At 68.9% G+C, this 54,703-nt stretch carries 59 protein-coding genes and 1 tRNA gene (2 of these 60 running past the window's edge); 23 read left to right on the plus strand and 37 right to left on the minus strand.

The window, feature by feature from the left end; all coding sequences use genetic code 11:
• Positions 1–2,247, minus strand: partial view of a M14 family zinc carboxypeptidase gene (locus tag ACH492_RS21840; protein WP_398988950.1) — the 5' portion only. The gene continues 330 nt to the left of window position 1, outside the view; the window shows 2,247 of its 2,577 coding nt (coding positions 1–2,247); its start codon is at positions 2,245–2,247; its stop codon lies beyond the left edge, outside the window.
• A gap of 227 nt (positions 2,248–2,474) precedes the next feature.
• Between ACH492_RS21840 and ACH492_RS21845 the strand changes: the two genes are divergently transcribed.
• Together ACH492_RS21845 and ACH492_RS21850 are read left to right on the plus strand one after the other, a co-directional pair.
• Positions 2,475–3,263, plus strand: a complete 789-nt coding sequence (locus tag ACH492_RS21845) for an EI24 domain-containing protein (RefSeq protein WP_398988952.1) — start codon at positions 2,475–2,477, stop codon at positions 3,261–3,263.
• A gap of 20 nt (positions 3,264–3,283) precedes the next feature.
• Positions 3,284–3,409, plus strand: coding sequence for a hypothetical protein (locus ACH492_RS21850; protein ID WP_398988955.1), 126 nt, complete (start codon positions 3,284–3,286; stop codon positions 3,407–3,409).
• A gap of 229 nt (positions 3,410–3,638) precedes the next feature.
• Here the strand turns inward: ACH492_RS21850 and ACH492_RS21855 are convergent, their stop codons facing one another.
• Both ACH492_RS21855 and ACH492_RS21860 read right to left on the minus strand, forming a co-directional pair.
• A complete protein-coding gene (locus ACH492_RS21855; RefSeq protein WP_398988956.1) occupies positions 3,639–4,880 on the minus strand; it encodes a pyroglutamyl peptidase in 1,242 nt (413 codons plus the stop codon).
• Between the two features lie 193 nt (positions 4,881–5,073).
• Positions 5,074–5,991, minus strand: a complete 918-nt coding sequence (locus ACH492_RS21860) for an SGNH/GDSL hydrolase family protein (protein WP_398988958.1) — start codon at positions 5,989–5,991, stop codon at positions 5,074–5,076.
• Positions 5,992–6,252: 261 nt separating this feature from the next.
• Between ACH492_RS21860 and ACH492_RS21865 the strand changes: the two genes are divergently transcribed.
• Positions 6,253–6,747 (plus strand): DUF3145 domain-containing protein, encoded by a 495-nt coding sequence (locus tag ACH492_RS21865; protein ID WP_398988960.1) that lies wholly within the window; start codon positions 6,253–6,255, stop codon positions 6,745–6,747.
• Between the two features lie 104 nt (positions 6,748–6,851).
• On the opposite strand, the gene fabF is transcribed toward ACH492_RS21865, so the two are convergent.
• The 5 genes from fabF to ACH492_RS21890 form a co-directional block, all read right to left on the minus strand.
• Positions 6,852–8,114, minus strand: a complete 1,263-nt coding sequence (gene fabF / locus ACH492_RS21870) for a beta-ketoacyl-ACP synthase II (protein ID WP_398988962.1) — start codon at positions 8,112–8,114, stop codon at positions 6,852–6,854.
• Between the two features lie 78 nt (positions 8,115–8,192).
• The gene (locus ACH492_RS21875; protein WP_078077492.1) at positions 8,193–8,441 is read right to left on the minus strand and encodes an acyl carrier protein; all 249 of its coding nucleotides are present in this window, start codon (positions 8,439–8,441) and stop codon (positions 8,193–8,195) included.
• 54 nt (positions 8,442–8,495) lie between these two features.
• Positions 8,496–9,497 (minus strand): ketoacyl-ACP synthase III, encoded by a 1,002-nt coding sequence (locus ACH492_RS21880; protein ID WP_398988964.1) that lies wholly within the window; start codon positions 9,495–9,497, stop codon positions 8,496–8,498.
• A 17-nt stretch (positions 9,498–9,514) separates the two neighbouring features.
• Positions 9,515–10,426 (minus strand): ACP S-malonyltransferase, encoded by a 912-nt coding sequence (locus ACH492_RS21885; RefSeq protein WP_398988966.1) that lies wholly within the window; start codon positions 10,424–10,426, stop codon positions 9,515–9,517.
• A gap of 89 nt (positions 10,427–10,515) precedes the next feature.
• Positions 10,516–11,700 carry a PucR family transcriptional regulator gene (locus ACH492_RS21890; RefSeq protein ID WP_398988968.1) on the minus strand — a complete coding sequence of 395 codons (1,185 nt, stop codon included), beginning with the start codon at positions 11,698–11,700 and terminating at the stop codon, positions 10,516–10,518.
• 93 nt (positions 11,701–11,793) lie between these two features.
• Here ACH492_RS21890 and ACH492_RS21895 point away from each other — a divergent pair, with 93 nt between their 5' ends.
• Positions 11,794–12,474, plus strand: coding sequence for a pirin family protein (locus ACH492_RS21895; protein ID WP_398988970.1), 681 nt, complete (start codon positions 11,794–11,796; stop codon positions 12,472–12,474).
• 60 nt (positions 12,475–12,534) lie between these two features.
• Here the strand turns inward: ACH492_RS21895 and ACH492_RS21900 are convergent, their stop codons facing one another.
• Both ACH492_RS21900 and ACH492_RS21905 read right to left on the minus strand, forming a co-directional pair.
• The gene (locus ACH492_RS21900; RefSeq protein WP_398988972.1) at positions 12,535–13,353 is read right to left on the minus strand and encodes a serine hydrolase domain-containing protein; all 819 of its coding nucleotides are present in this window, start codon (positions 13,351–13,353) and stop codon (positions 12,535–12,537) included.
• 10 nt (positions 13,354–13,363) lie between these two features.
• Complete coding sequence (locus ACH492_RS21905) at positions 13,364–13,825, minus strand: GNAT family N-acetyltransferase (RefSeq protein ID WP_398988974.1); 462 nt, start codon at positions 13,823–13,825, stop codon at positions 13,364–13,366.
• A gap of 87 nt (positions 13,826–13,912) precedes the next feature.
• Between ACH492_RS21905 and ACH492_RS21910 the strand changes: the two genes are divergently transcribed.
• Positions 13,913–14,368 (plus strand): MerR family transcriptional regulator, encoded by a 456-nt coding sequence (locus tag ACH492_RS21910; RefSeq protein WP_398988976.1) that lies wholly within the window; start codon positions 13,913–13,915, stop codon positions 14,366–14,368.
• 5 nt (positions 14,369–14,373) lie between these two features.
• The gene (locus ACH492_RS21915) at positions 14,374–15,387 is read left to right on the plus strand and encodes an aldo/keto reductase (protein WP_398988978.1); all 1,014 of its coding nucleotides are present in this window, start codon (positions 14,374–14,376) and stop codon (positions 15,385–15,387) included.
• An 88-nt stretch (positions 15,388–15,475) separates the two neighbouring features.
• Here ACH492_RS21915 and ACH492_RS21920 read toward each other — a convergent pair whose 3' ends face one another.
• The 3 genes from ACH492_RS21920 to ACH492_RS21930 form a co-directional block, all read right to left on the minus strand.
• Positions 15,476–16,345 carry a DUF4429 domain-containing protein gene (locus ACH492_RS21920; RefSeq protein WP_398988980.1) on the minus strand — a complete coding sequence of 290 codons (870 nt, stop codon included), beginning with the start codon at positions 16,343–16,345 and terminating at the stop codon, positions 15,476–15,478.
• A gap of 74 nt (positions 16,346–16,419) precedes the next feature.
• The gene (locus ACH492_RS21925; protein ID WP_398988982.1) at positions 16,420–17,631 is read right to left on the minus strand and encodes an alpha/beta hydrolase; all 1,212 of its coding nucleotides are present in this window, start codon (positions 17,629–17,631) and stop codon (positions 16,420–16,422) included.
• Between the two features lie 138 nt (positions 17,632–17,769).
• Positions 17,770–18,429, minus strand: coding sequence for a TetR/AcrR family transcriptional regulator (locus tag ACH492_RS21930; protein ID WP_398988984.1), 660 nt, complete (start codon positions 18,427–18,429; stop codon positions 17,770–17,772).
• A gap of 117 nt (positions 18,430–18,546) precedes the next feature.
• Here ACH492_RS21930 and ACH492_RS21935 point away from each other — a divergent pair, with 117 nt between their 5' ends.
• Positions 18,547–20,154 carry an MFS transporter gene (locus tag ACH492_RS21935; protein ID WP_398988986.1) on the plus strand — a complete coding sequence of 536 codons (1,608 nt, stop codon included), beginning with the start codon at positions 18,547–18,549 and terminating at the stop codon, positions 20,152–20,154.
• 185 nt (positions 20,155–20,339) lie between these two features.
• Positions 20,340–20,711 (plus strand): peptidase inhibitor family I36 protein, encoded by a 372-nt coding sequence (locus ACH492_RS21940; protein WP_398989217.1) that lies wholly within the window; start codon positions 20,340–20,342, stop codon positions 20,709–20,711.
• Between the two features lie 324 nt (positions 20,712–21,035).
• Here the strand turns inward: ACH492_RS21940 and ACH492_RS21945 are convergent, their stop codons facing one another.
• Together ACH492_RS21945 and aceE are read right to left on the minus strand one after the other, a co-directional pair.
• Entirely contained in the window at positions 21,036–21,830 is a 795-nt protein-coding gene (locus tag ACH492_RS21945) for a potassium channel family protein (protein WP_398989219.1), read from the minus strand.
• 79 nt (positions 21,831–21,909) lie between these two features.
• The gene (aceE, locus tag ACH492_RS21950; protein WP_398988988.1) at positions 21,910–24,642 is read right to left on the minus strand and encodes a pyruvate dehydrogenase (acetyl-transferring), homodimeric type; all 2,733 of its coding nucleotides are present in this window, start codon (positions 24,640–24,642) and stop codon (positions 21,910–21,912) included.
• Positions 24,643–25,101: 459 nt separating this feature from the next.
• Here aceE and ACH492_RS21955 point away from each other — a divergent pair, with 459 nt between their 5' ends.
• From ACH492_RS21955 to ACH492_RS21980, 6 genes are all read left to right on the plus strand, one after another.
• Positions 25,102–25,539 (plus strand): DUF3052 domain-containing protein, encoded by a 438-nt coding sequence (locus ACH492_RS21955; RefSeq protein ID WP_266544289.1) that lies wholly within the window; start codon positions 25,102–25,104, stop codon positions 25,537–25,539.
• Between the two features lie 107 nt (positions 25,540–25,646).
• Positions 25,647–26,105 carry a peroxiredoxin gene (locus tag ACH492_RS21960; protein WP_307663723.1) on the plus strand — a complete coding sequence of 153 codons (459 nt, stop codon included), beginning with the start codon at positions 25,647–25,649 and terminating at the stop codon, positions 26,103–26,105.
• A 122-nt stretch (positions 26,106–26,227) separates the two neighbouring features.
• The gene (locus tag ACH492_RS21965; protein ID WP_398988990.1) at positions 26,228–26,803 is read left to right on the plus strand and encodes a TerD family protein; all 576 of its coding nucleotides are present in this window, start codon (positions 26,228–26,230) and stop codon (positions 26,801–26,803) included.
• Positions 26,804–26,907: 104 nt separating this feature from the next.
• A complete protein-coding gene (locus ACH492_RS21970; protein WP_398988992.1) occupies positions 26,908–27,483 on the plus strand; it encodes a TerD family protein in 576 nt (191 codons plus the stop codon).
• 75 nt (positions 27,484–27,558) lie between these two features.
• Complete coding sequence (locus ACH492_RS21975; RefSeq protein WP_398988994.1) at positions 27,559–28,695, plus strand: DUF475 domain-containing protein; 1,137 nt, start codon at positions 27,559–27,561, stop codon at positions 28,693–28,695.
• Positions 28,696–28,803: 108 nt separating this feature from the next.
• Entirely contained in the window at positions 28,804–29,541 is a 738-nt protein-coding gene (locus ACH492_RS21980; RefSeq protein ID WP_398988996.1) for a Tellurium resistance, read from the plus strand.
• A gap of 6 nt (positions 29,542–29,547) precedes the next feature.
• On the opposite strand, the gene ACH492_RS21985 is transcribed toward ACH492_RS21980, so the two are convergent.
• Entirely contained in the window at positions 29,548–30,432 is an 885-nt protein-coding gene (locus tag ACH492_RS21985; protein ID WP_398988998.1) for a TerD family protein, read from the minus strand.
• Positions 30,433–30,609: 177 nt separating this feature from the next.
• Between ACH492_RS21985 and ACH492_RS21990 the strand changes: the two genes are divergently transcribed.
• From ACH492_RS21990 to ACH492_RS22000, 3 genes are read left to right on the plus strand one after another with little or no spacing between them, the layout of a single operon-like run.
• Entirely contained in the window at positions 30,610–31,776 is a 1,167-nt protein-coding gene (locus ACH492_RS21990; protein ID WP_398989000.1) for an HpcH/HpaI aldolase/citrate lyase family protein, read from the plus strand.
• The gene (locus ACH492_RS21995; protein WP_398989002.1) at positions 31,773–34,292 is read left to right on the plus strand and encodes a phosphoribosyltransferase; all 2,520 of its coding nucleotides are present in this window, start codon (positions 31,773–31,775) and stop codon (positions 34,290–34,292) included. The genes ACH492_RS21990 and ACH492_RS21995 overlap by 4 nt, the downstream gene beginning before the upstream one ends.
• Positions 34,289–35,113 (plus strand): HAD family hydrolase, encoded by an 825-nt coding sequence (locus ACH492_RS22000; protein WP_398989004.1) that lies wholly within the window; start codon positions 34,289–34,291, stop codon positions 35,111–35,113. Before ACH492_RS21995 ends, ACH492_RS22000 begins: the two co-directional genes overlap by 4 nt.
• A 21-nt stretch (positions 35,114–35,134) precedes the next feature.
• On the opposite strand, the gene ACH492_RS22005 is transcribed toward ACH492_RS22000, so the two are convergent.
• From ACH492_RS22005 to ACH492_RS22025, 5 genes are all read right to left on the minus strand, one after another.
• Positions 35,135–35,362, minus strand: a complete 228-nt coding sequence (locus ACH492_RS22005) for a zinc ribbon domain-containing protein (RefSeq protein WP_356224756.1) — start codon at positions 35,360–35,362, stop codon at positions 35,135–35,137.
• A 71-nt stretch (positions 35,363–35,433) separates the two neighbouring features.
• Entirely contained in the window at positions 35,434–36,078 is a 645-nt protein-coding gene (locus ACH492_RS22010) for a FadR/GntR family transcriptional regulator (RefSeq protein WP_398989006.1), read from the minus strand.
• A 62-nt stretch (positions 36,079–36,140) separates the two neighbouring features.
• Positions 36,141–36,710 carry a DUF4383 domain-containing protein gene (locus tag ACH492_RS22015; protein WP_398989008.1) on the minus strand — a complete coding sequence of 190 codons (570 nt, stop codon included), beginning with the start codon at positions 36,708–36,710 and terminating at the stop codon, positions 36,141–36,143.
• A gap of 198 nt (positions 36,711–36,908) precedes the next feature.
• Complete coding sequence (locus tag ACH492_RS22020) at positions 36,909–38,285, minus strand: hypothetical protein (protein ID WP_398989010.1); 1,377 nt, start codon at positions 38,283–38,285, stop codon at positions 36,909–36,911.
• Between the two features lie 71 nt (positions 38,286–38,356).
• Complete coding sequence (locus ACH492_RS22025; protein ID WP_398989012.1) at positions 38,357–39,145, minus strand: DUF4097 family beta strand repeat-containing protein; 789 nt, start codon at positions 39,143–39,145, stop codon at positions 38,357–38,359.
• Between the two features lie 205 nt (positions 39,146–39,350).
• Here ACH492_RS22025 and ACH492_RS22030 point away from each other — a divergent pair.
• Both ACH492_RS22030 and ACH492_RS22035 read left to right on the plus strand, forming a co-directional pair.
• A tRNA-Val gene (locus tag ACH492_RS22030) sits at positions 39,351–39,422 on the plus strand.
• A 417-nt stretch (positions 39,423–39,839) separates the two neighbouring features.
• Entirely contained in the window at positions 39,840–40,175 is a 336-nt protein-coding gene (locus ACH492_RS22035) for a helix-turn-helix domain-containing protein (RefSeq protein WP_398989014.1), read from the plus strand.
• Positions 40,176–40,314: 139 nt separating this feature from the next.
• On the opposite strand, the gene ACH492_RS22040 is transcribed toward ACH492_RS22035, so the two are convergent.
• On the minus strand, positions 40,315–40,485 hold the full coding sequence (locus ACH492_RS22040; protein WP_398989016.1) for a hypothetical protein: 171 nt from the start codon (positions 40,483–40,485) through the stop codon (positions 40,315–40,317).
• A gap of 334 nt (positions 40,486–40,819) precedes the next feature.
• On the opposite strand from ACH492_RS22040, the gene ACH492_RS22045 reads away from it, so the two are divergent.
• Positions 40,820–41,050, plus strand: a complete 231-nt coding sequence (locus ACH492_RS22045; RefSeq protein WP_398989018.1) for a GntR family transcriptional regulator — start codon at positions 40,820–40,822, stop codon at positions 41,048–41,050.
• Between the two features lie 35 nt (positions 41,051–41,085).
• Here ACH492_RS22045 and ACH492_RS22050 read toward each other — a convergent pair whose 3' ends face one another.
• Both ACH492_RS22050 and ACH492_RS22055 read right to left on the minus strand, forming a co-directional pair.
• A complete protein-coding gene (locus ACH492_RS22050; RefSeq protein WP_398989020.1) occupies positions 41,086–41,571 on the minus strand; it encodes a hypothetical protein in 486 nt (161 codons plus the stop codon).
• A gap of 65 nt (positions 41,572–41,636) precedes the next feature.
• Entirely contained in the window at positions 41,637–42,014 is a 378-nt protein-coding gene (locus tag ACH492_RS22055) for a hypothetical protein (RefSeq protein WP_398989022.1), read from the minus strand.
• Positions 42,015–42,135: 121 nt separating this feature from the next.
• Between ACH492_RS22055 and ACH492_RS22060 the strand changes: the two genes are divergently transcribed.
• Together ACH492_RS22060 and ACH492_RS22065 are read left to right on the plus strand one after the other, a co-directional pair.
• Positions 42,136–42,333, plus strand: a complete 198-nt coding sequence (locus ACH492_RS22060) for a hypothetical protein (RefSeq protein WP_398989024.1) — start codon at positions 42,136–42,138, stop codon at positions 42,331–42,333.
• 9 nt (positions 42,334–42,342) lie between these two features.
• The gene (locus tag ACH492_RS22065; RefSeq protein ID WP_398989026.1) at positions 42,343–42,516 is read left to right on the plus strand and encodes a hypothetical protein; all 174 of its coding nucleotides are present in this window, start codon (positions 42,343–42,345) and stop codon (positions 42,514–42,516) included.
• Here the strand turns inward: ACH492_RS22065 and ACH492_RS22070 are convergent.
• Positions 42,513–42,896, minus strand: a complete 384-nt coding sequence (locus ACH492_RS22070) for a DUF6221 family protein (RefSeq protein ID WP_398989028.1) — start codon at positions 42,894–42,896, stop codon at positions 42,513–42,515. The genes ACH492_RS22065 and ACH492_RS22070 overlap by 4 nt on opposite strands.
• Positions 42,897–43,219: 323 nt before the next feature.
• Here ACH492_RS22070 and ACH492_RS22075 point away from each other — a divergent pair, with 323 nt between their 5' ends.
• Complete coding sequence (locus ACH492_RS22075) at positions 43,220–43,423, plus strand: hypothetical protein (protein WP_398989030.1); 204 nt, start codon at positions 43,220–43,222, stop codon at positions 43,421–43,423.
• A 327-nt stretch (positions 43,424–43,750) separates the two neighbouring features.
• Here ACH492_RS22075 and ACH492_RS22080 read toward each other — a convergent pair whose 3' ends face one another.
• The 12 genes from ACH492_RS22080 to ACH492_RS22135 form a co-directional block, all read right to left on the minus strand.
• Positions 43,751–44,245, minus strand: a complete 495-nt coding sequence (locus tag ACH492_RS22080) for a hypothetical protein (protein ID WP_398989032.1) — start codon at positions 44,243–44,245, stop codon at positions 43,751–43,753.
• A 125-nt stretch (positions 44,246–44,370) separates the two neighbouring features.
• On the minus strand, positions 44,371–44,724 hold the full coding sequence (locus ACH492_RS22085) for a hypothetical protein (protein ID WP_398989034.1): 354 nt from the start codon (positions 44,722–44,724) through the stop codon (positions 44,371–44,373).
• Positions 44,714–45,148, minus strand: coding sequence for a hypothetical protein (locus ACH492_RS22090; protein ID WP_398989036.1), 435 nt, complete (start codon positions 45,146–45,148; stop codon positions 44,714–44,716). The genes ACH492_RS22085 and ACH492_RS22090 overlap by 11 nt, the downstream gene beginning before the upstream one ends.
• Positions 45,149–45,535, minus strand: coding sequence for a hypothetical protein (locus tag ACH492_RS22095; protein WP_398989038.1), 387 nt, complete (start codon positions 45,533–45,535; stop codon positions 45,149–45,151).
• Between the two features lie 39 nt (positions 45,536–45,574).
• Complete coding sequence (locus ACH492_RS22100; protein ID WP_398989040.1) at positions 45,575–46,516, minus strand: N-acetylmuramoyl-L-alanine amidase; 942 nt, start codon at positions 46,514–46,516, stop codon at positions 45,575–45,577.
• An 11-nt stretch (positions 46,517–46,527) separates the two neighbouring features.
• Positions 46,528–46,971, minus strand: a complete 444-nt coding sequence (locus ACH492_RS22105) for a hypothetical protein (RefSeq protein ID WP_398989042.1) — start codon at positions 46,969–46,971, stop codon at positions 46,528–46,530.
• Between the two features lie 8 nt (positions 46,972–46,979).
• Positions 46,980–50,375 carry a hypothetical protein gene (locus ACH492_RS22110; protein WP_398989043.1) on the minus strand — a complete coding sequence of 1,132 codons (3,396 nt, stop codon included), beginning with the start codon at positions 50,373–50,375 and terminating at the stop codon, positions 46,980–46,982.
• A 1-nt stretch (position 50,376) separates the two neighbouring features.
• On the minus strand, positions 50,377–52,929 hold the full coding sequence (locus ACH492_RS22115; protein ID WP_398989045.1) for a hypothetical protein: 2,553 nt from the start codon (positions 52,927–52,929) through the stop codon (positions 50,377–50,379).
• A 140-nt stretch (positions 52,930–53,069) separates the two neighbouring features.
• A complete protein-coding gene (locus tag ACH492_RS22120; protein ID WP_398989047.1) occupies positions 53,070–53,471 on the minus strand; it encodes a hypothetical protein in 402 nt (133 codons plus the stop codon).
• A 27-nt stretch (positions 53,472–53,498) separates the two neighbouring features.
• Positions 53,499–53,918 (minus strand): hypothetical protein, encoded by a 420-nt coding sequence (locus ACH492_RS22125; RefSeq protein ID WP_398989049.1) that lies wholly within the window; start codon positions 53,916–53,918, stop codon positions 53,499–53,501.
• Between the two features lie 27 nt (positions 53,919–53,945).
• Positions 53,946–54,392, minus strand: a complete 447-nt coding sequence (locus ACH492_RS22130; protein ID WP_398989051.1) for a hypothetical protein — start codon at positions 54,390–54,392, stop codon at positions 53,946–53,948.
• On the minus strand, positions 54,392–54,703 hold the final stretch of the coding sequence (locus ACH492_RS22135) for a hypothetical protein (RefSeq protein ID WP_398989053.1). It continues 435 nt past the right edge of the window; only the last 312 of its 747 coding nucleotides appear in the window; the start codon falls outside the window, past its right edge — the gene reads right to left on this strand; the stop codon is at positions 54,392–54,394. Before ACH492_RS22135 ends, ACH492_RS22130 begins: the two co-directional genes overlap by 1 nt.

Consider the following 54,703-nt stretch of genomic DNA (forward strand, 5'->3'; position numbering starts at 1 on the left):
GCCGTTGGCGTCGCCGTTGCCCGCCACCGGCTTGACCGCGATCAGACCCGCATCGGCGTTGAAGGCCGCGCCGTCCGAGCCGAGGGCCACCACACCGCCGTGGCCCGCGAGGAAGGCGTCCAGCGCGCCGCGGGCCGTCGGGGTCAGCCGCCCGTACTCCAGACCGCCCGAGACCATCAGCACATCCGCCTTCGACCAGTCGAAGCCCGCGTTGAGAGCGGCCGTCGACACCGGCTGTACCTCGAAGCCCATCTCGCGCAGCGCGAACAGCTCACCGGGGGTCACGGCCGCGGCGACCCTGGTCCGGTGCAGCGCGCCCGTGCCCTTCTCCTTCGCGGCCAAGAAGGCGACCCCGAGCCGGTCGGCGAGCACGCCCGCCACACCGCGGGCCGAACCCGGCACGATCGCCGAGCCGTCCGCGGCGCGCCGCACCTTCACCCCGTGCGCGAGCAGGGAGTTGAGGGCGGCGAGCTCCTTCGGGTCGTCGAGCCGCAGCCGCAGGTCCCCGAACGGGGCCACGTAGCCGGTGGGCGCCGCGGCATGGACCGGGCGGCCCACCACATGCAGCTTGCCCTTGGCGGCCTTGTCCACGGTCGCGCCCCACAGCAGCCCGAGGCTCCAGCCCGAGATGTCGTACATCGTGGATACGTCCGCACTGATGTCCCGGCCCTCGGCCAGGATCACATTGGCGATGCCGCGCTTGGGCTGGCGCATGTCGACGACGTACGACCCCGCCGGATAGCTGCGGCCCGCGAGCCTGAACGGCAGCACCGCCCGCTCCACCCGTACGTCGTTGGCGACCAGATGGTCCACCAGCCGGGCCGCCGCGGGCGCCGACCTCCCCCAGACTCCGTCCGGGGGGACCCCCAGGCCGCGCCCCGCCGGAATGACGTACGCGCGCGGGAAGGTCGTGGTGTACACGTCCTCGGGACCGATGCCCGGCACGCCCGGCACGGTCTCCTCCGAGACCGGCCGCTGCGCCTCGCCGGCCGCGCCCCGCCGGAAGGTCTCGATCTGGTCGGCGATCACCGACGTGCGGTGCGTACGCGTGTAGTCGAGCGTCGCGCGCATCGCCGCGCCCGCGACGGCCGTGTTGATCGCGGCCCTGCGGCGCAGCTCGGCGACCGGCAGGGAGTCGTACTCCTCGTTGTTGACTGCCATCGGGAACTCGATGGTGTGCGAGGCGATCGCGCCCTGGAACGGCATGTATTGCGGGGTGAAGATCGGCGGCCAGTCGTCCCAGCCCTCCTTCTCGTCCCGGAAGGGGATGACGGCGGGCTGCACACCATCCTTGGCGGGGGTGTAGCCGAGGCCGTTCACCGCCTTCTCCATGCCCAGCGCGTTGGCGTACGAATCCTTGAGGAAGAGGTCGTACTCGTAGTTCTCGCCGTGCGGCGGAGTCGTCGGCTCGATCAGCGTGCCGTTGACGTAACCGTGCAGATCGAGCATGAGAGCCGGCTGCTTGTCGATGGCGATCTGCCGGATGGCGCGCGCCTCGGGCTGGGATCCGGTGATGAAGTCCCGGTTGAGGTCGAAGCCGTTGGCATTGGCGCGGGTGCCGGCGATGCGGCCGTCCGGGTTGGCCGTCACATTGAGGTAGATACGGTTCTTGGACAGCAGGTCGGCAGTCGTGCCGTCCTTCGCCCTCGCCAGCTCCTCGATGAGCTTCAGGGCGGCGTCGGTACCCTCCCACTCATTGCCGTGGATGTTGTTGTTGATGAACACCGGCGTCTTGTAGGCGTACTTGACGCGCTTGTCCTTGGCGGCGGCGGCCGGGGAGTTCTCGATCAGCTCCCGCATCCGCTCCTGCTCGCGCGCCTGCCGGGAGGTCTCGGGCGCGGTGACGGTGACGAGATACAGCTCGTGCCCGCCCGCGGAGTGCCCGGCCACCTCGACGCTGACCCGGTCGCCGAGCTTCTGCAGGGCGTTCAGCCGCGGGGCGAGCGCGTGGTACGGCGCGAGCCCCAGCTTGATCGACTTGTCGGCCGGGTTCACGGGCGGCGCGTCGAGGACGGTACGCCGTGGGTAACCGCCGCTCTTCGCGAGCTCGGGGGCCGCGGTGCGCAGCGCGTTGGCGGCGGCCGAGAGGGGGGCCTTGGCGACTGCGGCGTCGCGCCCGCCGCCTTCGCGTACGGGATGGGGCTGTGGGCCGTCGCGACCGGGGAGGGCGGTCGCGGGCGCGGGCGCAAGAAGCACCGCCCCGGCGAGGGCGGCGGTGGCGATGAGAAGGGGGCGGGGCAAGCCCATGCGTACGTGCCTCCGGAGTGTCGGAATCGATCGGAATCGATCAGCACAACGATTAGTGGTACGCAGGGGTCTACAGGGTCAACTGCCGGACAACAAGAGCTGCTTGGGCGTAACTCCCGGTTCGGCTCCGGCTCTTCGCGCACCACCCGCCGGGCCGATCGTGCCGCAGCCCCGGTCCGGCCGGGCTCGGCCCCACGCCGGCTCCGGCACCCCGATAAACTGTACTCATGCGTGATCTTGGGGTGGGCTTCGGCTACTTGATGAAGGGCCAGCGCTGGGTCGGCGGGCATGGCAAATGGTTCGGCTTCGGGCTGCTCCCGGGGCTGGTGACACTGGTGCTGTACGCGGCCGCGCTGGTCGGCCTCGGCTACGGCGCCGACGACTTCGCCGCCTGGGCGACGCCCTTCGCCGCCGACTGGTCCTCGCCCTGGCAGGGCCTGTTCCGGGGCTTCCTGACCGCGCTGGTCTTCTGCTTCGGCCTGTTCCTCGCGGTGATCACCTTCACCGCGGTGACGCTGTTGGTCGGCCAGCCCTTCTACGAGTCGCTGTCCGAGCAGGTCGACCGGACCGAGGGCGGCGACGTCCCCGAGTCCGGGCTGCCGCTCTGGCGGGAGCTGTGGATCTCCGCGCGCGACTCGCTGCGGGTCCTGGCGCGGGTCGTGCTCTACGGCGTACTGCTCTTCGCCCTCGGCTTCATCCCGGTCGTCGGCCAGACCGTCATCCCCGTCACAGGCTTCTGCGTCTCGGGCTTCTTCCTCGCGGAGGAGCTCACCGCGGTCGCCCTCCAGCGGCGCGGCGTCGAGCTCAAGGACCGCCTCGGGCTGCTGCGGGGCCGTCGGTTGCTGACCCTCGGCTTCGGCGTGCCGCTGACGCTGGCGTTCCTCGTTCCGTTCCTGGCCGTGTTCCTGATGCCGGGGGCGGTGGCCGGTGCGACGCTGATGGTGCGGGACCTGGTGGCGCCGGACGCGGACGCCGAGCCGGCGAGTCCGGCCCGGTACACCCTGCACAAGGACTAGGACTGGCGGGGAAGCTCGGCGTGGTGGCGCTGTTCTTCTCCAACTCCCGCTTGCGCACGGCGATGCTGCGCTGGCAGAAGACCCTGAACCGCGCGATCGGCTCGGTCCTGGTGGGCCTGGGAGTAACTCTGGGCTTCGCCCGCTGAGCCTGCTTCACCCCGCCCGCGCAGCCCGGGCTGTGTCCGGGCGTCGCGAAGCGCGCACTCCGGGGCCCGCTCGGCGCGGCGCGAAGCTGCCCCGGCCCGCTCGACGCGGGCGGGCGACCGCCGTGCCTCACGCGGCGCGAAGCTGCCGTCCCCCGGTGTGTGGGGCCGCCCCCGCATCAATGGGCGGGTGGGTGGGGACAAGCCCGCCGCAGGCGGCCCCCCGCCCCCCTCAGCCCGACGTCTCCGCCGCCACGCGGATAATCGCCCGGACCTGCCCAATAATGTCCACCCGGTTCCGCACGAACTCCTGGTCCGTGATCTCCGTCGTGTTCCCCGCCCCGAACTCCAGCACCGGCGTATGCACATGGCCCCCCGGAATCTCCAGCCCCAACCGGTCCCGCAGCAGCGTCGCCCGGTACGCAATCTCGTTCGAGAGATAGTTGCCGCCGCCACCCGCGCGCGCCGTCGAGCCGGGTGTCGGGCCCCCGGGGCTGACCACCGGTGTCGTGGCGCCCGGCGGGATCTCCGTCACCGTCGTGTTGTCGTACACCGGGAAGCGCCCCCTCTCCGCCGCCACAATCGCCGCGTACGGAAGCGTCGTCGTCGTCCACTGGGGCTGCGACGCCGGATCGGTCACCGGCACCGTCTCCGTGCGCGAGACGTTCTCGTTGTCCCCGAACCCGCCGCGCCACGCGCCGTTGGAGCGCTCGATGTCGATACGGCCCACCCGCCCCTGGCTCACCGTCGTGAACAGGTCGGCCTTCGGCAGCTGCGTGCGCAACGTCCGCTCCACCGTGCCGTCCGCGAAGTCCTGCCAGCGCACGGGGAAGACGGCCGTCTCGATCCGGGCGGGCCCGTCCGCCGTGCGGATCCAGGTGCCGTCCAGCGCCAGCGCAGTCGCCCCGGACGGGTTGCTTATTCGTATGTCGCGGTCCAGCGTGAAGGGGTCGAAGCCCGTCATCACGATCCGCTTGAAGCCCTTGCCCGCGGGGAGGTGCATCGAGTCCTGGCCGCGCGACGAGCGCTCGAGGCGGTCGAGGAGCCGCGCCCGTTCCGTGTCCGTCAGGCCGAACTCCGGCTGCCACTGCCGAAGTTCGCGGGTCATCGCGAGCCGCGCCCAGTACAGCGGCCGGTCGTCGTCCCGGCTCAGATCGCCCCGCGCAGGGCCGCGGCCCTGCGCCCGGTCCACCGCCCGGTCCCACAGCTGCGCGCCCTGCCGTACGACAGCCCGCTCGGCCTGCCGGAAGGACCGCGTCCCCTCCAGCGCCTGCGCGAACCGCGGCGCCACGGTGTCGAATCCGCTGCGCCGCAGGATCTCCTGGGGCACGGCCTTGTCGAGCCGCTGCTCCTCGACAGTGAACGGTGAAGCAGGCGCAGGCGCTGGATCGGCCGCGGCGAGCGGTGAGCCGGTGAGGGCGAGTACGAGGAGGGCAACGCCAACTACGTCCAGGCGCACGCGTATTCGGGACACGGGAATCCTTCCGTCGGGTGGCGGAAGTATCGCGTCCGTGCCGCGCCCCTGGCTACCGCGTCACTCCCGCCGCTCCGGCCGCTGCGACCTCAGCAGCCACCGCCCGCGGCAACCCGGCGAAGCAGCCCGGGACGCGGGGTCCGGGGCGCGGGGTCCGGGGCGCGGAACGCGGGGTCCGGATTAAAGCCCCGGTTCACGACCGTGGTGGCTTCGCCGCCGTGACGTTGCGGTAGGCGATCTCCGCGAGCCGCCCCTGCCCGTTCTTGCTCGGGTGGAACCAGTCCCAGCGGCTCAACTGCTCGCCCTTGAACCGGTAGTCGAAGACCGCCCCGCCGTCGTACCGGCAGCGCAGATCCTTCCCGCAGACATCCTTGAGCACTTCGTTGTACGCCACGACCCGCTCATGCACCCGGTCCCGCCGCTGCTGCGCCTTCACGCTCTCGTCCTCCGCGTTGCCCAGCATGGAGGCGCAGATGCCCAGCTTCCAGATCTGCCGGCCCAGTGGATTGCCGCGCCCGGTCGACCAGAGCCGCTTGAGATCCGGCACGCTCGACACGTACACCTGAGCCTTCGGCGCGCTGCGCCGTAACTGCCGCAGTGCCGCCGTGAAGGAACTCCGGAACTCCTCGACCGGAGTCATCCGATCCGCCGTGTCCGCGCAGGCGTCGTTCGCGCCGACCATCACCGTCACCAGCTCGGGCTTCCGGGCCGCCGCCTGTGTCATCTGCTCGGCCAGGTCCGCCACATCGGCCCCGGAGCGGGCGAAGTTCCAACTGCGCTCCGTAACCGCGGGCTGCCCGATCAGCCGCAGCGCCAGGCTGCGCACCGTGGCGTCCGTGCCGGTCGCCCAGGACACCTCCGGGCAGTCGGAGAGCACCACGCAGGCGTCGAAGCCGCGGGTGATGGAGTCGCCGACGGCGGCGATGGAGTCGGGGCTGCGGTCCCAGACGGGGGTGGGGCTGGGCGACGGCCGCCGCTTGGCGGGGGAGCCGTTGCCGCGCGTATCCGACGCGGAGTCACATCCGGCCAGGGCGCCGGTCGCGAGGAGGACCGCTGCCGTCAGCGCTGCCGCCGCGCTGCGCGAACGGCGCTTCCGGCTCGTCTCCCGCATGCCCAGATCCCCTCCGTATCACCGGTCCGTGACGTCCTGCCGAGTGAAAGCTTGGTGCGTACGGGCTCCCGGACCGACATTACGTCACCCCTTGGCCACCTACTCACGGTAGCTTTTCCCCGTCGACCCAGAGGCATCGTGCCCATCGGCTCCGGTAAATTACATCACGTCACATGCTGTCCCTTTTGTGGAGTTTGACTCCCGATGCTGTTTACTGAGGCCGCTGGGAAAGGCGATCCTCGTCCCACACTGGAGGTCCCGGTGACGACACGTGGCGTTCTGTACGTTCACTCCGCGCCGCGCGCGCTGTGCCCGCACGTCGAATGGGCGGTGGCGGGTGTTCTTGGTGTGCGGGTCCAGCTCGACTGGATCCGCCAGCCCGCGTCGCCCGGCACCTGGAGAGCCGAGTTCTCCTGGCAGGGCGAGGTGGGCACGGCCTCCAAACTCGCCTCGGCGCTGCGCGGCTGGCAGATGCTGCGCTTCGAGGTGACCGCCGAGCCCTGCCCCACGGCGGAGGGCGAGCGCTACAGCGCCACGCCCGGCCTCGGCATCTTTCACGCCGTCACCGGGATCCACGGCGACATCCTGATCCCGGAGGACCGGCTGCGCGCCGCGCTGGCGCGCTCGGCGCAGGGTGAGACGGACCTCGAGGCGGAGATCGCGAAGCTGCTGGGCAAGCCGTGGGACGACGAACTGGAGCCGTTCCGGTACGCGGGGGAGGGCGCGCCGGTCCGCTGGCTCCACCAGGTCGTCTGACGGACGCGAGAGGACACACACGAAAGGGCCCCCACCGCGCGGTGGGGGCCCTTTCGGGTACGAACAGAGGCTCAGCCTGAGTCAGCCGGAGATCAACCGGAGACTCAGACCGTCCGGAACGCCAGGACCACGTTGTGGCCGCCGAAGCCGAACGAGTTGTTGATCGCCGCGACCGTGCCCTGAGGGAGCTTGCGGGGCTCGTTGCGCACGACGTCCGCGTCGACCTCATCGTCGAGGTCGTCGACGTTGATGGTCGGCGGCGCCGTGCGGTGGTACAGCGCCAGCACCGTCGCGACCGTCTCGATGCCGCCCGCGCCGCCCAGCAGATGGCCCGTCATCGACTTCGTGGCGGAGACCGCGACATGGTCGAGCTCGTCGCCCAGGACCTTGCGCAGGGCCTTGATCTCGGCGATGTCGCCCTGTGGGGTGGACGTCGCGTGCGCGTTGAGGTGCACCACTTCGGACGGCTTGAGGTCCGTCGAGTCGAGCAGGTTCTGCAGTGCGGTCGCGATGCCGCGGCCGCTCGGCTCTGGCTGCGCGATGTGGTGGCTGTCCGCGGACAGGCCCTGGCCCAGCACCTCGCAGTAGACCTTCGCGCCGCGCCGCGCGGCGTGCTCGGCCGACTCGAGGATGACGACGCCCGCGCCCTCGCCGAGCACAAAGCCGTCACGGCCCTTGTCGTACGGGCGAGAAGCCTTCTCGGGCTCGTCGTTGTTCTTGGACATCGCCATCATGTTGGCGAACGCCGCGACGGGCAGCGGGTGGATCGCCGCCTCGGTGCCGCCCGCTACGACCACATCGGCACGGCCGGTGCGGATCATCTCGACGGCGTAACCGATGGCCTCGGCGCCGGACGCGCACGCGGAGACCGGAGTGTGCACGCCCGCCTGGGCGTTCACCTCAAGGCCGACGTTGGCGGACGGGCCGTTCGGCATCAGCATTGGAACGGTGTGCGGGGAGACGCGGCGTACGCCCTTCTCCTTGAGCACGTCGTACTGGTCGAGCAGAGTCGTTACGCCACCGATGCCGGAGGCGATGACCGTGCCCAGACGCTCGGGCAGGACCTTCTCGTCCTCGCCCGCGGGAGCGGTGTAGCCGGCGTCGGCCCAGGCCTCGCGCGCGGCGATCAGCGCGAACTGCGCCGAGCGGTCCAGCTTGCGGGCCAGCGGGCGCGGCAGGACCTCGCCCGGGTCGACCGCCGCGGGCGCGGCGATCCGGACCGGGAGGTCGGCGAAGCGCTCGCTGTCGAGGAGCTTCACTCCGGAACGCCCGGCGAGCAGACCCTCCCAGGTCGATGCGCTGTCGCCACCCAACGGTGTGGTTGCGCCGATACCGGTGACGACCACGGTGCGATTGGTCGAGCTCACAGGAATTCTTTCTCCACGTGTAGGGGGGTGCTGAATTGTCACGGCGCCACCGTCAGGTGGCGACAAACGCATTCAGGCTCAGGCCTGGTGCTTCGCGATGTAGTCCGCGGCGTCGCCGACGGTCTTCAGGTTCTTGACGTCGTCGTCCGGGATCTTGACGTCGAAGCGCTCTTCGGCGGCGACGACGACCTCGACCATGGACAGCGAGTCGACGTCCAGGTCGTCGGTGAAGGACTTGTCCAGCTGGACGTCCTCGACCGGGATGCCGGCGATCTCGTTGACGATCTCCGCGAGACCGGTGACGATCTCTTCCTGAGTGGCGGCCATGTGGCGCTCCTTCGGTTTGTATCAGAGGGTGTGGCGTCCGGAAGATCCGGTTGCTTAGGGGAGGGTAACGACCGTCGCGGCGTAGACGAGACCCGCCCCGAAGCCGATGACGAGCGCGGTGTCACCGCTCTTCGCCTGTCCGGTCGCCAGGAGCCGCTCCATCGCGAGCGGGATCGAGGCGGCCGAAGTGTTGCCGGTGGTCTCCACGTCACGGGCGACCGTGACGTGCTCCGGCAGCTTCAGAGTCTTCACCATCGAATCGATGATCCGCATATTGGCCTGGTGCGGAATGAAGACGTCCAGGTCGTCCGCGCTGATTCCGGCCGCGTCCAGCGCCTGCTGGGCGACCTTCGCCATCTCGAACACGGCCCAGCGGAAGACCGCCTGGCCCTCCTGCGTGATCGCCGGAAACTTCTCGACCTTGCCCTCGCGGTAGTCGTCCCACGGCACGGTCTGCTTGATGGTGTCGGACTTGTCGCCCTCGGAACCCCACACGGTCGGGCCGATCTGCGGCTCCTTGGCGGGGCCCACGACGACCGCGCCCGCGCCGTCGCCGAACAGGAAGGCCGTCGCGCGGTCCTCCAGGTCGGTCAGATCGCTCAGCCGCTCGACGCCGATGACGAGCACGTACTCGGCGGAGCCCTCGACGACCATGCCCTTGGCGAGGGTCAGTCCGTAGCCGAAGCCCGCGCAGCCCGCGGAGATGTCGAACGCGGCGGGCTTGATCGCGCCGATCTTGTCCGCGATCTCGGTGGCGATGGCCGGGGTCTGCTTGAAGTGCGAGACGGTGGAGACGATCACGCCGCCGATCTGCTGCGGGCTGATCCCGGAGTCGGCGATCGCCTTGCCGGCCGCCTCGACGGACATCGCGCTCACGGTCTCCTCGGGGGAGGCCCAGTGGCGGGTGGCGATGCCCGAGCGGGAGCGGATCCACTCGTCGGAGGAGTCGATCGTCTCGAGGATCACCTCGTTGGGCACGATCCGGGTCGGGCGGTAGCCACCGACACCCATGATGCGTGCGTACGGGGCGCCCTGGCTGGGCTTGATCTTCGACATGCTCTTACGGCTCCTTGTCAGGAAGAGTGCTCGGCGACGAGCGTGCGGGCCGCGTCGAGGTCGTCGGGGGTCTTGAGCGCGAGTGTCTGCACGCCCGGCAGGGCGCGCTTGGCGAGGCCGGTGAGAGTGCCGCCGGGGCAGACCTCGATCAGACCGGTGACGCCCTGCTCCTTGAAGGTCTCCATGCACAGGTCCCAGCGGACCGGGTTGGCGACCTGGCCGACCAGCCGGGCGATGACCTCGTCGCCGGTGGAGACCGTGCGGCCGTCCTTGTTCGAGACGTACGGCAGGACCGGGTCGGAGACCGTGAGGTCCGCGGCGGCTTCCTGGAGGGTCGCGATCGCGGGCGCCATGTGGTGCGTGTGGAACGCACCGGCCACCTTCAGAGCGATCACGCGCGCCTTCTCCGGCTTGTCCTCGGCCAGCGCGGCGAGTTGCCCGGCGGTGCCGGCGGCGACGATCTGACCGGCGCCGTTCACATTCGCCGGGGTCAGGCCGAGCTTTTCGAGGTGGGCGACGACCTGCTCGGGGTCGCCGCCGAGGACGGCCGCCATGCCGGTCTCGGTGACCGCCGCGGCCTCGGCCATCGCCAGTCCGCGCGTGCGTACGAAACCGAGCGCGGCGGCGTCTTCGATGACACCCGCGAACACGGCCGCGGTGATCTCGCCGACGCTGTGGCCCGCGACGGCGCCGGGCCGCACAGCACCCAGCGCGTCGGCCGACAGCAGGCCGGCGGCAACCAGGAGCGGCTGTGCCACGGCGGTGTCGCGGATCTCGTCCGCGTCGGCCTTCGTGCCGTAGTGGGCAAGGTCGAGCCCGATGGCGTCCGACCAGGCCGCGATGCGGTCGGCGGCGCCGGGGAGGTCGAGCCAGGGAGTAAGGAAGCCGGGCGTCTGAGCGCCTTGGCCGGGAGCGACGAGTACGAGCACCCTCACACTCTCTCTTGTGGACGGCTCAAACCGCCCGTGGGGACAGGGACCAAGAACCGTCAGGGGAATTGTTAGTCTTCGACAAAAGTCTAGGACTGCGAATCCCCGTCGGCCAGACGCCCCAGGATCAGCGCGATTCGCAGAGTGAACGCGGAGCGCACATCGGAGGGTGACCAGCCGGTGACGTCGGTCACACGTCGCAGCCGGTAGCGCACGGTGTTGGGGTGGACGAAGAGCATCCGGGCGGCGCCCTCGAGACTGCTCGCCTGCTCGAGATAGACGCTCAGTGTTTCCAGTAGCGCCGACCCCGCTTCTTCCAGCGGTCTGTAGATCTCCTCCACCAATTGCTCACGCGCGGCAGGGTCTGACGCGATCGCGCGCTCCGGCAGCAGATCGTCCGCCAGGACCGGGCGGGGCGCGTCCTGCCAGGCCGAGCACGCCTTGAGCCCGGCGGCCGCAGCCTGCGCGGACCTGGTCGCGGCGAGCAGGTCGGGGACAACGGGGCCCGCGACCACGGGTCCGGCCGCATAAGGCCCGATCAGCCCCTTGGCGACGTGCAGCGGGTTGTCGCTGCCGCCCGCGATGACGACGAGCCGGTCGCCGAGGACTCCGGTGAGGACCTGCAGCTTGGCGTGCCGGGCGGCCCGGCGGATCGCCTCGACGGTCAGCTCGCTGTCCCCGTCGGGCGCGGTGCCGAGGATGACGCAGACATGCTCCGGTGAGTTCCAGCCGAGCGCGGCGGCGCGGGAGACCGCGCCCTCGTCGGCCTCGCCGGACAGTACGGCGTTCACGACGAGGGATTCCAGGCGGGCGTCCCAGGCGCCGCGTGCCTCGGCGGCCTGCGCGTACACCTGGGCGGTCGCGAAGGCGATCTCGCGCGCGTAGACGAGGAGGGCCTCGCGCAGCACGGACTCGTCTCCGGGGGCGGCCACTTCCTCGATCGCCGACTCCATGACCTCGATGGTGGTACGCACCATCTCGACGGTCTGGCGCAGCGTGATCGCCCGGGTCAGCTCGCGCGGCGCTGTGCCGAAGACATCGGTCGAGATCGCCTGCGGGGTCTCCGGATGCCGGAACCACTCGGTGAACGCGGCGATGCCGGCCTGGGCGACCAGACCGATCCACGACCGGTTCTCCGGGGGCATCGCCCGGTACCACGGCAGCGTCTCGTCCATGCGTGCAATGGCGTTCGCGGCAAGCCGGCCGGAGGACTGCTCCAGGCGGCGCAGGGTCGCGGGATGTGGGTGGGGGACGTTCGCTGCAGGTTCGGGCACGGGACAAGACTGCCTTATCGGGACGGGTGCACGGAGTGGCGGGGCCTGCTTCTTCGCTCCCTGGCAGACGCCGCGCGGGTCTACGGTGGACCCGTGATTGACGTACGGCGCTCCGCCGACCGCTTCCGCGGCGGCGACCCCGCCTCGGGCATCGAGTCCCTGCACGCCTTCTCCTTCGGGCGCCATTACGACCCCGACAACCTCCGCTTCGGCGCGATCCTCGCCTGCAACGAGGAACGTCTCGAGCCGGGCGCGGGCTTCGACGAGCATCCGCACAGCCACACCGAGATCGTCACCTGGGTCGTCGAGGGCGAGCTCACCCACCGCGACTCGGCGGGCCACGCGACGGTGGTCGGGCCCGGGGACGTCCAGCGGCTCAGCTCGGCGGGCGGGGTGCGGCATGTGGAGCGCAACGACGGGGACGCGCCGCTGGTCTTCGTACAGATGTGGCTCGCGCCACTGTCACCGGGCGGCGACGCTTCGTACGAGATCGTGCACGGCATCGCGGACTCGACGCCGTACGCGCTGCCCGAGGCGGGCGCGATGCTCCATGTCCGCCGCCTCGCCCCGGGCGAACGCACGGCGGTCCCGGACGCGGCGGCTGTGTACGTCCATGTGGTGCGGGGTGAAGTGCGGCTGGGCGACGCGGAGTTGGGGCCGGGTGACGCGGCGCGTATCACGGACGCGGACGGCTTGGTGCTGGCTGCGGCGGAGGCTGCCGAGGTCCTGCTCTGGGAGCTGAACGAGGCGAATTCAAGCCCCGTCGGCGTCTGAGGCGTGGGGGTCCCCCAGGCCCGCAGGACGTAGGGGGAGGGTCCGGGGCGGAGCCCCGGTTCACCCTCGGCGCAGCTCGGCGAGCACCGCATCGGTGAACGGCGGCCAGGCCTCGACCGCCCACGGTCCGAACGCCCGGTCCGTGAGCGCCACGCACGCGGTCCGCGCGTCCGGGTCGATCCACAGGAACGTGCCCGACTGGCCGAAGTGCCCGAAGGTCCGCGGTGAGGACGAACTGCCCGTCCAGTGCGGGGACTTGGCGTCCCGGATCTCGAAGCCGAGTCCCCAGTCGTTGGGCTTCTGGTGCCCGTAGCCGGGGAGGATCCCGGACAGGCCGGGGTGTACGACCGTCATCGCCTCCAGCACCGTTCGGGCGTCAAGGAGACGCGGTGCCTGCACCTCCGCGGCGAAGCGCACCAGGTCGTCGACCGTCGAGACGCCGTCCTTCGCCGGCGAGCCGTCCAGGGTGGTCGCCGTCATCCCCAGCGGCTCGAGCACCGCCTGGTGCAGATACTCCGCGAACGGGATCTCCGTCGCCTTGGCGATGTGGTCGGCGAGCACCTCGAAACCCGCGTTGGAGTACAGCCGGCGGGTGCCGGGCGGGGCCGTCACGCGGTGCTCGTCGAAGGCCAGGCCCGAGGTGTGGGCGAGAAGATGACGGACCGTCGAGCCGTCGGGGCCCGCCGGTTCGTCGAGTTCGACCGCCCCCTCCTCGTACGCCACGAGGGCCGCGTAGGCCGCGAGCGGCTTGGTGACGGAGGCGAGCGGGAAGCGGTGCGAGGTGGGGCCGTACGAACCGGCGACCGTGCCGTCCGCTCGTACGACGGCGGCCGCCGCGGTCGGTACCGGCCAGTTCTCGATCATCGCCAGGCTCTGCATGTGTACGAGCCTAAAGGGTCAGTCTCATCGCGGGATCGGGGGTGCGGACGAAGCCGAGAGAGGCGTACAGCGGCTCGCCGTCGGAGGAGGCGCGCAGGTCGATCTTGGGTACGCCGCGCTCGCGGAACCAGGCCAGCAGCTCCTCCATGCAGGCGCGGGAGTAGCCGCGGCGCCGCAGGTCCGGGTCGGTGGCCACACTGAACACATAGCCGGACATGCCGTGCGGATTGCCCGGACCGCCGAGCCGGTATTCGATCGTGCCGACCGCGCACGCCGCCAGGCCGCCAGGGCGCTCGACGACGAACGCCGTCAGGTCACCGGCCGGGTCGGCGAGCTTCTTGCGCAGGGTGTCGACGGCGGCGGGCTGCCAGCTGACGTCGGGATTCGGCCCGAGATGCGAGTCCTGCATGACCTTGCGGAGGCGGACCAGCTCTTCGGCGTCCTCCGGGGTGGCGCGGCGGGCGAGGCTCATGCGACCGGAGGCTAATCGGGGACGCACGAAAACTGCCATCGGTTTCTGCTTGCTTGGAGTGCACTCCAGGGTTCTAGCGTTGAAGGCATGACGCTGATCGAGACCAAGCCGGACCGGACGGACATCTGCGCCTCTGCGCCCCGTGCGCATCCCCGCCCCGAGGGGCAGGACCGCTACACGATCAGCGAGGTCGTCGCCTTCACCGGCCTCACCGCGCACACCCTGCGCTGGTACGAGCGGATCGGGCTGATGCCGCACGTCGACAGGTCGCACACCGGACAGCGGCGCTTCACCAACCGCGATCTGGACTGGCTCGCCTTTGTCGGCAAGCTGCGGCTGACCGGGATGCCGGTCGCGGACATGGTCCGCTACGCCGAGCTGGTGCGGGAGGGCGAGCACACCTTCGAGGCACGGCAGGAGCTGCTGGAGCAGACGCGGCGCGACGTCCGGTCGCGTATCGCGGAGCTCCAGGACACGCTCGCCGTGCTGGACCACAAGATCGGCTTTTACGCGGACGCCCGGCAGGCGTCGGAGAGGCTCTGAATCTGATGAGCAACAGCAAGATCGCACAGGTGCGGCTCGGGAGCGGCGGACCCCTGGTCGGCGTGCAGGGCCTTGGCTGCATGGGCATGAGCGAGTTCTACGGAGAGACCGACCTGGCTGCCGCCCGGGACACCTTGGAGGCGGCGCTGGAGGCGGGCGTCACGCTCTTCGACACCGCGGACGTGTACGGACGCGGGGCGAACGAGGAGTTCCTCGCGCCGTTCGTCGGAGCGCACCGCGACGAGATCACGCTGGCGACGAAGTTCGCCATAGAGCGGACCGACGACCCGCACTACCGGGGTGTCCGCAACGACGGCGCGTACATCCGGCAGGCCGTCGAGGACAGCCTGCGGCGTCTGAAGACCGACGTCATCGACGTCTACTACATGCACCGACGCGACCCGGCCGTGCCGTTCGCCGAGTCCGTCGGCGCGATGGCCGAACTGGTCGAGCAGGGCAAGGTCAGGCACCTCGGGCTGAGTGAGGTCACCGGCGCGGAACTGCGTGAGGCGCAGGCCGTGCACCCCATCGCCGCGCTGCAGTCGGAGTGGTCGCTGTTCAGCCGGGACGTGGAACGCAGCGCGGTGGGCGCGGCGGCGGAGCTCGGTGTCGCCTTCGTGCCGTACTCACCGCTCGGCCGGGGCTTTCTGACCGGCGCGTTCACGGACGCCGGCAAGGACCTGTCTCAGGGCGACTTCCGCCAGTACCAGCCGCGCTTCACCGGCGACAACGCCAAGACGAACGCGGCGCTGCTGGAACCGGTCCACAAGATCGCGGCGGCGCACGGGGCGACGGCCGCGCAGGTCGCCCTCGCCTGGGTGCACCAGCGGGCCGATGTGCACTCGCTCGCCGTGGTCCCGATCCCCGGCACCCGCAAGACCAGCCGACTGCTCGAGAACGTCGGCGCGACCCGGCTGACGCTGACCGCCGACGAGCTGGCGGTGCTGGAGCCGATCGCCGGGCTGGTGGCGGGGGACAGGTACCCGGACATGTCGTCGACCTCGGCGGCCCGCGAGTAGCCCGTACGCCGGGCGCGAAGAAGGCTGGTGACACCGAGGACGGGCCCGCGAAGGCGGCAACGCCCCGCCGACCCGCCCCCGGTGGCCCTCACAACTGCGCGAGCAGCTCCGCCTTCTTGGCGCTGAACTCCTCGTCCGTCACCAGACCCGCCTGGTGCAGCTCCCCGAGGTGCCGTATCCGCTCCGCGATATCGGCCGGGTCTCTCCGCCCCGCCCGCAGCGCCGGTACAGGCGCCGAGCCGGTATTCCGTACGGATTCGAGCACTGCGGCCGCGAACGGCAGCGACTCGTGCACCGGCCCGTACCTCAGCCCGAACAGCACCGCGGCCGGGTCCTGGTCCACCTGCGCGGGCCTGGCCCCCTCGTCGCCGGGTTCGTCGCCCCGCAGTAGCAGCCGCAGATACCCGTCGAACGCCTCCGGCGAGCGCCACTCGACCCCGCTCAGCTCCCCGACCGGGTAACTCTGGTCGCCCGCCTTCCACTTGGCGGACGACGCGCCCGTCCAGGACCAGCGGAATGCGACGTGCGAGCCGTCGAAGGAGGCCTTTCCGTCGTACGCCTTGAAGCCCAGCGGGGCTTCGGGCGCGGCCACGGCGTACCGCTCGGCGGGCTTGTCCGCGTCCGCGGGGAGCAGGCCCCGCAGTTCGTCGGCGTAGTACTCGGCGAGCGTCTCCCGCTCCGCGGGCAGCACAAGACGGTACGGGTCGCAGCCCTCCTTCAGCTGCCCGGCCGCGGCCTCCATCAGCGGATCCGCGCCGGGTCTGGGCACAGCGTGCAGCACCACCGTGCCGCGCTTGCCCGGGGAGAGTGTCACCGACGCCAACGCCTCGTGGGGGATACGGCGTTCGCGAAGCGTCTGGAACAGCTTCGGCGTGCGGAGCCCCCGTTCGAAGCGGATGAGCACGGAGTCGGTCTCGAACTCCCAGGTGGCTTGAATTCCGGCCAGCACATCACCCATGCGCCTCATCGTAGGCGGCGTGCGCCCGCGCGTCTGCATCGGTGCGAGGCCCGATTCGCGACGCTCTACGCGCGTCAGGCCGCCTCGTTGCCGTAAATACCACTGCGGCATGTGTCATCTTCGCTCGCGCAGCTCACGCTGCCGTACGAACCGACCCCTATCTCCGCGAAGTTGCTGACGCTCTCCGTACCCGGCTCGAAATAGCCTGCGTGGCCGGCCGCGCCGGCCGCGGACAGCACCCGTGCGCCGAACGCCGGTGTCACCGGGTCCTCGCCGTGCCCGAGGCCGCCGACTTCGAGATGCGGTACCCCCTGGATCCAGTCGTCGCTGTCCCGCATCGCCCAGACCCGGGCGTGTGAGTGCAGTCCGGCGACGTTCTGGGCGCGCATGCCGGGGCTGCCGGCCACCGCTATGTCGTCCACCCGGGCGGGCAGTTCGCCAGCAGCGACCCCGCAGACGACGGAGCCGTAACTGTGGCAGAACAGCGCGACCCTGGAGTCGCCGGGCAGTGCGCTCGCAAGCGCGTTCAGCCGGGTCGCGCCGCTCGCGGCGAGGCGGCCGATGGCCGAGTCCATGCCGACGCCGACGGGCGCGGTGTAGTCGGCCCAGGCGATGACGGCGGTACGCGTACGAGGGGACGCGGCCCGCTGGGCCGCGTACAGCGACTGCGCCATGCCGACCGGCGCGGTGTACTTGCGGGTCGTCTTCTGGAAGGTGAGCAGATTGGTGTCGACGCCGGGAACGATCACCGAGACGCGCTCGGCGCGGTCGAGGTCGCCGAGCACCTCGGCGACCTTGCCGGGCCCGGACGGGTCGAAGGCGAGGATCTGCCGGTCGGCGCTCATCAGTGCCTTGAAGCGGTGCATACGACGGATGGCCTCGCGCTGGCCGTCCGCGGTGAGGTTGGGGTCGTTCACGCGCTTGCGCTCGAGCTCGAGCGAGTGCGCGAGCGCCTTGCGGTTGGCGCGGTAGCGCAGGGTGACCGGGGCGCCGTTGAGATTGCCGACGACGAGCGGGTACTGGTCGGCGAGTCGGGACCGCTGGGCACTGCCGAGCGAGCCGAAGAAGGCGGCCAGCCGATGCGGCGCCGAGTCGGCCCCGGGCAGCGTCCGTGCTCCTATCCGGCCCTTGGTCCAGCCGGCCAGTTCGGCCTCGAGAGCGTTGCGGGGACCGCCCTGATGTCGTACGGCGGTCCAGCCGGTGGTCGCCAGCATGATGAACACGACCGCGAGGGCGAGGAGGGCGCGCCAGGCGGTCAAGGTGGGGGAGGAGTCGAAGGAAGTCACTGCGGGACACCCTAGGAGACGCGTGAGGGCGCTCGCGAAGACCGTGAGACAGATCACGTGTTCCTGGGGGATTGAGGGGAAGCCCGTCACATTCCGTGCGCGCGAGGCGTACGCTCCGGCGCGGACCGCGGCCGGTACCTACGTGTTGCCCGAACGGGCAGCCCGCGCCCGCCAGTTCTCCGCCAGCGCCGGGCCGAGGTGGTCCAGGTACGTCTCCGTCAGGCTCCTGAGCGCCTCCATGCTCGCGTCCTCGCCCTGGCCCCACAGCCGGCCCGTCACCCGCATCACCCCGCTGAACGCCGCCACCGCGACCCGTGGCCTCGGGTCCACGTTCACGTCCAGGCCCTCGCGGTCCGCGATCAGGCGGGCGATCTCCTCCTCGACCTCCGTGGAGCGCCGCAGATGGACGGCGAGCAGCACGGGCGTCGACTCGATCAGCTGGTAGCTGCGCATATGCAGATCGAGGGGGATGATCGCCTCGATCGCCTCGCCGATCGTGTCCCACGCCCCCAGCACCGCGTTCCGCAGTGCCTCGAACGGCCCCTCCCGCGCGGGCCGTTCGCGCACCGCCGCGATGAAGTGGGACTCGGCGAGCTGTTGGACGGCGAACGCAGCCTCCTCCTTGTTGGCGAAGTACCGGAAGAACGTGCGCTGGGAAACCTCGACAGCGTCCGCGATTTCGTCGACGGTCGTCTGCTCGTACCCCTTGGTCGTGAAGAGCTCCAGCGCGGCGCGCACCAGCGCGTCACGGGTCCGCTGCTTCTTGCGCTCCCGCAGCCCTGTCGGCTCGACCGTCACTTCACCTGGTCCTCTTCTCGGCACTTCGGCCGGCTCAGCCTACCTGTGAGCTTTGTGACAGTTACCGACTTGTGATTTGGTTTGTCAACTGTCAGTCGCTGACACTAGCCTCCCGGCATGACTAGTCAGACCACCGTCGAAAAGGCGCAGAAGGATCCCCAGGACGCCGCCCCGGCACCGGTCAAGGGGCTGCGCGGCCACTCCTGGCTGACGCTTTTCGCCGTGGCCATCGGCGTGATGATGGTCGCGCTGGACGGCACCATCGTCGCGATCGCCAACCCGGCGATCCAGAAGGACCTCGGTGCCAGGTTCGCCGACGTCCAGTGGATCACCAACGGCTACTTCCTCGCCCTCGCCGTGACCCTGATCACCGCCGGCAAGCTCGGTGACCGCTTCGGCCACCGGCAGACGTTCCTCATCGGTGTCGTCGGGTTCGCCGCCGCGTCGGGGGCCATCGGGCTGTCCGACAGCATCGCCCTGGTGGTCACCTTCCGTGTGCTCCAGGGCCTGTTCGGCGCACTGCTGATGCCCGCCGCGCTCGGCCTGCTGCGCGCCACCTTCCCCGCCGAGAAGCTGAACATGGCGATCGGCATCTGGGGCATGGTCATCGGCGCCTCCACCGCCGGCGGCCCTATCCTCGGCGGCCTGCTCGTCCAGCACGTCAGCTGGCAGTCGGTCTTCTTCATCAACGTCCCGGTCGGCATCCTCGCGGTCGCGCTCGGCGCGCTGATCCTCAAGGACCACCGCGCGAAGAACGCGCCGAAGTCCTTCGACATCCTCGGCATCGCGCTGCTGTCGGCGGCCATGTTCTGCCTGGTCTGGGCGCTGATCAAGGCCCCGGCATGGGGCTGGGGCGACGGCCGGACCTGGGGCTTCATCGCCGTATCCGTCGTCTGCTTCGCGCTCTTCGCCTTCTGGGAGACGAAGGTCGGGGAACCGCTCATCCCGCTGAAGCTGTTCCGCTCGGTGCCGCTCGCGGCGGGCACGGCCCTGATGGTGCTGATGGCCATCGCCTTCATGGGCGGCCTGTTCTTCGTCACCTTCTATCTGCAGAACGTGCACGGCATGAGCCCCGTCGACAGCGGTCTGCACCTGCTGCCGCTCACCGGCATGATGATCGTCGGCTCCCCGCTGGCGGGCGCGCTGATCACCAAGTCGGGCCCGCGCATCCCACTGGCCGGCGGCATGGTGCTCACGGCGGTCGCCATGTTCGGCATGTCGACCCTGTCCACGGACACCGGCAGCCTGCCGATGTCGGTCTGGTTCGCCCTGCTCGGCCTCGGCCTCGCTCCGGTCATGGTCGGCGCCACCGAGGTCATTGTCGGCAACGCCCCGATGGAGCTCTCCGGCGTCGCGGGCGGTCTGCAGCAGGCCGCCATGCAGATCGGCGGCAGCCTCGGTACGGCGGTGCTCGGCGCGGTCATGGCCTCCAAGGTCGACAACGACCTCGCCGGCAACTGGATCGATGCCAAGCTCCCGCCGCTCACCCCCGCCCGGCTGGACCAGGCGTCGGAAGCCGTTCAGGTGGGTGTGCCGCCGGTGGCGCCCGGGACCCCGCCCGTCATCGCCGAGAAGATCGTCGGCGTCGCCCACGACACCTTCATGGCGGGCATGGGCCTGGCCTGTCTGGTCGCCGCCGGTGTCGCGGCCGTCGCGGTGTTCGTCGCCCTGCTGACCAAGCGCGGCGCGAACGCCGATCAGGGTGCGGGCGCGGCCCACATCTGACGGCCACATCTGACGTCGGCCTGACGTCAACCGCGTGCGTACGACAGCCCCGCCCGGCCCGCCCTGCGGGGCTGTCACCTATCCGGGTGATGTGCGCCGTACCCCCTTCCCCGCCCCGTCCGCCGCAGGTCAGGGTGCGGTCAAGTGATCAGCAAGTGATCAGTACGACACGGGGGTTGACCGATATGCGCAAGATCGTCATGGCCGGAGTCACGGCCGGAGTCCTGGCCGCGGCAGTACTGGCGCCGCAGACGGCGGCCGTCGCGCAGCCCCGCCTCGGGGAGTGCGCGGCGGGCGAGCTCTGTCTCTGGGAGAAGGGGAACTTCAAGGGCGCCCATCAGGCCCATGAACTGTCCGGCACGGACATCGAGAGCTGTGTGCCGCTGCCGCCGGGCACCACCGCACAGGCGCTCGCCAACCGGACCGGGCGGCCCGTCACCACGTACCAGTCGGCGGAGTGCGAGGAGACGGGCGAGTTCGACACCTATCCGGGTGGCGGCACCTGGGTGCCCCAATCACCGTACGGGGTAAGGGCGTTCAAGATCTGGGAGAGCTAAGGAGAGCCACGGAGAGCCACGGGAGAAACTGCACGGGAGAGGCTGGGGGAGAAGCAGTGGAGAGCTAGGGCGTGTTTTAGAGGTAGCGCCGTCCGCCCGCAGGGCGGGCCCTGCGGGGTCTGGTGCGTGCAGTCGCAAGGTGGTGGGGGCACCCCCGGACGAAGTCTGGGGGAGGTCGCCCTCGTACTGGGCGTACTTGGGCGGCTGAGACAACATCGCGTGGGGGCACCTCCCAGCGGTGGCTGGGGGAGTGCGTGCCAGGCGTCGCGGGGCTGGGGGCACCTCCCAGGCGAAGCTCTGGGGGAGGGACTTCTAAAACACGCCTTAGCCGACGGGCTGCTCGGGCACAGGGCCCGGCGCCGGTACGGGAGCGGCGGCCCCGGCGACCGCTCCCGACAGCCGCCCGACCTCCGCCCGCAGGTCCTTGACCTCCTGCATGAGTGCTTCGAGGAGCGCCGTCTGCCGGCGCTCCTCCGCGTCGTCCCGCTCGAAGCGGGAGATGAACCACGCCGCGATATTGGCGGTGACGACACCGAGCAGCGCGATCCCCGAGAGCATCAGCCCGACCGCGAGCACCCGCCCGAGCCCCGTCGTCGGCGCGTGATCGCCGTAGCCGACCGTCGTCATCGTCGTGAACGACCACCACACCGCGTCACCCAGCGTCTTGATGTTCCCGCCCGGCGCGTCCCGCTCCACATGCAGCACGGCCAGCGAGCCGAACATCATCAGCCCCACCACCGCGCCCCCGACATACGTCGTCAGCGTTATCTGCGGCGCCATCCTGGCCCGCCGGCCCACCAGCAGCAGTGTGGAGACGACCCGCAGCAGCCGCAGCGGCTGCACCAGCGGCAGCACCACCGCGACCAGGTCCAGCGGATGGCTGCGTACGAACAGCCACTTGCCCGGCGCCAGCGTCAGCCGTACGAGGTAGTCGAAGGCGAACGCGCCCCACACCACCCATTCGGTGACCGTGCAGACGGTGTGCACCCAGCGGTCCGCGTCGGGCGCGACGATCGGCACGGCGTACGCGACGCCGAACGCCACGGCGAGCGCCAGCAGGGGCTTCTGCATGCGCTGTTCCCACCGGACCTGCGCCGTTCGCTGCTTCATGCCACGCATCGTCATGCCACGCATCGTAAGGAAGCCGAAGGGCGGCGGGACCCACCTGGGTCCCGCCGCCCCTCACAGCGTCATGAAACTACGCGTCGCCGCCGGCCGCGCCGGGATCCGCCGCAGCCACGTCCAGCAGCTGGTAGCGGTCCACCGCCTGCTTCAGCACCGAGCGGTCGACCTTGCCCTCCCGCGCCAGCTCCGTGAGCACCGCGAGCACGATCGACTGCGCGTCGATGTGGAAGTAGCGACGGGCGGCGCCACGTGTGTCGGCGAAGCCGAAGCCGTCCGCGCCCAGCGACTGGTACGTGCCGGGCACCCAGCGCGAGATCTGGTCCGGGACCGAGCGCATCCAGTCCGAGACCGCGACGAACGGGCCCTCGGAGCCGGACAGCCTCCGCGTCACATACGGGACGCGCTGCTCCTCCTCCGGGTGGAGGAGGTTGTACCGCTCCACGTCGACGGCCTCGCGCCGCAGCTCGTTCCAGGATGTCGCCGACCACACATCGGCGCGCACATTCCACTCCTCGGCGAGGATCCGCTGCGCCTCGACCGCCCACGGCACGGCCACACCGGACGCCATGATCTGCGCGGGGATCGCGCCTGCCTCGCCCGCCTTGTAGCGGTAGATGCCCTTGAGGATGCCCTCGGCGTCCACGTCGGCCGGCTCGGCCGGGTGCTGGATCGGCTCGTTGTAGACGGTGAGGTAGTAGAAGATGTCCTCGGCGTCCGGGCCGTACATCCTGCGCAGACCGTCCTGGACGATGTGCGCGATCTCGAAGCCGAAGGCCGGGTCGTACGCGACACAGCCCGGGTTCGTCGAGGCGAGCAGCTGCGAGTGGCCGTCCGCGTGCTGCAGACCCTCACCGGTCAGGGTCGTGCGTCCCGCGGTCGCACCCAGCACAAAACCGCGTGCGAGCTGGTCGGCCATCTGCCAGAACTGATCGCCGGTGCGCTGGAAACCGAACATCGAGTAGAAGACGTACACCGGGATCAGCGGCTCGCCGTGCGTGGCGTACGCAGAACCGGCCGCGATCAGCGATGCCGTGCAGCCCGCCTCGGAGATGCCGTCGTGCAGCATCTGCCCGGTCGGCGACTCCTTGTAGGCGAGCAGCAGGTCGCGGTCCACCGCTTCGTACTGCTGGCCCAGCGGGTTGTAGATCTTGGCGCTCGGGAAGAACGAGTCCATTCCGAAGGTGCGGTACTCGTCCGGCGCGATCAGTACGAAGCGCTTGCCGATCTCCTTGTCCCGCATCAGGTCCTTGAGCAGCCGTACGAACGCCATGGTGGTGGCGATCGACTGCTGGCCGGAGCCCTTCCTGACCGCCGCGTACGTCTTGTCCTCGGGCAGGACCAGCGGCTTGGACCGCACGACCCGGGTCGGGACATACCCGCCCAGTGCCTTGCGGCGGTCGTGCATGTACTGGATCTCCTCCGAGTCGCGGCCCGGGTGGTAGTACGGCGGCGCGCCGTCCTCGAGCTGCTTGTCGGTGATGGGGATGTGCAGCCTGTCCCGGAAGCGCTTGAGGTCGTCGACCGTCAGCTTCTTCATCTGGTGGGTCGCGTTGCGGCCCTCGAAGTTCGGGCCGAGCGTCCAGCCCTTGACGGTCTGGGCGAGGATCACGGTCGGCTGGCCCTTGTGGGCCTTGGCCGCCGCGTACGCCGCGTAGACCTTCTTGTGGTCGTGACCGCCGCGGCCCAGGTGCAGGATCTGGTCGTCGGTCATGTTCTCGACCATGGCGCGCAGCCGGTGGTCGTCGCCGAAGAAGTGCTTGCGGATGTACGCGCCGGTCTCGGTGGCGTACGTCTGGAACTGGCCGTCGGGCGTCGTGTTCAGCCTGTTGACCAGCACGCCGTCGCGGTCCTGCGCCAGCAGCGGGTCCCAGGAGCGGTCCCAGACCAGCTTGATGACATTCCAGCCGGCGCCGCGGAACTGCGACTCCAGCTCCTGGATGATCTTGCCGTTGCCGCGCACCGGGCCGTCGAGGCGCTGCAGGTTGCAGTTGACGACGAAGGTCAGGTTGTCCAGGCCCTCGCGGGCGGCGATGGAGAGCTGTCCGAGCGACTCGGGCTCGTCCATCTCGCCGTCGCCGAGGTAGGCCCAGACGTGCGACTGGGAGGTGTCGGCGATGCCGCGCGCCTCCATGTAGCGGTTCATCCGGGCCTGGTAGATCGCGCCGAGGGGGCCAAGGCCCATGGACACGGTCGGGAACTCCCAGAAGTCCGGCATCAGCCGCGGGTGCGGGTAGCTGGACAGACCGTCGGGGGCCTTCGACTTCTCCTGGCGGAAGGCGTCGAGCCGGGCCTCGCTGAGGCGGTCGAGCAGGAAGGCGCGGGCGTAGATGCCGGGGGAGGCGTGCCCCTGGAAGAAGATCTGGTCGCCGCCGTCGCCCTGGTCCTTGCCGCGGAAGAAGTGGTTGAAGCCCACGTCGTAGAGGGAGGCGGAGGAGGCGAACGTGGCGATGTGGCCGCCGACGCCGATGCCCGGGCGCTGCGCGCGGGAGACCATCACCGCGGCGTTCCAGCGGGTCGCGTTGAGGATCTTGCGCTCGATCTCCTCGTTGCCGGGGAAGAACGGCTCGTCCTTGGTGGCGATAGTGTTGATGTAGTCCGTGCTGCGCATCTCGGGCACGGCCACGCGCTTCTCGCGGGCCCGCTCGATCAGTCGGAGCATCAGGTAGCGGGCGCGCTCCCGGCCCCGCTCGTCGACGGCGGCGTCGAGGGAGTCCAGCCACTCCTGGGTCTCTTCAGGATCGAAGTCCGGGACCTGGCTGGGAAGGCCGCCAATGATGATCGGGTTGCGATCGGATCCGGAAGCCACGCTATTCCTTCGCTGTTCGATGGGTTGTGCGTCTACGGGACGTACGGGATGTCTGCTCGGTGTCGCGCCGCCTCCCATCGTGTACCGCGGGAAGGCAAACGTCATCTCTACCGAGGGGTAACCCCCGTTCTCCGAGAGATACGGCCCGAGCCGCTGTTCCGGGTCCGGGCAAATCGCAACCTTACGCCCAACCCGTCAATGCGTTTCGTTTCACTGTTCGATTCCGATTGGCGCATCGAAGGGGCAGAATGCCGCAAAGACGGCCGAATGGTGTCCCATGAATCAGGAGAGGGCGTCGAGCGTGCCTGGAGTTGCGTCGAGACGGCCGCAAACGTCACCGTTTCGGCGGTCTGGACGGCCGGGTACTTGCGCGATCCGTCCCGCCCGTGTGGACTACGGCCAATGCCACGCGTACGCGCGAGGCCGCAGCATTTTCCGAAAACGATCAGGAGGCAAGCCGTGAGCGCGACCGCGGACCACGCGGAGGAGCGGACCAACCCAGCCGCAAGGCTGGGGTTCGAGCCCGGACAGGTGGTCCAGGAGATCGGCTACGACGACGACGTCGAGCAGGAGCTCCGTGAGGGCATCGAGGCCGTGACGGGCCAGGAAATCGTCGACGAGGACTACGACGACGTCGCAGACGTCGTGTTGCTGTGGTTCCGGGACGAGGACGGCGACCTTACGGACGCACTGGTTGACGCCATCGGTCTGATCGACGAGGGCGGAGCCGTCTGGCTGTTGACGCCCAAGACCGGCCGTGACGGGTACGTCGAACCCAGCGACATCAACGAGGCCGCACAGACCGCGGGACTCTCCCAGACCAAGAGCATCAACGCCGGCAAGGACTGGACCGGCAGCAGGCTGGTGACTCCCAAGGCGGCGAAGTCGAAGCGCTGAGCCGCAGCAGCAGGCCCGTGGCCCCCACCGACGTAGGTCGGCGGGGGCCTTCTGCGTAGGGTGAGAGACCACTGGATCGGACTGTCCGAGTCGAAGGGATGCACGCTATGGCGATCGAGGTCGGCACCAAGGCCCCGGATTTCGAGCTGAGGGACAACCACGGCCGCACCGTGAGCCTCGCCGAGTTCCGCGGCGAGAAGAACGTGGTGCTCCTCTTCTACCCCTTCGCCTTCACCGGCGTGTGCACGGGCGAGCTGTGCGCACTCCGTGACGAGCTGCCGGCGTTCGTCAACGACGACACCCAGCTGCTCGCCGTCTCCACCGACTCGATCCACACGCTGCGCGTCTTCGCCGAGCAGGAAGGCCTGGAGTACCCCCTGCTCTCGGACTTCTGGCCGCACGGCGAGACCTCGCGCGCGTACGGCGTCTTCGACGAGGAGAAGGGATGCGCGGTGCGCGGAACCTTCATCATCGACAAGGAGGGCGTGGTCCGCTGGACGGTCGTCAACGGCCTGCCGGACGCCCGCGACCTGAACGACTACGTCAAGGCGCTGGACACCCTCTGATTCTTGGGGCGATCCCTGCGCTAAAGGCTGTTTGAGTGGGAACCGGTCACTAGGATCCATTCGTTGATCCGACATCGAACGCACGACGGGGGCGCTGCCCCTGACAACACCTGGAGGGACTCGTGGGAGTCAGCCTCAGCAAGGGCGGCAACGTCTCGCTGACCAAGGCCGCGCCCAACCTGACCGCGGTCACCGTGGGCCTGGGCTGGGACGTCAGGACCACCACCGGCACCGACTTCGACCTCGACGCCAGCGCCCTGCTGACCAATGCCGAGGGCAAGGTCGCCACCGACGGCAACTTCGTCTTCTTCAACAACCTCAAGAGCGCCGACGGCTCCGTCGAGCACACCGGTGACAACATCACGGGTGAGGGCGAGGGCGACGACGAGCAGATCAAGGTCAATCTCGCATCGGTCCCGGCCGATGTCGACAAGATCGTCTTCCCGGTCTCGATCTACGAGGCCGAGAGCCGCCAGCAGTCCTTCGGCCAGGTGCGCAACGCGTTCATTCGCGTCGTAAACCAGGCCGACAACAATGAGCTCGCGCGCTACGACCTGAGCGAGGACGCCTCGACCGAGACCGCGATGGTCTTCGGCGAGCTCTACCGCAATGGCCCGGAGTGGAAGTTCCGAGCCATCGGCCAGGGTTATGCCTCGGGCCTGCGCGGCATCGCGCAGGACTTCGGCGTGAACGTCTGAGCCAGCAGCACCAGCAGCATTTCCGCTTCCGGCGCCGCACATTCTCCGTGCGGCGCCGGACGTGCCTGTCTCACCATCACCGCCATCCGGGGAGGACCAAGAACATGGGCGTCACGCTCGCCAAGGGAGGCAATGTCTCCCTCTCCAAGGCCGCACCGAACCTCATACAGGTGTTGGTCGGACTCGGCTGGGACGCGCGCTCCACCACCGGAGCGCCCTTCGATCTCGACGCCAGCGCGCTGCTGTGCGAGTCGGGCCGGGTGCTCGGTGACGAGTACTTCGTCTTCTACAACAACCTCAAGAGCCCCGAAGGCTCCGTCGAGCACACCGGTGACAACCTCACGGGCGAGGGGGAGGGGGACGACGAGTCGCTGCTGGTGGACCTCTCCAAGGTGCCGGCCAATGTCGACAAGATCATCTTCCCGGTCTCCATTCATGAGGCGGACAACCGCGGCCAGACGTTCGGCCAGGTCAGCAATGCCTTCATCCGGGTGGTGAACCAGGCGGACGGCCAGGAGCTCGCGCGCTACGACCTGAGCGAGGACGCCTCGACCGAGACCGCGATGATCTTCGGCGAGCTCTACCGCTACGGCGGCGAATGGAAGTTCCGAGCGGTGGGGCAGGGGTACGCGTCGGGGCTGCGAGGCATCGCTCTAGACTTCGGGGTCAATGTTTCGTAAAGCCGCGTACGGCGCGAGGGGAGGCCCTCTCCCAGACTCCGTCCGGGGGCACCCCCATTACACGATTGGGTACCAGTGGTTCTGAAAACCTTCGGCTGGTCGTTCGCGGTCACCGCGCTCGGCTTGGTCGCAGCAGTCTTGTACGGCGGGTGGACCGCGTTCGGCATCGTTGCGATCCTGTCCGTCCTCGAGATCTCGCTGTCCTTCGACAACGCGGTGGTCAACGCCGGAATCCTGAAGAAGATGAGTGCCTTCTGGCAGAAGATCTTCCTCACGATCGGTGTGCTCATCGCCGTGTTCGGCATGCGACTGGTCTTCCCCGTCGTGATCGTTGCCATCAGCGCCAAGATCGGCCCCATCGAGGCGGTCGACCTCGCGTTCAACGACGCTGAGCGCTACGAGCAGCTGGTCACCGACGCTCACCCGTCGATCGCCGCGTTCGGTGGCATGTTCCTGCTGATGATCTTCCTCGACTTCATCTTCGAGGACCGTGACATCAAGTGGCTCGGCTGGCTGGAGCGGCCGCTGGCCAAGCTCGGCAAGATCGACATGCTGTCGGTCTGCATCGCGCTCATCGTGCTGCTCGTCAGCGCCATGACCTTCGCGACCCAGGCGCACCAGCACGCCGGGCACGCCGACAAGGCGGCGACGGTGCTGCTCTCCGGCGTCGCTGGCCTGATCACGTATCTGGTCGTCGGTGGTCTCTCCGGCTTCTTCGAGAACAGGATCGAGGAAGAGGAGGAGCGCGAGCACGAGGCCGAGGAAGAGGCCAAGAAGAGAGGCAAGAAGGTTTCCGCGACCCAGCTGGTCGGCAAGGCCGCGTTCTTCATGTTCCTGTACCTCGAGGTCCTGGACGCCTCGTTCTCGTTCGACGGTGTCATCGGCGCCTTCGCCATCACCAACGACATCGTGCTGATGGCGCTCGGCCTCGGCATCGGCGCCATGTACGTGCGGTCGCTCACGGTCTACCTGGTCCGCCAGGGCACCCTGGACGACTACGTCTACCTGGAGCACGGCGCGCACTACGCGATCGGCGCGCTCGCGGTGATCCTCCTCGTCACCATCCAGTACCAGATCAGCGAGATCATCACCGGTCTGGTCGGCGTCGTGCTGATTGCCTGGTCGTTCTGGTCGTCGGTGCGGCGCAACAGGGCCATCGCGGCGGCCCAGGCGAAAACGATCGAACCACAGGGTGACTCCGCGAAGGTGTGACCCTGCGGGGATTGAGGAACGCTCTGAGCGGGGCGGTTCCGAGGCACGGCCTCGGTGCCGCCCCGCGGGGTTCACTGCGGGGTTCACCGATGTATGTAGGGGTGGGGCATGGCTTTCTGGGACAGCCTGTGGCGGGGCAGGGCACCGCAGTTCGACTCGGGCAGCGCCGCGACGAACTCCATCGAGCTGACCAAACGGCACCCGACGGTCTCGCTCACCAAACAGGGCGCGGCCACCGGCAATCTGCGAGTCAACCTCTCCTGGCGGATGCGTACGTCCGACATCGAGGGCAGGTCCAAACAGAGCGGCAGGCTGCTGCGGCACCCCTTCAAGCTCTTCCAGCCCGATGTGGTCCAGGCGCACACCCAGGGTGTGGTCAATGTGGACCTCGACCTCGGCTGCCTGTATGAGCTGATGGACGGCAGCAAGGGCGTGGTGCAGCCGCTGGGCAGCTTCTTCGGCAGCATCAACGAGCCGCCGTATGTGAAGCTCAGCGGCGACGACCGGTTCGGCTCCCCCTCCGGCGAGACGATCTACGTCAATCTCGACCACCGCGAGTCGATCAGGCGGCTGCTGTTCTTCGCCTACATCTACGACCAGACGCCGGCCTTCGACCGTACGCACGCGCATGTGACGCTCTACCCGAGCAACGGCCCGCGGGTCGAGATAGAGCTCGACGAACGCGCGCCACAGGCCCGCTCCTGTGCCGTGTTCTCCATGGAGAACGTGAAGGGCGAGCTGGTCGTGCGCCGTGAGGTGAAGTTCGTGTACGGCTTCCAGGCGGAGCTGGACCGGTTGTACGGGTGGGGCCTGCAGTGGGGACGCGGGTACAAGAACCGTGTCTAGCCGCGCTTACGGCCGTACGAACTGGGGGCCCATCGGGGGCAGCCGGAAGTTCGGGTCGGGGGCGTACGCCGCCGCGGCGGCGGGCTGGGGGTAGCCGTAGGCCGATGCCGCGGCGGGCTGGGTCGCCGCGGGCTGCGGGTATCCGTAGGCAGCCGGGGACGCGGCCGGCTGGGTCGCGGGCTGGGGGTATCCGTACGCCGGCTGCGGGCTGTCCGGCGTGCCGTGGGCCGGGGGCGTTGGTGGCTGAGGTGCGGTTGGGTGTGGAAAACCGTACCCGGGCTGCGCGGTAGGCGCGGTGGGCTGGGGCTGGGGCTGGGGCGACGGTTCCGCGGCCGCCTCCGCCTCGTCCACCGAGATGCCGAACTCCGTGGCCAGACCCACCAGACCGGTCGGATAGCCCTGCCCCACCGCGCGGAACTTCCAGCCTTCCCCGCGCCGGTACAGCTCACCGCAGATGATCGCCGTCTCCTCGCCCGTCTCCGGCTTCACATCGAAGACGGTCAGCGGCTCGCTGTCGGCCAGGGCCGCGTCGTAGAGCAATATCCGCAGATCCCGTACATGCTGGAAGGTGTCGCCGTCCGAGGACGCGGCGAGCACCACCTGATCGACCGACGCGTCGAGTGAGGAGAGATCCGCCTCGACCGTGTCCGTCAGATGCTCGGCGACACGCTTCTTGGGCAGCCGCCGCACCAGGCCCGACGGGTGGCGCGGCTGGTTGTAGAAGACGAAGTCCTCGTCCGAGCGCACGCGGCCGTCGGGGCCGAGCAACAGGGCGGAGGCGTCCACATCGGGGACCCCGGCGCCCGGGGTCCAGCGCAGCACGGCCCGTACGGCCGTGGCATCGAGAGGGACGTTCGAGCCCTTCAGCATCGCGTGCGTCATGAGCGTCATCCTGCCTTCCCAGTGGCCGTGCGGACAACGCGGGGGCCCTTGTCCTCCCGCCGGGACATGGGCATGGTGCAAGCGGGTTACCTGGAATTCATGGGCTTGGGGAACTCTTGACACAGAGTCGTACGTACTATTACCGGCCACGTCAATCGGGCCGCCAAGGCAGTACGGGGGAAACAAATGCGTCACTTCGGGCATCTTTCGTGTGCTGTCCGCGACAGCTTGTTCCACCGGGAGCCGTGCGAATTCACTGCCGCGTCTCCTGCCCGCATGCTCGCCACCGCGCTCGGCGCCACCCTCTACAGCCCGGCCACCCGGCCGAAGCTCGCTGACGACGCGCTCAAGCAGGTGGGCCGCGGAGTCGTCTCCATGGTCCTCTGCCTGGAGGATTCCATTGACGACGCGGATGTCGCGGCCGCAGAGGACAACCTGGTCCGGCAGTTTGCCGACCTCGATTCCCGCGGCGTGGAGCTCCCTCTGCTCTTCATCCGGGTCCGTGAGCCCGGGCAGATTCAGAGCCTGGTGGACCGGCTCGGCCCCTCGGTCCGGAGACTGTCCGGATTCGTACTACCGAAGTTCACGGAGGAGCGGGGTGTTCCGTTTCTGGAGGCCCTCACTTCCGCGGAATCGGCGAGCGGTCAGCGGCTCTTCGCGATGCCCGTGCTGGAATCTCCGGAGCTGCTCCACCTGGAAACGAGGACGGAGACCCTCGCGGGGATCGCCCGCACGCTGAACAAGTACCGCGAGCGGGTGCTGGCGCTGCGACTCGGCGTCACGGACTTCTGCTCGGCGTACGGGCTGCGCCGGTCGCCCGACATGACCGCGTACGACGTCCAGATCGTCGCCGCGGTCATCGCCGACGTGGTGAACGTCCTGGGACGGGCCGACGGCACCGGCTACACGGTGACCGGCCCTGTCTGGGAGTACTTCCGGCTCCAGGAGCGCATGTTCAAGCCCCAGCTGCGCCGAAGCCCCTTCATGGAGGGCCGCGCGGAGGAGCTGCGCACCGCACTCATCGAGCACGACCTGGACGGCCTGCTCCGCGAGATCGGGCTGGACCGGGCGAACGGGCTGCAGGGCAAGACCTGCATCCACCCCTCGCATGTGCTGCCCGTGCACGCACTGTCAGTCGTCAGTCACGAGGAGTTCAGCGACGCGCAGGACATCCTGCGGCCGGAGCGGGGCGGCGGAGGCGTGATGCGTTCCGCGTACACGAACAAAATGAACGAAGTGAAGCCGCACCGGGCCTGGGCCGAGCGCACGCTGATGCGTGCGGAGGTCTTCGGGGTGGCCAAGGAGGAGGTCGGCTTCGTGGAGCTGCTCACGGCCGGAATCTCGGCTGAATGACGAGGAGAGAGACAGACACCGTGGTGTGGACGGGAACGTGGGTCGCTGAGCGGCTCGGCGTCGGGCTCGTGGGAGACGAGACGCTGAGCGGCCTGCTGGGGCTTGCTCTGCGCCGGAATCCCAAGCGCGCGCATCTGCTCGTGTCGAACGTGCTGGGCAAGCATGTGCCGCAGTCACCGGCGGTGGTGTACGGCGCGGGGTACGGGCTCGGTGAGCGCGTGCGGGAGCTGCTCGGCCCCGAGGCGGCGTCACGCGCGGTGGTCCTGGGCTACGCAGAGACGGCGACGGGCCTTGGCCACTCGGTGGCGGACGGTTTGGGCCTCGCACCGTATCTGCACTCCACACGCCGCCCGGTCGAGGGCGTGGAACGGGCCGGCGGCTTCGAGGAGTCCCACTCGCACGCGACGTCGCACCTGCTGCTGCCGGAGGACCCGCGGCTGCTGGCGGGGGACGGCCCGCTGGTGCTGGTGGACGACGAGTTCTCGACGGGGAACACCGTGCTCAACACGATCCGCGACCTGCACGAGCGGTACCCGCGCGACCGGTACGTGATCGTGGCCCTGGTCGACATGCGCTCGGACGACGACCGCGACCGTCTGTCGGTCCTCGCGCGGGAACTGGGCGCGCGGGTGGACCTGGTGGCACTCGCGTCGGGCACGCTACGGCTCCCGGAGGGCGTGCTGGAGAAGGGCCAGGCGCTGGTGGCGGAGCATGAGGCGGTCGGCGGGGCGGCGGGTCCGCCGCCGGGCGCCGCGGGACAGGCCGCCGCGCAAGCCACCCCCCGCCGCGCCGAGCGTGTCGAGCTCGGGTGGCCCCGTGGGGTGCCCGACGGGGGACGGCATGGGTTTACGCCCCGGCACCGGGAGCAGCTGGAGCCCGCCCTGCCGGGCATGGCCGCGCGCATCGCCGACGCGCTGGGCGACGCGGCCACAAGCCGCTCGCGTCGCGTCCTCGTGCTCGGGTTCGAGGAGCTGATGTACGCGCCTCTCCGGCTCGGGACCGCTCTTGAGCAGGTCATCGACGCCGATGTGCGGTACTCCACCACCACCCGCTCGCCCGTCCTCGCCGTCGACGACCCCGGCTATGCCATACGCAGCCGCCTCGTCTTCCCGGCCCACGACAACCCCGCCGACGGCCCCGGCGAGCGGTACGCCTACAACGTCGCCGGCGCCGGCTTCGACGCCGTCGTAGCCGTCGTCGACTCGGCCGCCGACACCCCTCAACTGCACGCCCCCGACGGCCTGCTGGCCCAGCTTGCCGCGCACACCCCGCACGTCGTGCTGGCCGTCGTGCCGAGCTATGTCCCCAGCTACGTGCCCGAATACGTATCCGAAAGAGCTGCCATGCTGCCCGAGCCCCTCCGTGGCCCCGAGTTCTCCTCCTACGCGGCGGACGAGGTCGGCTGGCTGCTCCAGGATCTGTCCGAGACCGAGCTGGAGGCCCCGACGGAGGAGCGCGAGGAGGCCATACAGAGCGGCGCGCACTACGCCGAGTCGCTGCCGGTCGAGTACCAGCCCAGCGCCCAGTACCAGGCGCTGTTCAAGGCCGCGCTGGAGACCTCCGCGGCCCGTATCGCCCGCGCCGTCGGAACCGTCACCGAGACCGTCATCGCCGAGCTCCCCCAGCGCCTTCGGCCTGGCAGGGACCCCCACGAGCCGCGTCCAGTACTCGTATCGCTGGCCCGCGCCGGCACCCCCATCGGCGTGCTGATGCGCCGCTGGGCCCAGCACCGGCACGGCCTGGACCTGCCGCACTACGCCGTGTCCATCGTCCGTGGCCGCGGCATCGACACCAACGCCCTGCGCTGGCTCCAGCAGCACCACGACCCGGCCGACGTCGTGTTCGTCGACGGCTGGACCGGCAAGGGTGCGATCACCCGCGAACTGGCCGACGCGCTCGCCGAGTTCGAGGGCTTCAACCCCGAGATCGCCGTCCTGGCCGACCCAGGCGGCTGTGTCCGCACCTACGGCACCCGCGAGGACTTCCTCATCCCCTCCGCCTGCCTCAACTCCACGGTCTCCGGCCTGATATCGCGTACGGTGCTCCGCGCCGACCTGGTCGGCCCGAACGATTTCCACGGCGCGAAGTTCTACCGCGAGCTCGCCGGCAGTGATGTCTCGGAACACTTCCTGGACACCGTCGCCGCTCGCTTCGACGAGGTCGGGGCCGCCGTCGACGCCGACGTCAAGGAGCTTCTGTCGGCGGACCGCGCGCCCACCTGGGAAGGCTGGGCCGCCGTGGAGCGGATCAGCGAGGAGTACGGCATCCACGATGTGAACCTGGTCAAGCCGGGCGTCGGCGAGACGACGCGCGTACTGCTGCGCCGCGTCCCCTGGAAGATCCTCGCCAAGCGCGGTGCGGGGGCCGACCTGGACCATGTACGGCTGCTGGCCGAGCAGCGCGGCGTACCGGTCGAGGAGGTCGACGGACTTCCGTACACCTGCGTCGGGTTGATCCACCCCCAGTACACCCGCGGCGCGACCGGCGCGGACGGCAAGGCGGTGTCGGCCCTGTGAGCACCGCAGCGCAGAGGAAGACGCTCGTCGCCAGCGACCTCGACCGCACCCTCATCTACTCCGCCCCCGCCCTCCAGCTCCCCATGCCGGACGCGGACGCACCCCGCCTGCTCTGCGTCGAGGTGTACGAACACAAGCCGCTGTCGTATCTCACGGAGACCGCGGCCGGGCTGCTGACCCAGCTCGCCGCCGACACCGTCTTCGTACCGACCACCACCCGCACCCGCGAGCAGTACCACCGCATCCATCTCCCGGGCCCCGCCCCCGAGTTCGCGATCTGCGCCAACGGCGGGCACCTCCTCGTCGACGGAGTGTCCGACCCCGAATGGCAGCGGCAGGTCGCCGCCCGCCTCGCCGACGAGTGCGCCTCGCTGGCCGAGGTACGCGACCACCTCCTCGCGGCCGCCGACCCCGCCTGGTTGCTCAAGGAGCGGATCGCCGAAGGCCTCTTCGCGTATCTCGTCGTCGAGCGCAGCCTGCTGCCAGAGGGCTGGGTCAAGGAGCTCGCCGAGTGGGCGGAAGGCCGCGGCTGGACCGTCTCGCTCCAGGGCCGCAAGATCTACGCCGTGCCCCAGCCGCTCACCAAGAGCGCGGCGGTCCGCGAAATCGCCCGCCGCACGGATGCCGCACAGATCCTTGCCGCCGGGGACTCCCTCCTCGACGCCGATCTGCTGCTCGCCGCGGACCACGCCTGGCGGCCGGGCCACGGAGAGCTCGCCGACAGCGGCTGGATCGCCCCGAACGTCGAGGTGCTCGGCGAGACGGGTGTCGTTGCGGGCGAGGAGATCCTGCGCCGGTTCAGCCTTGCCGCCGGGCGGTAGGGGCGGCGGGGCGAAGCCGCCTCAGCCGCAGCAGCCGCCGCCGCAGCAACCCCCGCCACCGCCACCGCCGCCGCTTCCTGCGCCGGGCGCGGGCGCGGACTTCGTACCGCCGACGGCGACGGCCGAGAGCAGCTTGACGGTGTCCTCGTGGCCGGCCGGGCAGCTCGCCGGGTCGGAGGACTGGGCCATCGGCCGGTTCACTTCGAAGGTGTCGCCGCAGCTGCGGCAGCGGTATTCGTAACGAGGCATGGCCTCAGGTTATCGGCAGCGCGGCGGTTGGCGGGTGGCGCTCTACCGGCGGCGCTTTGCAGGTGGTCGCGCTACGGGTGCTCGCGCATCGCGAGGTCGAGCAGTTCGAGCGTGGCCATGTACGCGCCGTCCACGTCCCCTTCCCGTACCCGCTCCACGACCGCCGCGTGCACGCCGACCGGATCCTCCGGCGTCCCCGCCAGGTGCACGCGCCGGTCGCGCTCGATGAGCACCGGGATGATCACCCGGCGCATCTGCGCGAAGAACCGGTTGCGTGAGGCGGCCAGCAGGGCGGTGTGGAACGACGCGTCCGAGCGCACGCCGAGCACCGGATCGTCCCCGGCCGCCCGCATCGCGTCGAGCGCCGCGTCGAGCGCGGCGAGGTCCTGTTCGCTGCGGTGCTCGGCGGCGAGGGAGGCGGCGGCCGGTTCGATGGAGCGGCGCAGCTCCAGCATGTCCGCGAAGAAGTCGGCCGACGCACCGGCGGCAAGCGTCCAGCGCAGTACGTCGGTGTCCAGGAGGTTCCAGTCGTCCCATGGCCGTACGAACGTGCCGCGCCGCCGGCGGGCGTCGATAAGGCCCTTCGTCGTCAGCACCTTGATCGCTTCGCGCAGCACGGCCTGGCTGACGTCCAGCTCGGCAGTCAGCTGCGGCAGATCGATCGGGTCGCCCTCGGCGTAGGTGCCGTCGAAGATCCGACGGGCGAGAGCCTCCACGGCGGCCCCGTGCACCCCGCGGCCCGCGTAGGCGGCGTAGCCGGTGTTGCTCGTGCCGGCCTCTACTCGCCTGCTCCCTTTCGTAGCACCTCACCCCGTTCGCGCCGCTGGGCGCGCTGCTCCTGGTCCGCCTGGTCGGGGTGGCGGGCCTTCCAGTACGGGTTGTCGTGCGGCAGCGTCGCGCTGACCCTCCCGTACATCCCGAAGAACATCAGCATCACGCCCACCACAAAGCTGAACAGCACGTTCTGGATGTGGAAGGCGAGGAAGTTGTAGTCGGTCTCCAGCAGGGCGAGATTGAGGAAGCCGCTGAGGATGAAGGCGACGCCGAGGATCATGTTCACGGTCGAGGCGAAGTTGCCGCCGATGATCATCCCGGCGAAGAGCAGCGCCCCTACGCAGATGGAGAGGACGCTCAGTGCGCCGTTGGTGTTGAGCCCCGCGACGGTGTCACCGCTGGTGTCGAAGAAGCCGATCTTGTCGATCAGTCCCAGAATGCCGAAGGCGAGCAGCACAAGACCCATCAGACCTGCGCCCACGCGGTAGACCTGGCTGAGGCGATGGTCGACGGGGAGATGTTCGTCGAGCCTGATGCGGCGGGTGGTTTCGGGGTGCGGTACGTGTGTTGCCATGTCTGGGCTCCCTTTGTACGTACTCGTACCCCCAAGGATCCGCCCGAGGGCGCGGCCGGACAACCAGGGAGGGCGTCCGGGATGGCCGGGCACCCCGCCGCGCGGGGGCCGCGTGCCGGGGTGCCCGGCGGCGGGAAGCCTCAGGCCCCCGCGGAGGGCCGAGTGTCCCGGGAGCAGGGTGTCGGGCGGCGCTGGATCTCAGGCGCCGGCGGTGCCGCCCGCGCCGCGCTCCTCGCGGATCTGCTCGACCACGCGCGCGACCGCGCGCCGTACAGCCTCGGTCTCCATCAGGAAGTGCCAGTAGTCGGGGTGCCGGCCCTCGAGCCCGGCGACGGCCCGCTCCAGCCGGGCCACTGAGTCGTCCAGCGGCCGCGCATGACGCGGATCCGGGGTGTTGCGCCCGGCCATGGCGAGGCGCTGCGCGTCGCGGATGGCGAACCGGGTCCGGTCGATCTCCTGCTGCGGATCCTTGGCCACGGCATTGAGCCGCCGCAGCCGGTCGCCGGCCGCGGAGACCGCCTCATCGGTGGTGTTCAGCAGCGCCCGCACCGTACTGAGCAGGGCCGTCGCCTCCGCCCACCGCTGCTCGTCGCGTGCCTTGGCCGCCTCCCGGAGCTTCTCCTCGGCCTGGCGGACGCTGATCGCCGCCTGCTCGGGCACCGGCTGGAGATCCTGCCAGCAGGCGGCGGAGAAGCGCCGCCGCAGCTCGCTCAGGACGGGCTCGACGGATCCGGCGCGGTTGGTGAGGGCTTCCGCGCGTGTACGGAGGGACACCAGGCGCCTGTCGGTCTCGGCGGCGCGCTCGGGCAGCCGCTCGGCCTCGGCCCGTACGGCTTCGGCATCGCGCAGCACGCGGTCGGCGCGCTGGAGGGTCTCGGCCACGCCGTGCCGCCCGGCGCCCTGATTGAGCAGGGTCAGCTCGGGGGCGAGGGCGGCGAGGCGAGCCGCGAGATCGTCCGCTCGCAAACCGGAGCCCCGCGCCGAATCGAGAGCATTGCTCGCGGAAAGGAGAGCCTGTCTCGCCCGCTCCACGGCGGGAGCGAGCCGGGCGAGCTGAGTCTCCGCCTTGTCGAGCAGCGGCCCGAGCCCCTGCGCAAACCGGTCGAGGTCCCCCTTGACCCGTACAAGCTCGTCCTTGGCGCTGGTGAGCTCACCCCGCGCGTGCGCGGCGACGGAGGCTTCGAGGCCGTCCCGGTCGAGGTCGTGCGCGTCGACGGCGGTGATGTACCGATGGCTCACCTCGTCGATCCGCCGCCCCAGCGCGGCGAAGTCCTCCACGGCCCGGCGCGCCCCCGGCGAACTGTCCACCGCCGAGATCGTCTCGATCGAGATCCGCAGATCGCGCTGGGCGGTGTCCAGCTCGTAGAAGGCAGCGGCGGCGGCGTCCTTCGCGGCCTGCGCATCGGCCCGCTGGCTCTCCCCGCGCCCGCCGAACCAGCGCCGAGTCCCCCCGCCGGCGAACGCGCCCGGCAGCGCAGCGACGATCAACGGCACAGGCAGCAGCATCAGCGCGAGGACATCCCGGACGGCACTCGCCTGCCCTCTTGCATGAGGCCGCGCGTGTGTCGCCGTCACATCCCTCTCCCGTGCCGTCTCGCCCTGCCCGGTTCATTCTCCCACCAGGTAATGACGAACACACGGGCCTGTTAGTTCGCGCTTCGCACAGTGACTTTGCCGTTGTCACTGCGGGCCCTGACGACGTGAGAGCTGTTGTCGTCGGTCGGCACGCCGATGTCCACTCCGCCGTTGTCGCTCTTGGCCGTCACGGCGTACGGAGCCCCCGCGCCCGGCAGCTCGATGGTGATCCCGCCGTTGTCACTGACGGTCTCCACCCGATCGGGCACGGCGACGAGCCCGAGCCGCACGGACCCGTTGTCCGACCGGACGCTCACGGTCTTGGAGCTGACGCGCTCGGTGACGACGGCCCCGTTGTCGCTGTCGACCCGGAGCGGCCCGCTGGAGTCCCGCACGGTCACCCCGCCATTGTCGGAGCGGATCTTCAGCGCGGTGTCGAACCCACTGGCGGTGACGCTCCCGTTGTCGTCCTCCACGGTCACGGCAACCCCGCGCGGCACCTTGACGGTGTGCCGCGCCTCGCAGTCGCTGGCCACGGCATCACACTTCACCCGCAGGGTCAGCGTCCCGTCCTTCATCTTCCAGGTGGCCTCGGGCCCGTTCCCCATGAACACCCACCCGTCGACCTGCCGGGTCACCTGCACCTCGTTGACGTCGGCGGTCACGAGCTCGATGGCGGAGTCGTCGGAGTCGATGGTGAGGGCCTTCCCGGCGAGGGGGAACGACCTGCTCTGGACGGGGGCGTCTCCGGCATCGGCACTGCCACACCCGGTGAGGGCGCCCGCGGCAAGGGCGACGCCGGTGGCGGCGACGAGCGAGCGAGTGCGAATACGGCGGGTGCGGGTGCGGAGTGCGGCCACGGTGATCGTTCCCCCAGGTAGTTCGGCGGAGCAGTTCTGCCGATGTGCCCCCAAGGTAGGAGTTCGCAGGTGGGGGAACGATCCGGGCGACCACCGTCTCGGGGGTGGGGGTAGCCCCCGTACCCGGAAGGAGGGGGGCGACGAGACGAGGGGAACAGGTTTGCAGGGCGGCCCCCTGCGCCATGTACGCTGTTCCCTCATCCACGGGTGCGTAGCTCAGGGGTAGAGCGCTGCTCTTACAAAGCAGATGTCGGCGGTTCGAAACCGTCCGCGCCCACCGCGCTGACCAGTGACCCGGTCAGTAAAGGCCCAGGTCAGAGCATTGCTCGACCTGGGCTTCTGCGTTCTTTATGCAGTCTCACTACCGCCTCACACAGTCTGGCTACAGTCCTAGTACGCGGCGCCGTCCCCTAAAAATCCCCCAACGGATCATGAGGGAAAGCGCAGGCAGGGCGCGTATATAGCGGCGACCCCCCTCAGTTCTACGGAGGGGGGTCGCCTTGTGCCGAGGGGCGCTGGCTGTAGGGCCAGTACACCCGCACCCCCGGCACGTTCTTGGGGGAACGGTTCTTCTACATGTCCAACGAGCGTGTCCACCAGGGGTCACTCACTCGTTCGAGTGAACACGCATTCGATTTCTGTACCGTACCTGCGGCCCTGCGGCATATGCCAGCTGGCCGTAGGGCTGAACCGTATGAGTGACGGGAGGTGCATCACTACCCCGGCGGAGCACCGGGAAGCGACAACTTTGGTACTGACTCATGATCGACAGACCAAGACGGTTTGTCGAGTGCCTCGCCGCCGTACCCCACTACCCGCCTGGATCCTCACTGCCTGCGTAACGCTCGGCCACAGGATCGCCACACTCCGCCGCGATAGGGGCTACTCACAGGACGACCTTGCCGAGCTCACCGGCCTCGATCGGCGCACCATCCAGCGGTACGAGAACGCCGTGTCCGCGCCCGGCTTTGCCGAGCTGCTCCTCATCGCCCGCGCTCTCGATGTCCACGTGACGGATCTCCTCGGATAGACGGCTGCTGACCTGGGAGTCAGGTCCCCGGAGAGTTGACCATCGAACCCTGGCGCTACGCAACAGTAATGTCACAGCCGTCACACCTGACATGAACCCGCCCGCCGCCTGTGTCACCGCCGTCGGCAGCGGGCGGGCGCTACTGGGGTTCGGGCCCGCGGTTGGGCCACTCGGTGAATCCGATGTGGAAGTAGTGCGGCCCGTCGTGGCCGGGCTCGAGGGTGCACCTGGTCTCGGTGCCGGGCTTCCGGATCCAGCAGTAGCAGGGGATGACGACGCGGCCCCGGGTGGTGTACGGCTGCGCGGTCATGACGGCTGCCCTGTCTGCTCGTCGATGGCGCGCAGGCCACGAGCGTCGGCGCACGCTTGGTGGGCGTATACGGAGTGGCCCGAGCCGGAGGCGGAGGGGATGACTCCCACGCATACGTCGGCGCCTGACATGGGGCAGTAGGCGCAGTCCCGTCGGCTGGTCCCTGTGCCTGCTGCGGCGCTGTCTCTAGAATCTGCCATGTCGACTCCACTCAGTCGGCTTCACCTCCGGGTCCGTTCGCGCGGGCTCGGAGGTTCTTTGCGCTCGGTGTACCGAGGTATACCGCACTGTACTGCGGTCGCGCGGTGTAGTGCAGTTGCCTAGCGTCAACCGCATGAGTGATCTTGACCGGACGCGGGCCGTATGGAGGCAGATCGCCGAGGTGATCGTGGCCCGGATCGACGACGGCACCTACCCTGCCGGCAGCCGCGTGCCGTCGGTGGTCGAGCTGTCGACCGAGTTCCAGGTGGCGGCGTCCACGGCACAGAAGGTCATGGCCCACCTGAAGGCCGAGGGCCTGGTGCGCAGTGAGGTCGGGCTCGGCACGTTCGTCGCCGACCGCTGACATGCCGAAGCCCCGCACGAGGCGGGGCTTGATTGCTACTGGATCAGGTCGCTCAGCCAGTCGTCGCCTTCGGTGAACTCCGGACGGCGCTCGGACCAGTAGGCAATGGCCTTCTCCAGGTCCGGTCGGAGGTACTCGCTCCAGCCGGGCTGCTTGGCCTGGTTACGCCACGACTGACGCACGCGCTCGTAGGACTCACGGCTCAGGCTGTATCCGCTGGCGGAGTCGATGTCATCGAGTGCATTCCCCTGCGCCACACAGAGAGCGATTCGGGCGTCCGCCAGTGAGGTCATGCGATCGGCGATCTGCTCGGGCGTCAGCTTCGCCCGCTCTTCTCGGTGAAGAGCAGCCGCCCGTATCCGGGCCGCCGCAATCCTGCGCAGGGCGCGGTCTTCGGGCTGCGCCACGGACCGGTTAGGCCCCTGCTGAGTGGGGCCGGACGCGTGCGGGCGTTCGCTGCCGTGCTTCCGGGTGGGAGTGTCGTGGACGGGGAGTTCGAGCTGTTTCGCGCACTTCAGCACGCCCTTCTCCTTTGCGGGCTGGTGTGGTTCGGTCGAAGCCCCGCACAAGGCGGGGCTGGGGGCGGTCAGGCGGCCTGGGCGTGGAGGCTGCGGGCCATGTCGGCGAAGAACCGTTCGCCCTGTCCGGCGTTGGTGATGTCGGCGTCGATCATCTGGCCGAGCAGCGCGCAGAACTGCCAGGGCGACAGGCCGTTGATGTGGGCGGTGAGGTTGCCGTCTGTGCGGTGTCCGGCGATGTGCTTGTCGTAGGCCATCCAAGGGCCGTAGGCGAGGCTGAAGAGCTCGGCACGGTCACCGGTGTAGTAGCCGGGGTACCAGGCGTTGTTGGTGATGCACTCCAGGATCTCCGCGTGCAGGTCGCGGCCGAGGCGCATGCGGCGGGTGCGGGTGCCGATGCCGAGGTTGTTCCTCATCCGCTTCGCGAACTGCTGGCCCTTGGTCATTTTCGTCTCCCCTGCTTGCCGCTTGTTTCTGTTTAACAAGAATGACTCAGGCCGTGACTCTTGTCAACCCGTCACGCCAGGTGGATGCTAGATTCTGTTAAACACAAACCGAGGGGGAACGATGGGGCGACCAGCCACCGGGGAGACCAAGGTCATGGGCTTCCGCCCACCCAAGCCACTCCGCGACGAGTTCGAAGAGCTGGCAGCAGCAGAGGAACGCAGCCCCTCCGACGCGCTCGTCGAAGCAATGCACGACTGGGTCAAGAAGAAGCGCCGCGAGCACGGAACGCCGAGCCCAACTGACAGTGCCCGCCACTAAGATGGCGGCATGTCCCCGACTCCTGCCGACCGTGGCCCCGTGCGCCCCGCTGCCGACGTGAACGCGGAGATACGCGCACTGTTCCCGCCGGGTGCGGTCGAGCCGACAGACCCGGAGCGGTATCAGCGGCTGCTCGTCGAGTGGGCTGAGGCGGTACGGGCCGAGCAGCAGCTCGCGGCTTAGGGCTTCCACTCCGGCTGGTACGCCTCATGGTTGGCGTAGGGCAGGGCGAGCAAGCGCAGCGTCGTACACGGGAACTGCTGGTCGCAGGTGGCGCACTCGAAGCCCTTCGCTTCTGGTGTGTCCCACTTCGGGCCGGGTCTCCGGTAGTGCCACCGGATGATCTGCCGCTTGGCTTCGACCTCGGCGAGCCCGAACGCAACGTCCCGGTATGGGCTCGCCTCGGCCGCCTTCAGGTGCAGGGCGCAGGAGTCGTACTCGCTGTAGTGCGCCGGGTCCTGGCCCTCGAAGTTGACGCATGGCCCGTCGTGGCCGTCGCGGTACTGGAGGAGCGCAGCCTTGAGGTCGTCGAGCCGCGCCTTGAGGAAGTCGGCGAGTTCCACGTGTCCTCCAACGTTCCGTCCCGCCCGTCGTTGCTGTCCCCGTGGGGCCGACGGGCGGGATCGAGAAGCGCGCCGCAGCCAGAGGCGCGAATGTGGCTGGAGCCCATGGTACGGGCGGGCGCTGACAACAGGGCGGGCGTCAAGGGCGTGTGCAGGATCTGCAAGCGGGTACGACGTCCTCAGTCCCCCGAGGGAGGTCAACGTGAACTGTCCAAGCTGCGGAGCAGCAACCGCGCAGGGCCCAGGCGGCGGCTGGAGCTGCGGGAACTGCGGATGGTCCAGCGGCATCACCCCGGCCACCACGGCGACGATAAGGTCCGGGCATGACGACACGGCCTGAGACGGCCCCGGAGGCGACACTCACCGGCACCGAGATCACGCGCACCGACTGCAAGAAGTGCGGCACCGAAGTCCACGGCATCGACGGCCGGTACGCCTGCCCCCTCTGCGGCTGGGTGAACGCCTGGTCCGAGGGGCATCGGGCCCTCCCCGAAGCGCATGAGGATCTGGACTACCCCGGCCGCTGACAGCGCGAGCGCCCCGCCTCCACGGGGGCAGAGACGGGGCGCAAGGCGACGGGGACAGCGGACTCAGTGTGGCACGCGGCGCTGACGACGGGGCGGGAGTTAGACGTCGCGATCGAGTTCGATTGCACGAGGGCTGACAAGAGGGCGTGTTCCGCTTACGGTGATCGCGCGGCCATCGGCAGTTCGCACTGCCCCTCGAGGGTTGAAGCCTTCGGGCCTCCCGATGGCCGCACCCACACCTTGGAGCGCCTGGGGGCTAGACCCCGCAGACAGCAAGAAGCCCCCACCGCCGAAGCGATGGGGGCTTAGTCGTGCCGCTCTCAGGTATCAGGAAGTGAGGTCGTCGGTCATGAGCGTCATGCCTAGTGTGGCGGGCCCGACAGTGATCGTCATGATTGCGTGGCACCGGGAGTTGGGGTCGTCTGCTGCCGGATCGCCCTCGCAGCCCTCGTCGGTGTACACCTTCTGGGCGTCCCGCATCTTCACGATCTGCGCTGTCGACTGCGGATATCGCTTGCCAGTCTTGTTGATCGCGGCATCGACGCCGTCGACGACGACCATGATCTCCTTGATGTATCGGGCGCATTCGCTGCTGCTCGGCGTCTGACAGGCGCCGGTTGCCTCAGCATTGGGGCCGGCGGCAGCGTCGAGCTTCGGTGTCCAGATCGGTGCGAGGTCGCCGGTGGCAGCGGTCGCCGCCGCAGCTGGGGACGCAGGGGTCGACGTGACTGTTTTCGTCGGCTTCGCGTCCCCAGCGTTCGAGCAGCCGGCCGTAGCCGCGGCGGCTAGGAGCAAAGCGGTGATGACGGTACGGGCGCGCATGGTCCCCCCAAGGACGTGCGGATGTTGGGACGCATCATCCGGCCCACAGACGCCACGGGGAACCGGCGTGACGGAACAGTGACCGTTCGTGCGCGGACGACACGCCGACTATCGCACTCCAGTTCTCACAGTTCGATGCCGTTCAAAACGCGGGCCGCACGCTCCGACATGGGCCGCTGTGCCGGCGGCTCATCGCCGCGGATCCGGAAGGCGCCGACGAGATCCCGCAGCCGCCCGCGGAGCCAGTTGTTCGCCTCCTCCAAGTCGGAGATGCGCTCCCGAAACTTCTCCACCTCCACCTCGCCCTTCTCGACGCGCTTCTCCAGCCGCGCCACATCCTTCTCAAGGAGGTCCGTGGCGAGCGCGAGATCGTCCCTCTTGTCCTGGCGGGGTGTCCTGCGCGCGGACCGGGTCGCGTACACGCCCGCGCCCACAGTGAGGGTCGACACCACGATCGACGCCAAGGTCTCAGGATTCATAGGGAGGCCCTGCTTCTTTCCGGCGGGGAGGCTCGGGCCACCCCAGCACCACCATGATCGGGACGGTGATGGCCGTCCATACAGCTGCCGCCGCCCAGCCCCGGGGATAGACCCCGAGGATCCAGGAGGCGAGATAGCTCGCCATCCACGGCACCACGATCAGCACCAGGGAGACGAACCCGGCAGCGTCACGGCCCGGCGGTAGCCATGCGCACACAAGAGCAATCAGACCAGCAGCAATCCAGCACCACGCCCACACGTGCAGCGGCGCCCACGACAGCAGTAGCGACAGGCCGCGCTGATCCGGCTGGGGCTGCACCAGCTGGCCCCAGCCGATGAGCAGCCACACAACGCCGTAGCAGGACAGGATCGTCCCGCGGCGGCCGAGCTGACGACCCAGCCGCCGCACGATACGGCGCGGCACCTACACGCCTCGGGGCGCGGACGCCTTGTCGAGCGGGGAGCGGGTCTCCACCGGCAGCTGCGGCACCGGGGGCTGGACCTTCTCCCGCGTCCAGATCGCCACGCCTGCCGCGACCATGGCGAGGACGGCGCCCTGCTTGGTGGCCGACCAGTCGAGGCCGTAGCCGACGAACAGAGCGAGCGCTGCCTGCGAGAGCTGGAGGATTGTGGCGCCGACCGCACCGTTCTTCAGAACCACTGCGGTGACGACGGCGAACCCGGCCGACAGGGCGGCGACGATGAGCGTCTGCCGCTCCGCGTCGACCTTCACACCGAAAGCCGCCAGCAGCTGCAGGAACACCACGACGAATCCGGTGATGTACACCGGCTCACGACCGAAGATCTTCATTGGGGTTGTCCGTTTCTTGATGACCTGACCGCGGATGGGTCAGGAGGTCGGGGTGGTGTCGGGTATCTCGAGGCGGAGCTCGACGGACTCGAGGGCGGCGGTCAGCTCGCGGACGATGGTGGTCGGGTCGAGGTCGCCGACATCGGCGGCGAGCCGCGCGACCGTGTCGACGAGCGTCTTGTTCGCCGCGGTCAGGGCGGAGACCTGCGCCTTGAGTGCGGCGCTGTCGCGGGCCGTGCCGCGGATGTAGTCGTACACATCGCGAGGGTCGTCGGTGCCGTCTGCGAGCTTGCCGTGGTAGTCCAGGGCGAACTTGCGGAGCTCGGCGAGCCAGCGGTGCTCTTCGGCGGTCAGGGCCATGTCGTCCTCCTGCGGGAGTGGAGTCGTGCTGGTTTGGAGGCGGTCGGCGACCCGGGCGCGCATCGACTGCATGGTGAAGCCGCGCGGGTCGATCTTCCCCGGCTGCCATTCGAGGTGTCCGATCACGCTGCGCTCGGACCATTCGTGTGCCCGGCAGATCGCAGCCGCCGCCTTCTCGATCGCTAGGAGCTGCACCTCGGGCCAAGGGTCTTTGCCGTCACCGAGGTTGATGCACTCGAAGCCGTAGAAGTACCGGTTGCCGTCGGTGTCCGCCTGATTGTCGGCGGGCAGCGGCAGCTCGTTGACGACGGCAGTGAGTACGTCGCCGTCCCCGGAACCGGCATGGTTGGCGCGCCCGTTGCCGACGAGGTGGACGCGGCCCTGCTTGTCGATGACGCCGTGGCACAGCGGTCCGGGTAGATCAGAGTGGCCGTTGTAGCAGAGGGCCACGGAGTTGCTGGTGCCCGACGTGACGGTGTGGTGGATCATCACGCCGTGCACCGGACCGAACGGCCCCTTGTGGTTGCGGTTGTGGGTACGCCATCCGGCGATTTCCACCACGGTCAGACCCTCGTCGCGGAGAGCCTTCACGAGCTGGTCAGCGGACAGGGGTGTGGACATCGGAGCCCCCCTCAGGCCACTTCGGTGATGATGACCAGGATGTTCGTGGTCGTCTGGAAGGTGCCTGATCCGGCGGCGGCTGACAGAGCCCCCTGAAGTTTGATCGTGTGACTACCGGCGGACGCCAGCGTCCCCTTCTCGGTCAGCGTGACCGAGTCGCGGTCAAGGTTGTCCATCTGATGCTTGGCCAGGCCCGTTCCGGCAACGCCGTCGACGTCGATCCGGCCGTTCATGTCAGTCGTCGCGCTGGACGTGCCGACGGCGCAGTCGAAGACCGCGATCACCCTGTAGCTGGCGTTCGCTGTGGTCGTCGTGAACGTGACTGTCGCGCCCGTGATGTCCGCATAGGTGGCGGTGGTCCTCGTCAGTGAAGCCGACGCCACAGCGTGGTAGTCGACAGGCTGAAGACGATTGAGGCGGGCGGCCGTGATCCGCTCACCGGCTGCTATTGCCATGTGTCCTCCTACAGGGCCGCGATGGCGGGTCGGTGAAGACGAACGTCCGCACCAGCTGACTGGGCCTTGACGACGCCGTTGACGGACCGGGTGACGGTGATCGTCTGCGGATTCAGTGAGGCGAAATTGTCGTACTTCATTACGGGATTCACGTCCGTGTTGAGCGCGTTGAGGATCGACCGGACGCCCAGACTTCCTGCCGCCGCCAGATCGGTGTCAGTCACCTCTGCCTGCCAGACGTTCTCCTGCTCCAGGCCCGTCGCTGCCCAGACCCGCGCCCGCAGCAGCGAGCCGACACCCTGGAAACGGATGCGGTAGTACGTATCCACGACATGCGTGAGAGTGGACGTGTACGTATCGAGCTCTGTCTCTACGCCGGCCACCCGCTTCCGGATCGAGAGGATGACGGCGCCAGCCGTGGTGAACTCGGCGCGGGCCACGTAGAGGTTGTTGATGTCGACGGCGCGGGCAGTGAGCCCCACATACTGGCTGTTCCCTGACGCCAGGTCGTTGGAGGCGACGTCGACGATGAGGTCGAAGTCTGCGATCACCTGTGGGATCCGTGACCACCGGGACAGGCTGACGGACGTCATCGTGTGTGTGCCCACAGTCCCGTTGACGTCGTAGTCCGTGGCGCTGCCGCCCGAGTTTGTCCAGGCCGCGCCCACATTCGGGGAGCCCCATCCGTCGGTGACCGATCGGGTGAACGTGTCCAGGACTGAGGACGTGCACGCGGTAGCCGTGACCACCTCGCCCCCCACCGTCAGATCAAACGGATACTGCGCTGCATCCGTCGTCCACAGCGGGTAGGCGGTCGTCGTCACATCCATGTCGGTCTCGGTCGTGGTCAGTGCCTCCGCCAGCTCCGCCCCCTCCGTATCCGCGCGCCCAAGGTCCGTGTCGTCGGCGATGCCGACTGTGTAGGGCGCTGCAGGGGCGCAGTTGAAGGTGATCTGGTGCTCGAAGTTTCCGAGGAGCTCCGTCGACCCGAGCATCAGCTGGTCGAGGTCGCCGGGGGGCAGCCATGACGGGAGGTTCTGTACCGCCAACCTGTCGGCAATGTCGCACGCACGGGTCTGTGACGCCAGGGTGGCGTCGGCCGCGATGCGCGGGTTCGCCAGATTCACGGTGATCTCGGGGTACCTGGGCTCATCCACGGTGCCCAAGTGGACGCGCCACCCGGCCTGGTCGGGCAGCATGTAGTCGTACTGCACATTCACGGTGACCTGCTTGTCGTACACGCCGACACCGTCCGGCGGATCGAGCACCGACAGCGCTCCCGACTCCAGCGTGCGGCGAGCCGACGACCCGCCGACCCGTGCGGCCGTCACATCGTTGCCCGTGTAGAGATCGTCGTCGGTCGGCGCCAGTGACCCGAACAGCTCATTGCTGACGTAGTCGAACGTGGCCACGTACTCCTGGTTGTACTGCGCAGAGCGCGGACGGTACCCGAGACCGAACACGTGCCGCGGTTCGTACAGCACCCCGTCATCCGTGTCAGCGGCTTCCCTGAACAGGGTGATCAGCGAGTTGGGGCGCTGAGCTCCCATGGCTACGGAGTCGTCGAGGTCACCGCGCCGGCGGAACGTGATGTCCTCTTCGCTGCACAGCCGCTCGATACGGCGGCCTGCGGTTTCGCCGGTGTAGGCGTTCAGCTCGTCGGAGAGGTCGTCGAGCGCTGTAAGTTCCGGGTGTACCGATATGTGCCCGAGTACGGTTTCCCCGACGCTGGCCGTAGGGTCGACGACGACGGAAGTGATGTTCCCTGCGTTCGCGCCTACGACCGAGCCTATCGCCGTGAACTCGACTGTGGTGCCGAGCTCCATCCTGCGCCATTCGAAATCGACATCGGCCCCATTGTTCTGGAACCCGATCGATATACGAACGTTCTCTCCGTTGTACGGGGTGTCCGTAGACGAGGAGCCGAGCTCCGTCCCTTCATTGTTGTAGACCTTGAGCTGCAGCCCGCCACCGCTGGCCGTCGTGTAGACGAAGTCCCAGCGTCGGGCGCTGCCGGTGGTGAAGAAGCGAAAGATGACCGCGTTGTTGGTCATCCCTGCTGCCGGGATGGATAGCAGGAATCGGACCTGCCCGTCACTGGAGGCCGCGTAGGCGGGGACGTCGGCCGACCAGATGCTGTTAGTTATCTTCGGCAGGCTGTCCGATCCCGGGAAGACGCTGGACGAGGCGAGCTCGGCAGTGCCAAGGATGGACATGGGGCTACCGGATGGCAGTCCGGAGGCAAGAGTCGTGGCGCCCGATTCGTCCTCGCACGGCCAGTACGCGATCGGCGGGCTGTCCACCAGGGTGACGAGAGCCCGGTACATGGTGGACCGCAATGGAGTCGTTTCGCGGCCGATGCGGCGCAGGATTCCGGAAATCTCCGTAGGTACGTACACGTCGGTTCCGCTGGTGTCCCAGCGGACGGGCCATGCCGGGATGACGCCATGGACGCGGTAGTCCCGGTCGTCGAGCGCTGCCGCTCCGGCGATCGTCCACGTGTTGGGCGAGGATGCCGTGTCGGCGAACGAGGTGTCGCCAGCGTCCTGGATCGTGAAATCAGGATTCGCGACGACTGTCCCGCCGATCCCGTCCCGGAGCTGAAAGGCGTGAACCCGGCCCACGGTCGCCGTCGTTGCGCCGAACGGGCTGATGGAAAGCGTGGACAGCCCGGAAACGTTTCCGACTTCAACGGCCGCGGTGCTGTCGAAGATGCTGGTCGTTCCTGCGGTAGTGACCGGATCACCCAGCTGCGTCCATGATCCGGAGATGGTGTCGGAGTAGTAGAACGTCGCCGTTTTCCCGGCGGCACCGTTGTTGACATCGAGCGTGGCGCGAATGGCGCGACGGCCCGTGCCGGGCACAGGCACCGGTAGCGTGGATGTTGCGGCGAGCAGGGAAGCGAACGTGCCAGCCGTGGTCCAGGCCAGGTTGAGGGTGCCATTCGCGTTCATCTGGAGGACCCAGGAGCGCTGATCACCGGTCTGAACGTACTTGCCTGCGAATTGCTGAGCGTCCCGCCAGCTGTCCAGGGACATGTCGATGCGAATGTCGATGTCGCCCGTGATGCCGAGCGCTGCCGCATCCGGTGCCGTAGCTCTATCCGTCACGGCGCCGGGGAGATCGAGGTACGTACCTGACGCGTTCGGCACGCTGATCCGGGCCCGGGTATTGCGCCCGATCTGCCCGTAGTACGTGCCAGTTGGATTGCGCGGGGAGTAGACACCGTCGCGGTTGTTGAGCGTCAGAGACGCGGTGCTGGGCTCAACCTGGGCGCTCTCGTTGGAGCTGCCCCGCTTGATCTGGATGCCGTCGCGGGAGTACACGTCGGACGTGATGTTGGTCCATGTCCCGTTGACGAGGATTTCGATACGGGAATCAAGGGGGGTCTGGGGAAAGACCATGTCAGCCCACCGTCCTTCCACCGATAACGATCTGTACGTTTCCGCCGCGGACTCGGATGGCCCGGCGCAGGATTTCGAGGAGCATGTCGTCGACCCGGGATCCGGACGAGCGGATCTCCACGACAGATGTGCCGCCAGCGCCGGTCGCGTCGGCCATCATGCGGCGCGTGTCGGGATTGGAGCGGACCGTGCTTCCCGGGGCCAGGTCGACCAGTTCGGGGCCCTGCTCACCGACCAGCGTCATCCGTGACCGCGGCCCGCCACCCGCAGCGCCGATGATGCCGCCGGTGGCCTTGAACAGCGGCCCCTGGGCGCTCTCCTCCAGCCTCCTGTGGACGGTGGTGATCACTACCGTCTTGCCCCGGACGGACGCGATTTCCCCCTTGGCCTTGCGGATCGCCGCCTCAAGCTGGGCAATCCGCGCGCGGATCTCCGCCCTGCGGCTGTCCGGAACACGCGACAGCTGGTTCTTGGCGTGGGTCAGCTTGGCCTGGAGATCCGCCATGTTGCCGCGAAGGAACGCCGTCTTGTTCGGCGTCTTCAGGATCTGGTCCGCGAGCCTGGCTGCCGCCTCCTTGGTGAGACCCATCTGGGTAGCGGACTTGATGAGTTCCCCGCGGCCACGTGCGTAGATGCCGCTGGCGGTCTCCCACGATCCGCCGCTTTCCCGTACCGCCTCCACGGCTTTCATCGTCGCGCCAGCCAGGTCGTCCAACGCCTGATTGTTCGCGCGGCCTTTCTCCGTGTTGTTGTCGAGAGTTTTGCCGTTTTTCTTGAACGCCTCCGACGCTGCGTCGATGGCGGCCTCCATGCCGCGCACCCCGCCGCGTGCTATCAGGTACGCCTCATTCAGGGCGTGGATGGACTGCCTGAGCCCGTCCGCCGACTGCTTCTGCGCGTTGAGCTTCGCCTGCACCGACAAGGCCTGCTCACCAAACAACCCCATCCCCCGCGCGGCGATCTCCTGCTCCGCCTTCACTGAGGCAACCGCCGCCGTGTACTCAGGGAAGATCGCAGTGATCTCCTTCGTCGACATGCCCGTCGCCCGCAACGCCGTCTCAAACTTCTTGAACTCGGACGCGGCGAGACTCGCGTGCCCCGACGTGGCCATCGACGCGAACGACTCGTCGAACGCCTTGAAGTCCTCTTTGCTCGCCGACAGCGACTTGGTGCCACGGGCCAGCTCGTCGATCTTCTTGGCGGCCTTCTCTGCGATCGGCCCGAGACCCGTCAGGCTCGTCCACTGCCGCCCCTTGTCCAGCGCATCCGACTCGGTGCGCATCTTCTGGACCTTGGCGACGAAACCATCCATGTCGCCGAACGTTGCCCGCAGTTCGCCCGTGAACTTCCCCGCCGTGCTCAAGTTCTTTAGCGACGTGGTCAGCTTGTCGACATCCGGCGGCGCGCCCTTCGCCTTGTCCGCCAACTCGTTGATCGCCATCGCCGCGACAGCCAGCACCGCCAAACCGATCGACGCCTTCTGCAGCATCGACATCGACGCAGCCACCCCGCGGATCGCCGGCGCCACCCCACCGAACATTGCGGCCCGGCCGAATGCCGTCGCCGCCAGCCCCGCCCGCGCCAGGTGCGCGCCCACCACGGCCATGCCCGCCGACGCCAGCCGCACCGCCTTGAACGCGATCGCCACCTGCAACAGGGTGGTGATCAGTTCGGTCGGCATCGACGCCACCAGCTTCGCGAACGCGTTGACGACCTGCAGCATTCCGACGCCCACATCGGATGCGGCGATCACCAGTTTCGTCAGTGCCCGCGCCAGGTTCTGCAGCGTGTCCCCGACGAGCGGCCCGTTCTCGCGGGCGTACTGCATGAACTCGCTGACGCCGCCGCCGACCTTCCCCGCATCCAGGGCCTGCGTGAACTTGACCAGCCCGGTGTTGGCCTTCATCAGCGACTTCTCGGCAAAGTCGGCGAACGAGGCCATGAACTTGTCGAAGCCCTTCGACTGGATTCCGCCCGCCGCAATGTTCATGAACCGGTCGAGCTGGCCCGACGCGCCCTTCACGAGCGGCGTCAGCTTCGGGAACAGCGCCCCGAACAGCGCGAACGACTTGGTGGCGACGGGCATGGTGTCGTCGGCCAGGCTGTTCGACCAGTCCTTGTACTGGTCCTTGAGGACAGACAAGCCAGCCGCCGCCGTGCGCGTAGCCGGGGGCAGCTTCCGCACCGACTCCAGGTAGGCGACTTCCGCCTCCGCCGCCTCCTTCGAGGAACGGCCGTGCTGCTCCACGGCGTCGGTGTACTTCTTCTCCGCCTCCGAAGCCTCGGCCATGGCCATGACCTGCGGGCCGATCGCCGCCCCGAACGCACCCACAGCAACCGTCGCCGCACCCAGCCCCGCCGCGATCGGGACCGTCGCCGCAGCGATCGGCAACAGCGCGGGGGCCAGCGACAGAGCCGACGACTTCCACCCGCCGAACGACTTGTCGGTGGAGTCCGCTGCTGCTGCGAGCCGGTTCATCGACCGGTTGACGGCAGTGATCCCGGCCGCGGTCGCATCACGCACCCGGACTGTGATGTTCACATCGTCGGCCATGGATCACCTCCGTCAGGTTTCGTCTGGGGTGCCGAGCTTCTCGATGAGGAGGAGGCGCAGCAGGTCGGGGTCCTCGGCGTACAGCTGGCTGGGCAGGCAGTGAAACCGTTCGCAGAGACTGAGGACCAACTCCGCGTGGGCTAGCTCACGAGGCTTGACGACAGGCTTTCCATCGGAATCGACGCCTCCAGGGACGGCTCTCCAGCGGGCGAGCTCTCGTCCAAAGGGGCCTTGACGCCTGCCATAACGTCCATCCACTGGGAGGCGAGAGCGAACATCAGGTCCTGGTCCTGCGTGTACACGGCCTCAAGGGTGGGCGGGACCGGGGTGCCGTCCTCCTCCAGGAGGTTCCATGAGATCAGCGACTCGCCGAAGCGCTTCAGCTGGTCACCGATGTCGGACAGGTCGACGTCGCCGATGCCACGCAGCGCGAGGAACTCACCGAGGTTCGTGCCACGGAGGCAGACCTCGAGGCCGGCGTACTCGTGCGGCTCCTCGAACTTGATGTTGATGCGCTTCCTCTTGTGCCGGTAGCCAGCCATGCGGGCACCCCCTTCACTAGATGTGGATCAGGACCACGTAGGAATTTCGCCATTTGAAAGGACACCGGGTGCGGACCAGGTCAGCTCGCCGGAGTCTGCGCGGGTCATGGCGTAGTCCGTGAACAACAGCTCGACCTGCGGTGTGGTGCCCAGGGTCTGACCCGACACGGTGAGGGTGATCTGGCGGCCTACCGAGGTGGACGGCACCGTCTTGAGGACCACGTGGGACTTGTTGGCCGCGTCGTTGAAGACGCCGTTCAGGGTCACGCTCATGTCGGCGAGGAGCAGCAGCCGCTCCATCGCGCTCTTGTCGATGCCGGTGATGTCCTGCACTGCGCGCGGCGTGGCGAAGGCGAAGTTGGTGATGTCGTTGCGGATGTCTTGCAGGCTGCCGCTGCTGTCGTCGATCGACAGCGCCGACCAGGCGAGGCCTGACTCCTTGGCCATAACGATCACTCCCTCTCGGGTGGTTGGTTAGCCCCGCTGCTGGACGGTGGCGAGGTTGTCCTGGTTTTCGGCGAACTGCTCCACCCAGTGCTCCGGCCTGGTGTGCCGGGTGACCTGGCCGTTCGGATTGCCCCGCGAGTCCCCGGCGCGGGCGATGTACAACTCCGGCCGCTCGATACGCACCCGGTGCTGGGAGGCGCGGAAGCACGGCTGCCCGGCCTCGAACACCAGCCACGTCTCGCCCTCCGCGATGTGCTCCTCGCGGAAGCGGCGGCCCGACGTCTTCGCCGCATGCAGCATCTCGGGCGGCAGGCCCTCGACGCGGGTCCGCCACCCGTTGAGGTAGTGGGGGCATTCGGCTTCGACGCACGTCCCCTTGCGGAAGTGCGTCGCAGCCGGGGCGTTGATCTCGAAGGTCTGGTAGGAGGTGACGGGCAGAAGGTGACGCTCCGCCGACCGGTTCAAGTCGCGCATCAGAAGACAACCCCCGTGTCGTTGCGGTTCACCGTCACGGCGAACACGGCGTTGGAGAACGTGCCGGTGGTGACGACCCGCAGGTAGCGCTCGACGGTCTGACCGCGGGCGGTCTCAATGCGCTGGCTGGTGATGCCCGTCGCCGCGGTGAAGGCGCCTCCGGTCACGTCAGCGAAGGCGTCCCCGGCCCCGTTGTCCGAGGACTCCTGCAACTTGACGGTGACGCTGGTACCCGTGAAGCTGAAAACATGCAGGTAGGCCTGTAGTCCGAAGGCTGTCGATCCAGTGCCGAAGTCGACACTCGATCCGTT

The sequence above is a fragment of the Streptomyces sp. NPDC019443 genome (assembly GCF_044389785.1).
Classification (GTDB): domain Bacteria; phylum Actinomycetota; class Actinomycetes; order Streptomycetales; family Streptomycetaceae; genus Streptomyces.

Bases quoted from the DNA above. Each gene is read 5' to 3' on its own strand.
- ACH492_RS21845 (WP_398988952.1), top strand. From the start codon at position 2,475: ATGCGTGATCTTGGGGTGGGCTTCGGCTACTTGATGAAGGGCCAGCGC.
- ACH492_RS21860 (WP_398988958.1), bottom strand. From the start codon at position 5,991: ATGCGGGAGACGAGCCGGAAGCGCCGTTCGCGCAGCGCGGCGGCAGCG.
- ACH492_RS21875 (WP_078077492.1), bottom strand. From the start codon at position 8,441: ATGGCCGCCACTCAGGAAGAGATCGTCACCGGTCTCGCGGAGATCGTC.
- ACH492_RS21880 (WP_398988964.1), bottom strand. From the start codon at position 9,497: ATGTCGAAGATCAAGCCCAGCCAGGGCGCCCCGTACGCACGCATCATG.
- ACH492_RS21900 (WP_398988972.1), bottom strand. From the start codon at position 13,353: ATGCAGAGCCTGGCGATGATCGAGAACTGGCCGGTACCGACCGCGGCG.
- ACH492_RS21905 (WP_398988974.1), bottom strand. From the start codon at position 13,825: ATGAGCCTCGCCCGCCGCGCCACCCCGGAGGACGCCGAAGAGCTGGTC.
- ACH492_RS21910 (WP_398988976.1), top strand. From the start codon at position 13,913: ATGACGCTGATCGAGACCAAGCCGGACCGGACGGACATCTGCGCCTCT.
- ACH492_RS21915 (WP_398988978.1), top strand. From the start codon at position 14,374: ATGAGCAACAGCAAGATCGCACAGGTGCGGCTCGGGAGCGGCGGACCC.
- ACH492_RS21920 (WP_398988980.1), bottom strand. From the start codon at position 16,345: ATGGGTGATGTGCTGGCCGGAATTCAAGCCACCTGGGAGTTCGAGACC.
- ACH492_RS21935 (WP_398988986.1), top strand. From the start codon at position 18,547: ATGACTAGTCAGACCACCGTCGAAAAGGCGCAGAAGGATCCCCAGGAC.
- ACH492_RS21940 (WP_398989217.1), top strand. From the start codon at position 20,340: ATGCGCAAGATCGTCATGGCCGGAGTCACGGCCGGAGTCCTGGCCGCG.
- ACH492_RS21945 (WP_398989219.1), bottom strand. From the start codon at position 21,830: ATGCGTGGCATGAAGCAGCGAACGGCGCAGGTCCGGTGGGAACAGCGC.
- ACH492_RS21960 (WP_307663723.1), top strand. From the start codon at position 25,647: ATGGCGATCGAGGTCGGCACCAAGGCCCCGGATTTCGAGCTGAGGGAC.
- ACH492_RS21970 (WP_398988992.1), top strand. From the start codon at position 26,908: ATGGGCGTCACGCTCGCCAAGGGAGGCAATGTCTCCCTCTCCAAGGCC.
- ACH492_RS21980 (WP_398988996.1), top strand. From the start codon at position 28,804: ATGGCTTTCTGGGACAGCCTGTGGCGGGGCAGGGCACCGCAGTTCGAC.
- ACH492_RS21985 (WP_398988998.1), bottom strand. From the start codon at position 30,432: ATGACGCTCATGACGCACGCGATGCTGAAGGGCTCGAACGTCCCTCTC.
- ACH492_RS21990 (WP_398989000.1), top strand. From the start codon at position 30,610: ATGCGTCACTTCGGGCATCTTTCGTGTGCTGTCCGCGACAGCTTGTTC.
- ACH492_RS21995 (WP_398989002.1), top strand. From the start codon at position 31,773: ATGACGAGGAGAGAGACAGACACCGTGGTGTGGACGGGAACGTGGGTC.
- ACH492_RS22005 (WP_356224756.1), bottom strand. From the start codon at position 35,362: ATGCCTCGTTACGAATACCGCTGCCGCAGCTGCGGCGACACCTTCGAA.
- ACH492_RS22015 (WP_398989008.1), bottom strand. From the start codon at position 36,710: ATGGCAACACACGTACCGCACCCCGAAACCACCCGCCGCATCAGGCTC.
- ACH492_RS22035 (WP_398989014.1), top strand. From the start codon at position 39,840: ATGAGTGACGGGAGGTGCATCACTACCCCGGCGGAGCACCGGGAAGCG.
- ACH492_RS22040 (WP_398989016.1), bottom strand. From the start codon at position 40,485: ATGACCGCGCAGCCGTACACCACCCGGGGCCGCGTCGTCATCCCCTGC.
- ACH492_RS22045 (WP_398989018.1), top strand. From the start codon at position 40,820: ATGAGTGATCTTGACCGGACGCGGGCCGTATGGAGGCAGATCGCCGAG.
- ACH492_RS22055 (WP_398989022.1), bottom strand. From the start codon at position 42,014: ATGACCAAGGGCCAGCAGTTCGCGAAGCGGATGAGGAACAACCTCGGC.
- ACH492_RS22060 (WP_398989024.1), top strand. From the start codon at position 42,136: ATGGGGCGACCAGCCACCGGGGAGACCAAGGTCATGGGCTTCCGCCCA.
- ACH492_RS22065 (WP_398989026.1), top strand. From the start codon at position 42,343: ATGTCCCCGACTCCTGCCGACCGTGGCCCCGTGCGCCCCGCTGCCGAC.
- ACH492_RS22075 (WP_398989030.1), top strand. From the start codon at position 43,220: ATGACGACACGGCCTGAGACGGCCCCGGAGGCGACACTCACCGGCACC.
- ACH492_RS22080 (WP_398989032.1), bottom strand. From the start codon at position 44,245: ATGCGCGCCCGTACCGTCATCACCGCTTTGCTCCTAGCCGCCGCGGCT.
- ACH492_RS22085 (WP_398989034.1), bottom strand. From the start codon at position 44,724: ATGAATCCTGAGACCTTGGCGTCGATCGTGGTGTCGACCCTCACTGTG.
- ACH492_RS22095 (WP_398989038.1), bottom strand. From the start codon at position 45,535: ATGAAGATCTTCGGTCGTGAGCCGGTGTACATCACCGGATTCGTCGTG.
- ACH492_RS22100 (WP_398989040.1), bottom strand. From the start codon at position 46,516: ATGTCCACACCCCTGTCCGCTGACCAGCTCGTGAAGGCTCTCCGCGAC.
- ACH492_RS22105 (WP_398989042.1), bottom strand. From the start codon at position 46,971: ATGGCAATAGCAGCCGGTGAGCGGATCACGGCCGCCCGCCTCAATCGT.
- ACH492_RS22110 (WP_398989043.1), bottom strand. From the start codon at position 50,375: ATGGTCTTTCCCCAGACCCCCCTTGATTCCCGTATCGAAATCCTCGTC.
- ACH492_RS22115 (WP_398989045.1), bottom strand. From the start codon at position 52,929: ATGGCCGACGATGTGAACATCACAGTCCGGGTGCGTGATGCGACCGCG.
- ACH492_RS22120 (WP_398989047.1), bottom strand. From the start codon at position 53,471: ATGGCTGGCTACCGGCACAAGAGGAAGCGCATCAACATCAAGTTCGAG.
- ACH492_RS22125 (WP_398989049.1), bottom strand. From the start codon at position 53,918: ATGGCCAAGGAGTCAGGCCTCGCCTGGTCGGCGCTGTCGATCGACGAC.
- ACH492_RS22130 (WP_398989051.1), bottom strand. From the start codon at position 54,392: ATGCGCGACTTGAACCGGTCGGCGGAGCGTCACCTTCTGCCCGTCACC.